At 62.8% G+C, this 54,850-nt stretch carries 57 protein-coding genes, 1 tRNA gene, 1 pseudogene and 1 riboswitch (1 of these 60 cut by a window edge); of the genes and pseudogenes, 27 read left to right on the top strand and 32 right to left on the bottom strand.

Annotated elements, in window-relative coordinates:
* Positions 1-296: transposase (locus ACTJKL_RS14970; RefSeq protein ID WP_440853088.1), on the top strand; the 296-nt coding region annotated here is incomplete at its 5' end.
* A gap of 314 nt (positions 297-610) precedes the next feature.
* Here ACTJKL_RS14970 and ACTJKL_RS14975 read toward each other — a convergent pair.
* Positions 611-817 (bottom strand): DUF1737 domain-containing protein, encoded by a 207-nt coding sequence (locus tag ACTJKL_RS14975; protein WP_003531285.1) that lies wholly within the window; start codon positions 815-817, stop codon positions 611-613.
* A complete protein-coding gene (locus ACTJKL_RS14980) occupies positions 814-1,716 on the bottom strand; it encodes an HpcH/HpaI aldolase/citrate lyase family protein (RefSeq protein ID WP_100672750.1) in 903 nt (300 codons plus the stop codon). Before ACTJKL_RS14980 ends, ACTJKL_RS14975 begins: the two co-directional genes overlap by 4 nt.
* 121 nt (positions 1,717-1,837) lie before the next feature.
* Here ACTJKL_RS14980 and ACTJKL_RS14985 point away from each other — a divergent pair, with 121 nt between their 5' ends.
* The 6 genes from ACTJKL_RS14985 to ACTJKL_RS15010 all read left to right on the top strand — a co-directional run bounded on the left by ACTJKL_RS14985 (position 1,838) and on the right by ACTJKL_RS15010 (position 6,719).
* On the top strand, positions 1,838-2,089 hold the full coding sequence (locus tag ACTJKL_RS14985; protein WP_440853202.1) for a hypothetical protein: 252 nt from the start codon (positions 1,838-1,840) through the stop codon (positions 2,087-2,089).
* A 133-nt stretch (positions 2,090-2,222) separates the two neighbouring features.
* Positions 2,223-2,828 carry a 3-isopropylmalate dehydratase small subunit gene (gene leuD / locus ACTJKL_RS14990; RefSeq protein WP_018097351.1) on the top strand — a complete coding sequence of 202 codons (606 nt, stop codon included), beginning with the start codon at positions 2,223-2,225 and terminating at the stop codon, positions 2,826-2,828.
* Positions 2,829-2,836: 8 nt separating this feature from the next.
* On the top strand, positions 2,837-3,217 hold the full coding sequence (locus ACTJKL_RS14995; RefSeq protein ID WP_003531294.1) for a RidA family protein: 381 nt from the start codon (positions 2,837-2,839) through the stop codon (positions 3,215-3,217).
* A gap of 57 nt (positions 3,218-3,274) precedes the next feature.
* Positions 3,275-3,352: riboswitch (SAM riboswitch) on the top strand.
* A 63-nt stretch (positions 3,353-3,415) separates the two neighbouring features.
* Complete coding sequence (metA, locus tag ACTJKL_RS15000) at positions 3,416-4,342, top strand: homoserine O-acetyltransferase MetA (protein ID WP_026168842.1); 927 nt, start codon at positions 3,416-3,418, stop codon at positions 4,340-4,342.
* A gap of 80 nt (positions 4,343-4,422) precedes the next feature.
* Entirely contained in the window at positions 4,423-5,439 is a 1,017-nt protein-coding gene (locus ACTJKL_RS15005) for an aldose epimerase family protein (RefSeq protein ID WP_440853203.1), read from the top strand.
* Between the two features lie 290 nt (positions 5,440-5,729).
* Positions 5,730-6,719, top strand: a complete 990-nt coding sequence (locus ACTJKL_RS15010; protein ID WP_100672740.1) for a CobW family GTP-binding protein — start codon at positions 5,730-5,732, stop codon at positions 6,717-6,719.
* Between the two features lie 3 nt (positions 6,720-6,722).
* Here ACTJKL_RS15010 and ACTJKL_RS15015 read toward each other — a convergent pair.
* Positions 6,723-6,980 (bottom strand): annotated as a pseudogene (locus tag ACTJKL_RS15015) (SDR family NAD(P)-dependent oxidoreductase); the annotation flags it as partial.
* 94 nt (positions 6,981-7,074) lie between these two features.
* Positions 7,075-7,149 (bottom strand) — tRNA-Gly (locus ACTJKL_RS15020).
* Between the two features lie 256 nt (positions 7,150-7,405).
* Here ACTJKL_RS15020 and ACTJKL_RS15025 point away from each other — a divergent pair.
* The 4 genes from ACTJKL_RS15025 to ACTJKL_RS15040 all read left to right on the top strand — a co-directional run bounded on the left by ACTJKL_RS15025 (position 7,406) and on the right by ACTJKL_RS15040 (position 9,989).
* Entirely contained in the window at positions 7,406-7,915 is a 510-nt protein-coding gene (locus tag ACTJKL_RS15025; RefSeq protein WP_100672738.1) for a prolyl-tRNA synthetase associated domain-containing protein, read from the top strand.
* A 59-nt stretch (positions 7,916-7,974) separates the two neighbouring features.
* Positions 7,975-8,967, top strand: coding sequence for a thioredoxin (trxA, locus tag ACTJKL_RS15030; protein ID WP_018097358.1), 993 nt, complete (start codon positions 7,975-7,977; stop codon positions 8,965-8,967).
* Positions 8,968-9,111: 144 nt separating this feature from the next.
* Positions 9,112-9,792 carry an LON peptidase substrate-binding domain-containing protein gene (locus ACTJKL_RS15035; protein ID WP_018097359.1) on the top strand — a complete coding sequence of 227 codons (681 nt, stop codon included), beginning with the start codon at positions 9,112-9,114 and terminating at the stop codon, positions 9,790-9,792.
* An 8-nt stretch (positions 9,793-9,800) separates the two neighbouring features.
* Positions 9,801-9,989, top strand: coding sequence for a Trm112 family protein (locus ACTJKL_RS15040; RefSeq protein WP_003537577.1), 189 nt, complete (start codon positions 9,801-9,803; stop codon positions 9,987-9,989).
* A 112-nt stretch (positions 9,990-10,101) separates the two neighbouring features.
* Here the strand turns inward: ACTJKL_RS15040 and ACTJKL_RS15045 are convergent, their stop codons facing one another.
* The gene (locus ACTJKL_RS15045; protein WP_018097360.1) at positions 10,102-11,346 is read right to left on the bottom strand and encodes a ubiquinone biosynthesis hydroxylase; all 1,245 of its coding nucleotides are present in this window, start codon (positions 11,344-11,346) and stop codon (positions 10,102-10,104) included.
* An 89-nt stretch (positions 11,347-11,435) separates the two neighbouring features.
* Here ACTJKL_RS15045 and tesB point away from each other — a divergent pair, with 89 nt between their 5' ends.
* The 5 genes from tesB to ACTJKL_RS15070 all read left to right on the top strand — a co-directional run bounded on the left by tesB (position 11,436) and on the right by ACTJKL_RS15070 (position 18,052).
* Positions 11,436-12,320: an acyl-CoA thioesterase II gene (tesB, locus tag ACTJKL_RS15050; protein ID WP_018097361.1), complete on the top strand. Its 885-nt coding sequence runs from the start codon at positions 11,436-11,438 to the stop codon at positions 12,318-12,320.
* Between the two features lie 236 nt (positions 12,321-12,556).
* Positions 12,557-12,895, top strand: coding sequence for a P-II family nitrogen regulator (locus ACTJKL_RS15055; RefSeq protein WP_018097362.1), 339 nt, complete (start codon positions 12,557-12,559; stop codon positions 12,893-12,895).
* Between the two features lie 27 nt (positions 12,896-12,922).
* Positions 12,923-14,278, top strand: a complete 1,356-nt coding sequence (locus tag ACTJKL_RS15060) for an ammonium transporter (protein WP_018097363.1) — start codon at positions 12,923-12,925, stop codon at positions 14,276-14,278.
* 327 nt (positions 14,279-14,605) lie between these two features.
* Positions 14,606-17,254, top strand: a complete 2,649-nt coding sequence (locus ACTJKL_RS15065; protein WP_440853204.1) for an FtsK/SpoIIIE family DNA translocase — start codon at positions 14,606-14,608, stop codon at positions 17,252-17,254.
* A 135-nt stretch (positions 17,255-17,389) separates the two neighbouring features.
* Positions 17,390-18,052 carry an outer membrane lipoprotein carrier protein LolA gene (locus ACTJKL_RS15070; protein ID WP_026168843.1) on the top strand — a complete coding sequence of 221 codons (663 nt, stop codon included), beginning with the start codon at positions 17,390-17,392 and terminating at the stop codon, positions 18,050-18,052.
* A gap of 174 nt (positions 18,053-18,226) precedes the next feature.
* On the opposite strand, the gene ACTJKL_RS15075 is transcribed toward ACTJKL_RS15070, so the two are convergent.
* The 7 genes from ACTJKL_RS15075 to ACTJKL_RS15105 all read right to left on the bottom strand — a co-directional run bounded on the left by ACTJKL_RS15075 (position 18,227) and on the right by ACTJKL_RS15105 (position 25,161).
* Positions 18,227-19,036, bottom strand: a complete 810-nt coding sequence (locus ACTJKL_RS15075) for an alpha/beta fold hydrolase (RefSeq protein WP_440853205.1) — start codon at positions 19,034-19,036, stop codon at positions 18,227-18,229.
* Entirely contained in the window at positions 19,033-19,863 is an 831-nt protein-coding gene (locus ACTJKL_RS15080) for a sugar phosphate isomerase/epimerase family protein (RefSeq protein WP_440853206.1), read from the bottom strand. Before ACTJKL_RS15080 ends, ACTJKL_RS15075 begins: the two co-directional genes overlap by 4 nt.
* Positions 19,863-20,939, bottom strand: a complete 1,077-nt coding sequence (locus ACTJKL_RS15085) for a Gfo/Idh/MocA family protein (protein ID WP_100672732.1) — start codon at positions 20,937-20,939, stop codon at positions 19,863-19,865. The genes ACTJKL_RS15080 and ACTJKL_RS15085 overlap by 1 nt, the downstream gene beginning before the upstream one ends.
* Positions 20,940-21,086: 147 nt before the next feature.
* Entirely contained in the window at positions 21,087-22,220 is a 1,134-nt protein-coding gene (locus ACTJKL_RS15090; RefSeq protein ID WP_324762492.1) for a Gfo/Idh/MocA family protein, read from the bottom strand.
* 121 nt (positions 22,221-22,341) lie between these two features.
* Complete coding sequence (locus ACTJKL_RS15095; RefSeq protein WP_100672731.1) at positions 22,342-23,355, bottom strand: sugar-binding protein; 1,014 nt, start codon at positions 23,353-23,355, stop codon at positions 22,342-22,344.
* Between the two features lie 37 nt (positions 23,356-23,392).
* Positions 23,393-24,373, bottom strand: a complete 981-nt coding sequence (locus tag ACTJKL_RS15100; RefSeq protein ID WP_440853294.1) for an ABC transporter permease — start codon at positions 24,371-24,373, stop codon at positions 23,393-23,395.
* A 44-nt stretch (positions 24,374-24,417) separates the two neighbouring features.
* Positions 24,418-25,161 (bottom strand): ATP-binding cassette domain-containing protein, encoded by a 744-nt coding sequence (locus ACTJKL_RS15105; RefSeq protein ID WP_100672729.1) that lies wholly within the window; start codon positions 25,159-25,161, stop codon positions 24,418-24,420.
* Positions 25,162-25,251: 90 nt separating this feature from the next.
* Here ACTJKL_RS15105 and ACTJKL_RS15110 point away from each other — a divergent pair, with 90 nt between their 5' ends.
* The 3 genes from ACTJKL_RS15110 to ACTJKL_RS15120 all read left to right on the top strand — a co-directional run bounded on the left by ACTJKL_RS15110 (position 25,252) and on the right by ACTJKL_RS15120 (position 28,441).
* The gene (locus ACTJKL_RS15110) at positions 25,252-26,529 is read left to right on the top strand and encodes an ROK family transcriptional regulator (RefSeq protein ID WP_440853207.1); all 1,278 of its coding nucleotides are present in this window, start codon (positions 25,252-25,254) and stop codon (positions 26,527-26,529) included.
* Positions 26,530-26,544: 15 nt separating this feature from the next.
* Positions 26,545-27,447 carry an ROK family protein gene (locus ACTJKL_RS15115; protein WP_440853208.1) on the top strand — a complete coding sequence of 301 codons (903 nt, stop codon included), beginning with the start codon at positions 26,545-26,547 and terminating at the stop codon, positions 27,445-27,447.
* Between the two features lie 187 nt (positions 27,448-27,634).
* Positions 27,635-28,441, top strand: a complete 807-nt coding sequence (locus ACTJKL_RS15120; RefSeq protein WP_440853209.1) for an exodeoxyribonuclease III — start codon at positions 27,635-27,637, stop codon at positions 28,439-28,441.
* A 13-nt stretch (positions 28,442-28,454) separates the two neighbouring features.
* On the opposite strand, the gene ACTJKL_RS15125 is transcribed toward ACTJKL_RS15120, so the two are convergent.
* On the bottom strand, positions 28,455-28,910 hold the full coding sequence (locus ACTJKL_RS15125) for a cyclic nucleotide-binding domain-containing protein (RefSeq protein WP_100672726.1): 456 nt from the start codon (positions 28,908-28,910) through the stop codon (positions 28,455-28,457).
* Positions 28,911-28,942: 32 nt separating this feature from the next.
* Entirely contained in the window at positions 28,943-29,626 is a 684-nt protein-coding gene (locus ACTJKL_RS15130) for a response regulator transcription factor (protein ID WP_100672725.1), read from the bottom strand.
* Positions 29,627-29,871: 245 nt separating this feature from the next.
* On the opposite strand from ACTJKL_RS15130, the gene ACTJKL_RS15135 reads away from it, so the two are divergent.
* Positions 29,872-30,420: a L,D-transpeptidase family protein gene (locus tag ACTJKL_RS15135; RefSeq protein WP_440853210.1), complete on the top strand. Its 549-nt coding sequence runs from the start codon at positions 29,872-29,874 to the stop codon at positions 30,418-30,420.
* A gap of 37 nt (positions 30,421-30,457) precedes the next feature.
* Here the strand turns inward: ACTJKL_RS15135 and ACTJKL_RS15140 are convergent, their stop codons facing one another.
* Positions 30,458-31,009: a SixA phosphatase family protein gene (locus ACTJKL_RS15140; protein ID WP_440853211.1), complete on the bottom strand. Its 552-nt coding sequence runs from the start codon at positions 31,007-31,009 to the stop codon at positions 30,458-30,460.
* 112 nt (positions 31,010-31,121) lie between these two features.
* Positions 31,122-32,531, bottom strand: a complete 1,410-nt coding sequence (gene leuC / locus ACTJKL_RS15145) for a 3-isopropylmalate dehydratase large subunit (RefSeq protein WP_100672722.1) — start codon at positions 32,529-32,531, stop codon at positions 31,122-31,124.
* 331 nt (positions 32,532-32,862) lie between these two features.
* Here leuC and ACTJKL_RS15150 point away from each other — a divergent pair, with 331 nt between their 5' ends.
* A complete protein-coding gene (locus tag ACTJKL_RS15150; protein ID WP_026168844.1) occupies positions 32,863-33,342 on the top strand; it encodes a MarR family winged helix-turn-helix transcriptional regulator in 480 nt (159 codons plus the stop codon).
* Positions 33,339-34,577, top strand: coding sequence for a multidrug effflux MFS transporter (locus tag ACTJKL_RS15155; RefSeq protein WP_379938470.1), 1,239 nt, complete (start codon positions 33,339-33,341; stop codon positions 34,575-34,577). The genes ACTJKL_RS15150 and ACTJKL_RS15155 overlap by 4 nt, the downstream gene beginning before the upstream one ends.
* 63 nt (positions 34,578-34,640) lie before the next feature.
* Here ACTJKL_RS15155 and ACTJKL_RS15160 read toward each other — a convergent pair whose 3' ends face one another.
* A complete protein-coding gene (locus ACTJKL_RS15160; RefSeq protein WP_440853212.1) occupies positions 34,641-35,858 on the bottom strand; it encodes an argininosuccinate synthase in 1,218 nt (405 codons plus the stop codon).
* A gap of 250 nt (positions 35,859-36,108) precedes the next feature.
* On the opposite strand from ACTJKL_RS15160, the gene ACTJKL_RS15165 reads away from it, so the two are divergent.
* Positions 36,109-36,750: a LysE family translocator gene (locus ACTJKL_RS15165; RefSeq protein WP_379938466.1), complete on the top strand. Its 642-nt coding sequence runs from the start codon at positions 36,109-36,111 to the stop codon at positions 36,748-36,750.
* Between the two features lie 226 nt (positions 36,751-36,976).
* Here the strand turns inward: ACTJKL_RS15165 and ACTJKL_RS15170 are convergent, their stop codons facing one another.
* The 9 genes from ACTJKL_RS15170 to ACTJKL_RS15210 all read right to left on the bottom strand — a co-directional run bounded on the left by ACTJKL_RS15170 (position 36,977) and on the right by ACTJKL_RS15210 (position 44,628).
* The gene (locus ACTJKL_RS15170) at positions 36,977-37,771 is read right to left on the bottom strand and encodes an ABC transporter ATP-binding protein (protein ID WP_100672718.1); all 795 of its coding nucleotides are present in this window, start codon (positions 37,769-37,771) and stop codon (positions 36,977-36,979) included.
* Positions 37,768-38,646, bottom strand: coding sequence for an ABC transporter permease (locus ACTJKL_RS15175; RefSeq protein WP_440853213.1), 879 nt, complete (start codon positions 38,644-38,646; stop codon positions 37,768-37,770). The genes ACTJKL_RS15170 and ACTJKL_RS15175 overlap by 4 nt, the downstream gene beginning before the upstream one ends.
* Positions 38,647-38,848: 202 nt before the next feature.
* Positions 38,849-39,802: an ABC transporter substrate-binding protein gene (locus ACTJKL_RS15180; protein WP_018097379.1), complete on the bottom strand. Its 954-nt coding sequence runs from the start codon at positions 39,800-39,802 to the stop codon at positions 38,849-38,851.
* Between the two features lie 204 nt (positions 39,803-40,006).
* Complete coding sequence (rlmN, locus tag ACTJKL_RS15185) at positions 40,007-41,242, bottom strand: dual-specificity RNA methyltransferase RlmN (RefSeq protein ID WP_379938463.1); 1,236 nt, start codon at positions 41,240-41,242, stop codon at positions 40,007-40,009.
* Positions 41,243-41,500: 258 nt separating this feature from the next.
* A complete protein-coding gene (locus ACTJKL_RS15190; RefSeq protein ID WP_100672716.1) occupies positions 41,501-42,004 on the bottom strand; it encodes an invasion associated locus B family protein in 504 nt (167 codons plus the stop codon).
* Between the two features lie 329 nt (positions 42,005-42,333).
* Positions 42,334-42,711 carry a YkvA family protein gene (locus tag ACTJKL_RS15195; protein ID WP_100672715.1) on the bottom strand — a complete coding sequence of 126 codons (378 nt, stop codon included), beginning with the start codon at positions 42,709-42,711 and terminating at the stop codon, positions 42,334-42,336.
* A gap of 128 nt (positions 42,712-42,839) precedes the next feature.
* Positions 42,840-43,157, bottom strand: coding sequence for a 4a-hydroxytetrahydrobiopterin dehydratase (locus tag ACTJKL_RS15200; RefSeq protein ID WP_028010554.1), 318 nt, complete (start codon positions 43,155-43,157; stop codon positions 42,840-42,842).
* A 127-nt stretch (positions 43,158-43,284) separates the two neighbouring features.
* Positions 43,285-43,872 carry an RNA 2',3'-cyclic phosphodiesterase gene (thpR, locus tag ACTJKL_RS15205; protein WP_440853214.1) on the bottom strand — a complete coding sequence of 196 codons (588 nt, stop codon included), beginning with the start codon at positions 43,870-43,872 and terminating at the stop codon, positions 43,285-43,287.
* 114 nt (positions 43,873-43,986) lie between these two features.
* Entirely contained in the window at positions 43,987-44,628 is a 642-nt protein-coding gene (locus ACTJKL_RS15210; protein ID WP_100672713.1) for an arylesterase, read from the bottom strand.
* 70 nt (positions 44,629-44,698) lie between these two features.
* Between ACTJKL_RS15210 and ACTJKL_RS15215 the strand changes: the two genes are divergently transcribed.
* From ACTJKL_RS15215 to ACTJKL_RS15230, 4 genes are all read left to right on the top strand, one after another.
* Positions 44,699-45,418, top strand: a complete 720-nt coding sequence (locus ACTJKL_RS15215) for an ABC transporter ATP-binding protein (protein ID WP_018097386.1) — start codon at positions 44,699-44,701, stop codon at positions 45,416-45,418.
* Positions 45,415-48,006, top strand: coding sequence for an ABC transporter permease (locus tag ACTJKL_RS15220; protein ID WP_440853215.1), 2,592 nt, complete (start codon positions 45,415-45,417; stop codon positions 48,004-48,006). Before ACTJKL_RS15215 ends, ACTJKL_RS15220 begins: the two co-directional genes overlap by 4 nt.
* Before the next feature lie 246 nt (positions 48,007-48,252).
* Entirely contained in the window at positions 48,253-48,990 is a 738-nt protein-coding gene (locus tag ACTJKL_RS15225) for a Bax inhibitor-1/YccA family protein (protein ID WP_100672711.1), read from the top strand.
* Positions 48,991-49,114: 124 nt separating this feature from the next.
* On the top strand, positions 49,115-49,672 hold the full coding sequence (locus ACTJKL_RS15230) for a GNAT family N-acetyltransferase (protein ID WP_338283721.1): 558 nt from the start codon (positions 49,115-49,117) through the stop codon (positions 49,670-49,672).
* Between the two features lie 17 nt (positions 49,673-49,689).
* On the opposite strand, the gene ACTJKL_RS15235 is transcribed toward ACTJKL_RS15230, so the two are convergent.
* From ACTJKL_RS15235 to acnA, 6 genes are all read right to left on the bottom strand, one after another.
* On the bottom strand, positions 49,690-50,307 hold the full coding sequence (locus ACTJKL_RS15235) for an ATP-dependent Clp protease proteolytic subunit (protein WP_440853216.1): 618 nt from the start codon (positions 50,305-50,307) through the stop codon (positions 49,690-49,692).
* 44 nt (positions 50,308-50,351) lie between these two features.
* On the bottom strand, positions 50,352-50,711 hold the full coding sequence (locus ACTJKL_RS15240; protein ID WP_127711471.1) for an SRPBCC family protein: 360 nt from the start codon (positions 50,709-50,711) through the stop codon (positions 50,352-50,354).
* Complete coding sequence (locus tag ACTJKL_RS15245) at positions 50,708-51,022, bottom strand: ArsR/SmtB family transcription factor (RefSeq protein WP_018097392.1); 315 nt, start codon at positions 51,020-51,022, stop codon at positions 50,708-50,710. Before ACTJKL_RS15245 ends, ACTJKL_RS15240 begins: the two co-directional genes overlap by 4 nt.
* Before the next feature lie 207 nt (positions 51,023-51,229).
* Positions 51,230-51,640, bottom strand: coding sequence for a DUF2794 domain-containing protein (locus tag ACTJKL_RS15250; RefSeq protein WP_018097393.1), 411 nt, complete (start codon positions 51,638-51,640; stop codon positions 51,230-51,232).
* Positions 51,641-51,967: 327 nt separating this feature from the next.
* Positions 51,968-52,801 carry a DUF1223 domain-containing protein gene (locus ACTJKL_RS15255; RefSeq protein ID WP_440853217.1) on the bottom strand — a complete coding sequence of 278 codons (834 nt, stop codon included), beginning with the start codon at positions 52,799-52,801 and terminating at the stop codon, positions 51,968-51,970.
* Positions 52,802-53,040: 239 nt separating this feature from the next.
* Positions 53,041-54,850: the 3' portion of an aconitate hydratase AcnA gene (gene acnA / locus ACTJKL_RS15260; protein ID WP_127711467.1), read on the bottom strand. The gene runs 881 nt beyond the window's last position; only the last 1,810 of its 2,691 coding nucleotides appear in the window; its start codon lies off the right edge, out of view — the gene reads right to left on this strand; the stop codon is at positions 53,041-53,043.

Raw genomic sequence — 54,850 nt, forward strand, 5'->3', positions numbered from 1 at the left:
TGGGACTGACGCCCAAGGATCATTCGACCGCTGGCAAGACGAGGCTTGGGGTGATCACCCGTGCCGGCGACGAGATGCTGCGAAGCGTTCTGGTGGTTGGGGCGACCTCTCTTCTTCAACAGGTCAGAGCCGGCCGAAGCCGGCATGCCTCGCAATGGCTCACCGGACTGCTGCAACGCAAAAAGCCTAAGCTTGTTGCCGTGGCGCTCGCCAACAAGATCGCCCGGATCGCCTGGAAGCTGATGGTAAGCGGCCAAACCTATCGGAGGATGGAAGAGCAGCCGCAGGCCGCATAGAGATTGGCCGCCATGGGCGCGCAACACAAAGCCGCCCGTGTCCGGCTGATGCTGTGAACTTGCAAGAGAACAAGCAGATGGTGCGATCAATCGATTCCCAAGACGCTTGACACGCCGCTCATCCCAATGGCCTTCCAAGGCCGTTGCACTGTTTGGCACAGGCGTTGCGGAAACCATCTTGGCCAGTGGCCCTGTGCGGCCACACCGAAAGGCCGAACATATGGAAGCAAGCGATCCGATCAAAAAATCTGCAAAAAACACTTGCAAGGGGGAGCCGTCCACATAAGGGATGAGGCGAGGAGAGATTGCAGTCCCTACTGTTCCGACAGCTTCATGTCGGGATGATAATCCTTCCCCTCCACTTCCTTCACCACCGCCTGTCCGCATTGCATATGCTGGGTGTCGGCATTGAAGGCGTAGGTCGGCGGACCGTGCAGCGTCCATCCCTGGTTCAATGCCGCCGTCACCTTGTGGCAGAAGGAGGCATCGTCGGGGCCGGTGAGAAAGCGATAAAGTTTCAAGAGTTTGCCTTTCGTTTTTCGATGATGTCCGCCTTGGCGGCGATCCTCATCGCCTGTTCAAGATGGAGGCGCTCGACCATCCGCCCATGAAGGTTGATGACGCCCTTTCCGGCATTGTCCGGCAAGGCAAAGGCCTCGATGATCGCGCGCGCCTCCTCGACCGCAGCCTCGTCCAGGCCGAAATGCCGATTGGCCGCATCGATCTGCGCCGGATGGATCAGCATCTTGCCGTCATAACCCATGTCGCGCCCTTGCCGGCACTCCGCCTCGAAGCCTTCCGGATCGCGGAAATCGTTGAAGACCGCGTCGATGACGTCGAGCCCGCTGCCGCGCGCGGCAAGAAGGATCTGCATCAGCCACGGAACGAGATAGGTCCGGCCCGGAAAGGCGGGCACGCCCGTCTCCTTGCGAAGATCGTTCAGCCCGACGACGAAGCAGTCCAGCCGGCCGCCGGAGGTGCGGCCGGTCTCGGCGATCGCCGGCCCGTTCACGACCCCGCGCGGCGTCTCGATCATCGCCCAGAGCCTCAGCTCATCCGGCGCGTCCCTTTCCGCAAGCCAATCGAGCGCGCCCTGAATATCGGCGGGGCTTTCGACCTTGGGCAGGAGGATAGCATCGGGCCGCGCGGCAAGAGCCGCTGCGAGATCGGCCTCGCCGAAGCCGGAGCCCGCCGCATTGACGCGGATGACCGTTTCGCCCTGCGGCCGGTTGCCGGCAAGATGCCGGACGAGCGCATCGCGCGCCGCAGCCTTGCGGTCCGGCAAGACGGAATCCTCGAGGTCGAAGATCACGGCGTCCGCAGCCAATTCACGAGCCTTGGCGAGCGCGCGCTGATTGTCGGCCGGAACCGAAAGCACCGAGCGGCGCAGCCGCACGGGATGGTGGTCGATCGCTCTCATGCCGTTCCCTGTCATGCCGTTCGTTGTGCCTGCCTTTCAACCTTTGCGCAAGACGAGACGGGCGGACCCTCTTGCAAGCGGCGTGGCCAGCACCCACATGCCGAGCAGAAAGGTGACAATCATGCAAAGCATCCGCTCTGTTCTCTTCACGGCCGCCGCCATCACCATCACGCTGGTGGCCTTCGTGTTCACCGCCTCGCTCGCCCTGGCGCCCGCTGGGATCGCTGCCATTATTGCCGTCGGCAGCGCGATCGCCGCCAAGCTCAACGGGCGGCCCGTGCATGCTCGAGCGGGCGCACGCGCCAATCCGGGAAGCACTCAGCGCGAGATGCGGGTGTGGAACGACGGGCGCGGGACGATCATCGATCTTTAGAATCGGATTGCCGGAAGCGGGAGAAGCGGTTTCCGCCCGCATCCCGCTCCATGAAAGCAGATTCTCCTTCATTTCGGCGCAAAACTGATCTAAACGCTTCTCGAACATTTCCGCTGAAATCGAAGGCCAAGTCATGGACAAGTTCGTCAAGCTCACCGGCGTTGCCGCTCCTCTGCCCGTCGTCAACATCGACACGGACATGATCATTCCGAAGGATTACCTGAAGACGATCAAGCGCACCGGTCTCGGCACCGGGCTTTTCGCCGAGGCGCGCTACAACGAGGACGGCACCCCCAACCCGGACTTCGTTCTCAACAAGCCTGCCTATCAGAATGCCAAGATTCTCGTCGCCGGCGACAATTTCGGCTGCGGCTCCTCGCGCGAGCATGCACCTTGGGCGCTCCTCGATTTCGGCATCCGCTGCGTCATCTCGACCTCCTTCGCCGACATCTTCTACAACAACTGTTTCAAGAACGGCATCCTGCCCATCGTCGTCAGCCAGGAAGACCTCGACAAGCTGATGGATGACGCCAGCCGCGGCTCCAATGCCATTCTCACGGTCGATCTCGAAGCGCAGGAGATCACCGGTCCGGACGGCGGCTCGATCAAGTTCGAGGTCGATGCCTTCAAGCGCCACTGCCTGCTGAACGGCCTCGACGATATCGGCCTCACGCTCGAAAAAGGCCGCTCCATCGACAATTACGAGAAGGCGACCGCCGCTTCCCGCCCCTGGGCATGAGCTGTCGGATGACGCGCAAGCTCATCTCGTCCGGTTCGCCCTTCGAAAAGACGGCAGGCTATTCGCGTGCCGTCGCAAAGGGCGACTGGTGCTTCGTCTCCGGCACGACCGGCTACGACTACGCCACCATGACCATGCCGGAAACGGTGGAGGAACAGGCCCGCAACTGCCTGAAGACGATCGAAGGCGCCCTGAAAGAAGCCGGCTTCTCGCTGTCGGACGTCGTTCGCAACCACTACTACGTCACCGATGCCAGCTTTGCCGACCGCGTATTCCCGATCTTCGGCGAGACCTTCGGCGAGATCCGCCCGGCCGCGACGATGATCGTCTGCGACCTCATCCGCCCGGAAATGCTGATCGAGATCGAGGTTACGGCATTTCGGGGATAAGGCCGCCCCGACGCCGGCGAATCCTTTTTCATTGACCGCGCGGCCCTCCTCGCGCTATCTACGATCCGTGGTGATTTGGCCGGCCGGCTTGCAGCCACGTTAAAGAAGTCGCTAAAGGGCCGAGGGAACAATGGATTTCCGAGGACCGGTCGCGATCGTTTCGCCGCCGGTTTTTTTGTATTGATCGAGTGGACGCCCATGCCCATCAAGATACCCGATACGCTGCCCGCCTTCGAAACTCTCGTCCACGAGGGTGTGCGGCTGATGACCGAGACCGAGGCGGTCCGCCAGGACATCCGGCCGCTGCAGATCGGGCTCTTGAACCTGATGCCCAACAAGATCAAGACCGAGATCCAGATGGCGCGGCTGATCGGCGCCACGCCGCTTCAGGTCGAATTGACGCTGGTCCGCGTCAACGGCCACCGGCCGAAGAACACGCCCGAAGAACATCTGCTCGCCTTTTACGAGACCTTCGAGGAAGTGGAGGCCCGTAAGTTCGACGGCTTCATCATCACCGGCGCGCCGATCGAGACGCTCGAATACGAAGAGGTCACCTACTGGAAGGAGCTGCAGCGCATCTTCGATTGGACGACGACCAACGTCCATTCGACGCTGAACGTCTGCTGGGGCGGGATGGCTGCGATCTACCATTTCCACGGTGTTCCGAAATATCCGCTGAAGGAAAAAGCCTTCGGCGTCTACCGCCACCAGAACCTGCAGCCCTCTTCGGTCTATCTGAACGGCTTTTCCGACGATTTCGCCGTGCCCGTTTCGCGCTGGACCGAGGTGCGCCGCGCCGATATCGACCGGGTGCCGGATCTCGAAATCCTGATGGAATCAAAGGAAGTGGGCGTCTGCCTCGTGCACGAGAAGAAAGGCAACCGGCTCTACATGTTCAATCACGTCGAATATGATTCGACGTCCCTGTCGGAGGAATATTTCCGCGACGTCGATGCCGGCGTGCCGATCAAGCTGCCGCACGACTATTTCCCGCACAATGACTCCGCACTTCCGCCGCAGAACCGCTGGCGAAGCCATGCACATCTCTTCTTCGGCAACTGGATCAACGAGATTTACCAGACGACGCCCTACGAGCTGGCGAAGATCGGAACCGAAGCGCGTTGACGTAAAAAGTATGACTTTCCGGTTGCCGCCTCGGCGGAAATGCAGCAGGTTGACTCCGACTCGCGGAAATGGGGAGATGCATGGGAACAGACACGGAAATCTTCGGGCACCTGCCCTCCGGCGAGCCCGTACAGCGCGTGACGCTTCAGGGCGGCGGGCTGACGGCGTCGGTGATCACATGGGGCTCGGTCATCCAGGATCTTCGGCTCGAAGGCCATGCAGCCCCGCTCGTGCTCGGCTTCGAGGATTTCGAAAGCTATCCGGCCCATTCCTCCTATTTCGGCGCGACGCCCGGGCGCAACGCCAACCGCATCGGCGGTGGCCGCTTCGTGCTCGAAGGCAAGGCCTATCAACTCGAGCTCAATGAGAAGGGCGCCACGCATCTCCACGGCGGCAGCGACAATATCGCCAAGCGCAACTGGTCGATCCTCAGGCGGGCCGAAGACAGCGTAACGCTCGAGATCACCGATCCGGACGGCCGCGCCGGCTACCCGGGCAATTGTACGATCACCTGCACCTACACGCTGAAACCGGGCGGCACGCTCAACGTCGTCTACGAAACTGAGACCGACGCACCGACCCTCGCCAATGTCTGTCAGCACAGCTATTTCAACCTCGACGGCGGCTCGGACGCATTCGACCACGACATCATGATTGCGGCAGACCACTACCTGCCCACCGGTGAGCGGCAGATTCCGACGGGCGAGATCCGCCCCGTCGCCGGCACCGCCTTCGATCTTCGCGAAATGACCTCGCTGAGAAGGCAGCTGGACGGCGACGGAATCGCTTACGACCACAACTTCTGCCTCTCGCCGGAACGGATGCAGAAACGCTCCGTGGCGCTGGTACGCAGCATCAATTCCGGTGTGTCGCTGGAAGTGCTGACGACGGAGCCCGGCGTGCAGCTCTATACCGGAGAAAAGCTCGACGTACCGGTTCCCGGCCTCGACGGCCGCCGTTACGGCCCCTTCGCCGGCCTCTGCCTGGAAACGCAGATCTGGCCCGATGCGGTGAACCACGAAGGTTTCCCGAAGGCGGTGCTGAGACCCGGCGAAACGCTCCGGCAGGAAACGGATTACGTTTTTACGAAAAGCTGAAGCAGGGCAGGCCGTTAGAGCACTTTCAGTTTCACCGTTTCATCGAACAGTGAAACGCTTCCTGTCGCTCCCATTCGACGCGATAACCGCCATCCACCGGCAGCGTGAGACCGGTGACGAATTCGGCTGCGGCGAGAAAAGAAGAGAGCCCCAGCGTTTCAGCGTAGAATCGGACTTGACAACTCCCGGCGACGTTACGTTATTACATTCAAGAAAACGAAACGTAATAACGTATCCACGAAGCCGGAGCATTGCCTCCGGCCGTCCATGCGACAGTGAGGTTCTCGTCAATGCCCGATCAGCTTGTCCCCACCCCCGTCACCGTCCTCACCGGCTATCTCGGAGCAGGAAAGACCACGCTTCTCAACCGCATCCTCTCCGAGCCGCATGGCAAGAAGTTCGCGGTCATCGTCAACGAGTTCGGCGAGGTCGGCATCGATAACGATCTCATCGTCGATGCCGACGAGGAGGTGTTCGAAATGAACAATGGCTGCATCTGCTGCACGGTGCGTGGGGACCTGATCCGCATCATCGAGGCGCTGATGCGCAGGCGCGAGCGGTTCGACGGCATTCTGATAGAGACGACGGGCCTCGCCGACCCCGCGCCGGTCGCCCAGACTTTCTTCGTCGACGAGGATGTCCGCTCCAAGACACGGCTCGACTCCATCATCACCGTTGTCGATGCCAGGCACCTTCTCGGCGAGATCGACCGCGCACATGAAGCGCAGGAGCAATTGGCCTTCGCCGACACGATCATCCTCAACAAGACCGATCTCGTATCGCCCCAAGGGCTGCAGGCCGTGGAGGATCGCATCCGCCGCATCAACCCGACGGCCGGCATCCTGAGGACGCAGCGCTGCAATCTCGAGATCGCCAGCCTGCTCGATCGCAATGCCTTCGATCTCGACCGCATTCTCGAGGTCGAGCCCGACTTTCTCGAAGCGGACCACGGTCATGAGCATGACGACCATGTCACGAGTTTCTCTCTGGTCGAACGCCGACCCGTCGACCCGGAAAAATTCTTCCGCTGGCTCCAGACGACCGCCCGGGCCTTCGGCACGGACATGCTGCGGATGAAGGGCATCATCGCCTTTGCCGGCGACACCGACCGCTATGTCGTCCAAGGCGTCCACATGCTGGTGGAAGGCGACCACCAGCGCCCCTGGAAGGAGGGCGAAGAGCGCGTCTCGCGCCTGGTCTTCATCGGCCGCAACCTTCCGAAGGACATCATCGCCGACGGCTTCATGGCATGCTGCGCGAGCTCGGCCGACGTCGGATAGGCGTCAGCTCAGCACGATGCCGCCGTCGACATTCAGCGTCTGGCCGGTCACGAAAGCCGCATCGTCCGAAGCAAAGAAGGCCACCGCACCGACAACATCCTCGGGATCGCCGATGCGACGCATGGCGGTTTTGTCCTGCCACGTCCTCCTGACCGCGGGATCGTCGAGATTGACCCGCCCCATATCGGTGAGGATGATCCCGGGGCACACGCAGTTGGCGGTGATCCCGTCGGCACCCACTTCCTGTGCCAGCACACGCGTCACGGAAAAACGCCGCTTCGCTCCCGCTGTAGCACGGCGGTGCCAACGAAAATGCCCGAAGGGCTCATCAATCTGCTGAATTGTCCGAGGAATTTGGAGCGGGTGAGGCGATTCGAACGCCCGACCCCAACCTTGGCAAGGTTGTGCTCTACCCCTGAGCTACACCCGCTCATAAGACCCGGGCCCGGGGGTAGTCGATGGACCAGGGGTGTCGCCCGTCTTGCGGCGACGGGCGCTATATGGCCCAAGCCCTTTTCAAATGCAACAGGGAAATGACGCGAATGCCAAGAATTTTTTCGCGAGCGCGTTCGAAGACCGGGAACGCCGCGTTTCCGGCCGCGCTGCGCCGCGCATGAGATTGCGGAACCTCTCGCTCCTCTTTAAAGCAGGCCGAGAGAAAATCGCGACGGCAGGAAGGATGGAGCATGAGCAAGGCTGAGCCGAAGACTGCGGAAGACCTCTTCCGCTTTCTCGACGAACTCGGGATCGAACACAGGACGAAGCGGCACGCGCCGGTCTTCACGGTCGCCGAATCGGTGGCGCTGCGCGATGAAATCCCCGGCGGACATACAAAAAACCTGTTCCTGAAGGACAAAAAGGACAATTATTTCCTTCTGACCGTCGAGGAACACGCGACGGTGGACCTGAAGACCGTTCATCAGATCATCGGCGCTGCAAGCAAGGTCTCCTTCGGCAAGCCGGAGAAGCTGATGGAATATCTGGGCGTGATACCGGGCGCCGTCACCGCCTTCGGCGCGATCAACGACACCGAGGGCAAGGTGAAGATCATTCTCGACGAGACTCTGATGGCGTTCGAGACGGTCAACTGCCATCCGCTCTCCAACGACCAGACGACCTCGATCGCGTCGAAGGACATGCTGCGCTTCATGGAGGCAACCGGGCACGAGCCGCTTGTCTTGAAAGTGACGGCCTGACATACGATCTTTGGCGCGAATGCATGAAGCCGGACGCCCAAGTCCGCGAGGAGAGAAGAATGAGCGGTAGCGACAATCCCTATCAAGGTTCCTTCGGCACCCAGATGACGGGCTCGGCGTCTTTCGGCGGACAGCCGGCAAGCACTTCGAGCGCCCCGAACGGCCCGATCCCGGACGACCTGATCAGGGAGACGACAACCGCCGCCTTTACCCGGGATGTGCTCGAGGCATCGCGCCAGCAGCCGGTGCTCGTCGATTTCTGGGCGCCCTGGTGCGGGCCCTGCAAACAACTGACCCCCATCATCGAGAAGGTGGTGAGGGAAGCCGCCGGCCGGGTGAAGCTCGTCAAGATGAACATCGACGACCATCCATCGATCGCCGGCCAGCTCGGCATTCAGTCCATTCCCGCGGTGATCGCCTTCATCGACGGGCGCCCGGTCGATGGTTTCATGGGCGCCGTGCCCGAAAGCCAGATCAAAGAGTTCATCGATCGGATTGCCGGTCCGGCCGCAGACGACGGCAAGGCAGAGATCGAGAGCGTGCTTGCCGATGCCAAGGCGCTGATCGATGCAGGCGACGCGCAGAACGCCGCCGGACTCTATGGTGCCGTTCTCCAGGCCGACCCGGAAAACGCCGCGGCTGTCGCGGGCATGATCGAATGCATGATTGCGCTCGGGCAGGTCGCCGAGGCGCGCCAGGCGCTTTCGGGCCTGCCGGAAGCACTCGCCGCGGAAGCGGCCGTCGCCGCGGTCTCGAAAAAGCTCGACCAGATCGAGGAGGCCCGCAAGCTCGGCGACCCGGCCGCGCTGGAGCGCCAGCTCGCGCTCGATCCGGACGACCACGCGGCACGGCTCAAGCTCGCCAAGCTCCGCAATGTCGAGGGCGACCGCACCGCCGCCGCCGAACATCTCCTCACGATCATGAAGCGCGACCGCAGCTTCGAGGACGACGGCGCCCGGCGCGAACTGCTGTCGTTCTTCGAGGTATGGGGACCGAAGGATCCGGCAACGATCGCCGCGCGGCGCAAGCTGTCGTCGATTCTCTTTTCGTAAGCGGCCTCCGCGTCGAAATTTTCAGCTCCACCCGATCGATTCCGGTCTATTTCTCCCTTGAGATTTCGAAGGGCCGCACCATTTTTTGGTCCTACGGCACCGCGCCTCGATGAGGCGCGGCCGCTATCTGCAGGGTCTGTCGGAATGCATGTCGGAAATGCGCGCTATCTCGGTCCGAAGGACTTACCGGAGATTCTTCCGGTGTTTCCCTTGACGGGCGCGCTGCTGCTTCCCGGCGCACAGCTTCCGCTCAACATCTTCGAGCCGCGCTATCTCGCCATGTTCGACGATGCGCTCGCCGGCAACCGGCTGATCGGCATCGTTCAGCCCTCCTTCGCGGAAGGCCGCAACGAGATCGACGCCTCGTCGGTGCCGGCGCTTTGCCAGGTGGGCTGCATCGGCCGGATCACCTCTTTCGCCGAGACCGGCGACGGCCGCTACATCACCTCTCTCACCGGTGTGTGCCGCTTCCGGCTTTTCGCAGAGGTGGCCGGCTGTCGCGGCTACCGCCGGTTCCGCATCGGCCCCTTCGGGAGCGATCTCGAAAATCCGGACGACGAGAGCCTCGTCGACCGGGAGGCGCTTCTCGCAGCCTTTCGGGCCTATCTCGACGCCAACAAGCTCGAAGCCGACTGGGAAAGCGTGGAACGCGCAAGCAACCGAACCCTCGTCAACTCCATGGCAATGATGTCGCCCTATGGACCGGCGGAAAAACAGGCGTTGCTGGAGGCCCCCGACCTGAAGACGCGGGCCGAAACGCTGATCGCCATCACCGAGATCGTGCTCGCCCGCAACTTCGGCGACCTCGACAATATTCTGCAATGAAACGAGCGATGGACATCAACGCCAGCAAGGTCGATCCGAAACTCCTGGAACTGCTCGTCTGCCCTCTGACCAAGGGCCGCCTCAGCTACGATCCGGAAGCCAACGAACTGGTGTCCGAAAAGGCCCGCCTCGCCTATCCGATCCGCGACGGCGTGCCGATCATGCTGGTTTCCGAGGCGCGCAAGATCGAGGATTGAAGACCGATGTTCGGCGGTCAGCCTGCCTGATCTGCCGTGTGGTCTGCCTCTCTCCTCGGGTTTGACCCGAACTGGCCTTTCCCCGGGCCGACACAGGCGCAAACGGTTGCGTTCAAATCGGCTCGCCGGCGAGCAGCCGCGGATCGGCTCTGCCGGGAGTGCCCGCCGCCTGGCGGATGAAGAACTTCTTGAGCGACGGCAGGCGATCGACGAGGCCGAGGCCGAGATCGCGCACGACCCGCACGGGCATGATGTCGTTGGAGAAGAGCCGGTTGAGGACATCCGTCGTAACGCCCATCCGGAAGGTATCGAAGCGCCGCCACGTCTGGTAGCGCTCCAGAACCGCGAGCGAACCGATATCGAGGCCCAGGCGGTCCGCCTCTACGATCGTTTCGGCGAGGGCCGCGACATCCTTGAAGCCGAGATTGAGCCCCTGGCCGGAAATCGGGTGGATGCCGTGCGCGGCATCCCCGGCGAGCGCGAAACGCGGCGCGACGAAGTCGCGGGCAAGCGTGAGGCCGAGCGGGAAGGCACGCCGGCCGCCGACCACCTTGAGACGGCCGAGCTTATGGCCGAAACGACGCTCCAGTTCCTCCTCGAAGATGAAATCGTCCTCCTTCACCAGACGCTCGGCATCATAGGTGCTCTCGGTCCAGACGAGCGAGGAGCGGTTATTCTTGAGCGGCAGCGTCGCGAAGGGACCGGCAGGCAGGAAATGCTCCTCCGCCGTCCCGCCGTGCGGGCGCTCGTGCTCGACGGTGGTGACGATGCCCGACTGGCCGTAATCGAACTCCACGACCTTGATGCCCGCCGCCTCGCGCAGCCTCGAACGAACGCCGTCGCAGGCGACCAGCAGCCGCGCCTCGATCGTCTCGCCGCCCGCCAGAGTGACGGCGACGGAATGATCTCCGCTCCGGAAACTCTCCACCACGGTCGACTGCCGGATCGGGGCGCCAAGTTCGTCGCAGGCGCGGCGCAGCGCACCGACGAGCGCCGTATTCGGCACCATATGGGCGAAGGGGCGGCCGTCGCCGCCATTGTCCTCGCCCGCGCCCCCGCCCTCGCCTCCGCCCTCGAATGTAAGGAATACCGGTCGGACCGGATCGGCCGTCTTCGAATCGGTGATCACCATCCTGCGGATCGGCTCGGCCTCGGGCGCGATCGCCTGCCAGACGCCCAGGACGTCGAGCATCCGCTCGGCAGCGGCGGCGACGGCCGATGCCCGTTCGTCCTTCTTCCACACGCCTTCCGGCGCGGCATCGACGACCATGACATCGAGATGGGGGGCCGCCTTTTTCAGCGATACGGCAAGCGAGAGGCCGACATAGCCGCCCCCGGCAATCAGAACGTCGATCATCCGTCTCGTCTCCCGTCGCACTTGAAGCATCATCTCGTGCCTATATAGATCAATGCCAACGCCGTTCCTACCATCGGAGACCGCCGAAAATGTCGCGCCCTACCGAGACCGCCACGCCCATGGATGCGCTCCTTGCAATACTCGACCTCGAGAAGCTCGAGGAAAACCTGTTCCGGGGCTTGAGCCCGCAGGTCGGCTGGCAGCGGGTCTTCGGCGGCCAGGTGATCGGCCAGGCGCTGGTCGCCGCCCAGCGCACGGTCGACGGGGGACGCTACGTTCACTCGCTGCACGCCTATTTCATGCGTCCGGGCGACCCTTCCGTTCCGATCATCTACGAGGTCGACCGGATCCGCGACGGCTCGAGCTTCGCGACGCGGCGCGTGGTGGCGATCCAGCACGGCAAGGCCATCTTCGCCATGTCCGCCTCCTTCCAGTACGACGAGGATGGATTCGAGCACCAGTTCGACATGCCGGAGGTGCCGATGCCGGAGACGCTGCCGGGCGAGCAGGAACTCAAGGAGAAGTTTCTCGTCCACGCGCCGGAGGCGATCCGCCGCTATTGGGAGCGGCCGCGGCCGATCGAAATCCGGCCCGTCTCGCTCGAACACTATTTCTCGCGCGCGAAGGCGTCACCGAAGCAGGACGTATGGGTGAAAGCGGTCGGGACGGTGCCTGACGAGCGCCATCTCCAGGCCGCGGTCCTCGCCTATCTTTCCGACATGACGCTCCTCGACACGTCGCTTTACGCACACGGCACATCGGTCTTCGACCGCAGCCTCCAGGTCGCCAGCCTCGACCACGCCATGTGGTTCCACCGGCCCTCGAAAATGGACGATTGGCTGCTCTATACCCAGGACAGCCCCAGCGCGCATGGTGCCCGCGGAATGACCCGCGGCAGTCTTTTCGACCGCTCCGGCGTTCTGATCGCCTCTGTCGCGCAGGAAGGATTGATCCGCAAAAAGGCAATTGCGTAATTTTTTGCCATTTTTCGGATTCTGCTCAGATTTTAATCATTCCGACTGGCCTATTTTCAACGTTCCGCGGCAGCTCCCTCGCCGAACGTGTTTTTTCCATTAGATTTCAGTGGTTTGTTCTGCCTCATCGAATCTGGCACGCCCCTTGAATGTAGCTGTCCGGTTGCCAGCGCGTCAGGCGCTCAAGCAGCAAGGAGAGACGGCCTCCGCTGGAGGCAGACAAGGATGGGAACTCGATGAAAATTGTGATGGCCATTATCAAGCCGTTCAAGCTCGATGAGGTTCGCGAAGCCCTCACTGCCGTTGGCATCCAGGGTTTGACCGTGACCGAAGTGAAGGGCTACGGCCGCCAGAAGGGGCACACCGAGATTTACCGCGGCACCGAATATGCCGTGAGCTTTCTGCCTAAGCTGAAGGTCGAGATCGCGGTCGCGACGGAGATCGTCGACAAGGCCGTCGAAGCCATCGCTTCGGCCGCCAAGACCGGCCAGATCGGCGACGGCAAGATCTTCGTCTACTCGATTGACCATGCCGTGCGCATCCGCACCGGCGAGACCGACTCAGAAGCGTTGTAAACCACGCCGTTCAGGGAGCTATTTTCGATGTCGTCATTCACCCTTTCCACCTCTCTTCGACGCGTGGGAGCGACTGCTGCCGCGATGCTCGCGCCGGTCGTCGCGTTTGCCCAGGAAGCGGCGCCCGCCGCGGCCGCAACGCCGGTGCCGGACAAGGCCGACACCACCTTCATGTTCCTTTCGACGCTTCTCGTCCTGTTCATGCTGATTCCGGGCCTCGCCCTATTCTACGGCGGCCTCGTGCGCGCCAAGAACATGCTGTCGGTGCTGATGCAGTGCACGGTCATCGGCGCCGTCATGATGATCGTCTGGGTCGTCTACGGTTATTCCTTTGCCTTCGGCGGCTCGACGAGCGCCTATTTCGGCGGCTTCGCCAAGCTCTTCCTCGCGGGCGTGACCGTCGACAGCACCGCGGCGACCTTCTCCGACGGCGTCGTCATTCCGGAATATCTTTTCATGCTGTTCCAGATGACCTTCGCCGCGATCACCCCGGCGCTCATCGTCGGCGCCTTTGCCGAGCGCATCAAGTTCTCGGCCGCGATCCTCTTCGCCATCCTTTGGGCGACATTCGTCTATTTCCCGATTGCGCACATGGTCTGGGACGCCAACGGCCTGCTCTTCGGCATGGGCGCGCTCGATTTCGCCGGCGGCACCGTGGTCCACATCAATGCCGGCGTTGCCGGCCTCGTCGGTGCATTCATGGTCGGCAAGCGCACCGGCTACGGCCGGGACATGATGGCCCCGCATTCCATGACCCTGACGCTCGTCGGCGCTGCCATGCTGTGGTTCGGATGGTTCGGCTTCAACGCCGGCTCCAATCTCGAAGCCTCCGGCGGTGCGGTTCTCGCCACCGTCAACACCTTCCTCGCAACGGCTGCCGCAGTCCTTTCGTGGTCACTCGTCGAGACGCTTACGCGCGGCAAGGCTTCGATGCTCGGTGCCGCTTCGGGCATGATCGCCGGGCTCGTCGCCGTCACGCCGGCGGCCGGTATCGCCGGTCCGATGGGCGCGATCATCATGGGCCTGATCGTCTCGCCGCTCTGCTACTTCTTCGTCTCGGTGATCAAGAACAAGTTCCACTATGACGACACGGCAGACGTCTTCGGGGTGCACGGCGTCGGCGGCTTCTTCGGCGCGATCGCGACCGGCGTCTTCGCCTCCTCCTCGCTCGGCGGCATCGGCTATGCCGACGGCGTGACCATGGGAAGCCAGTTGATGACCCAGATCACGGCCGTCGCCATCACGATCGTCTGGTGCGGTATCGTATCCGCCATCCTCTACAAGGTGGTCGATGCGCTTGTCGGCCTTCGCGTATCGATGGAAGCGGAGCGGGAAGGGCTCGACCTCTCCTCGCATGGCGAAGCCGCCTATCACGCGAGCTGAGCAGCGTCGGCAAACGACGCCGCCAAAAGTCCCGTCGCGGTCCGCAGTCTGCGGATCGCCCTTGGCCCGGATCTCGCGATCCGGGCCTTTTTTTTGCTGCATAAGCGTACCAACGGCAATTTTGCCGGCACACGCGCATGGTTAATGTCACATTAACCCTACTTCGCTTAGGTTGATTCCATGGGCACGCAATGTGCCCGGAGCATCCCGCTTTTCGCCCTGATTGAGGGTGAGAAGGCTGCTCCTCACCAAAAGGGCTGGAATATTCATGGGCGGCCTTTTCGCGCGCTCTCGTTCCGGCGGATCGAAACGGGCAAAGCAGGCAACATGAGCAGAAGCAATACCGCAACGCTTGACAGCCGTTCCAACCGGTTCGTGCTGACCCACTTCGTCTGGCGGCAGATCGCCTCGCTGGCGGGGTTCGTTCTCGTCGGTGCGCTGGCGCTCGCCATTGCTGCCCTTTCGACATGGAACGTCGCGGATCCGAGCTTTTCCTATGCAACTTCGAACGAGCCGACCAACCTGCTCGGCTATGGCGGCGCCGTCTTCGCCGACATCTTCATGCAGTTCTTCGGCCTTGCGAGCGTCGTGGCGCTGCTGCCGGCCGTCGCCTGGGCTCTCGTTCTCATCCGCGGCACGCATTTCGACAAGGTGCTCAAGCGGCTCGGCCTGTGGTTCGCCGGTTCGGTGCTGGCGAGCGCGGCCTTGAGCTGCGTTCCGGCGCCGATCACCTGGCCGCTGCCGAACGGCCTCGGAGGCGTGTTCGGCGACATGATCCTTCGTTTTCCCGCGCTCTTCACCGGAACCTTCCCGACGGGCACCTTCGCGACCGTACTCGCCTGCCTCTTCACCGCACCGGCCGCCTGGTGCCTCGTTTACAGCGCCGGCCTCATCGGCGTCAGCGAGGATGAAGAAGCAGAACCGGCACCGGAGCCTGCACCCAGCAAGGCGCGCACCATACGCGACGAACTCGAAGAGGAAGACGAAGAAGGCCCCCTTACGGTGCTGATGGGCTCGCTCGCCCATATGCGCTACACGGCGCAGGCTAGGCTTCGCCGTGCCTTCGGCATGGGAGCAAAGCCGGCGAAGCGGCAGTATGACGAGCCCTACGACTTCAACAACGACGAATTCGGCACATTGAACGAGCCGGTCCGGCCGAAGGCGCAGGCCGGTCGTATAGAGCCCTCGCTCGATCGCACCGAGCGCCGCATCGTCACTCCGCCGCCGATCACGGGCGACGAAGACGACCCGCCCTTCGATATCGACGAGCGACGGCCCGCCGGCATCCTGCCGGACGACGAAGACGACGTGGCCGCAGACTGGGCTCCGCGGCCTGCACCGCCGAAGCCGGCTGTGGCAATGGCGGGTTCGCGCGTCGCCCCGCCGCCGCCGCGGCCGAAAGCCGGGCAGCGCGTCGAGCGCGAGGCGCAGCGCTCGTTCGTCGATGAAGACAGCGATTTCACGCTTCCGCCGATCCATTTCCTCGCCGAGCCGAAGAATGTCGCGCGCGACGCCTCGCTTTCGGCCGATGCGCTCGAGCAGAACGCCCGCATGCTCGAAGGCGTCCTCGAGGATTTCGGCGTCAAGGGCGAGATCATCCATGTCCGCCCCGGCCCCGTCGTCACCCTCTATGAGCTGGAACCCGCGCCCGGGATCAAATCGTCGCGGGTCATCGGTCTCGCCGACGACATCGCCCGTTCCATGAGCGCGATCGCCGCACGCGTCGCCGTCGTACCCGGCCGCAACGCCATCGGCATCGAGCTGCCGAACCAGCGGCGCGAGATGGTCTATCTGCGCGAACTGATCGGCTCCCGCGACTTCGAGACGACCAAGACGAAGCTCGCCATGGCGCTCGGCAAGACGATCGGCGGCGAATCCGTCGTTGCCGATCTCGCCAAGATGCCGCATCTGCTCGTCGCCGGCACCACCGGCTCGGGCAAGTCGGTGGCGATCAACACCATGATCCTGTCGCTGCTCTACCGGCTGAGACCCGATCAGTGCCGCCTCATCATGATCGATCCGAAGATGCTCGAGCTCTCCGTCTATGACGGCATCCCGCACCTTCTCTCGCCGGTCGTGACGGACCCCAAGAAGGCGGTCGTGGCGCTGAAATGGACCGTGCGCGAGATGGAAGAGCGCTACAAGAAGATGTCGAAGATCGGCGTGCGCAACATCGACGGCTTCAACAGCCGCGTCGAGCAGGCACTGGCCAAGGGCGAGGCGATCACGCGCACCGTCCAGACCGGCTTCGACCGACAGACCGGCGAGGCCGTCTACGAGACGGAGGAATTCGATCTTTCGCCGATGCCCTACATCGTCGTCATCATCGACGAGATGGCCGACCTGATGATGGTCGCCGGCAAGGATATCGAAGGCGCCGTTCAGCGGCTTGCGCAGATGGCGCGTGCTGCCGGCATCCACGTCATCATGGCGACACAGCGCCCCTCGGTCGACGTCATCACCGGCACGATCAAGGCGAACTTCCCGACCCGCATCTCCTTCCAGGTGACCTCCAAGATCGACAGCCGCACCATCCTCGGCGAACAGGGAGCCGAACAGCTCCTGGGCATGGGCGACATGCTCTACATGGCCGGCGGCGGCCGTATCCAGCGCGTGCACGGACCCTTCGTCTCGGACACCGAGGTCGAAGAGGTGGTTGCCTATCTGAAGACGCAAGGCGTGCCGCAATATCTCGACGCGATCACCGAGGACGACGAGGACGAGAGTGACGGCGGCGGGCCGGCCGGCACCTCCAACCTCGCCGATTCCGAGGACCCCTACGACCAGGCGGTGGCGATCGTGCTGCGCGACGGCAAGGCTTCGACCTCCTACGTGCAGCGCCGCCTCGGTATCGGCTATAATAGGGCCGCCTCGCTGATCGAGCGGATGGAGCAGGAAGGCATCATCAGCCCCGCAAACCACGCCGGAAAGCGCGAGATACTGGTGCCGACCGAAGCGGAGATCACCGGCCGGTAAGACAGCGCCACAGCGGCGTGATCAGCGCGCGGCGGGCGGTAACGGTCATTTGAAGGCGTCGTGTTTTCGGGATTTTCCAACGCCTTGAAGGCGCCCCACTTGCCCTTCAAATGGTCACGAATGAAGGAGACTGCGATGATGGAGACCAAAACCGACGGCCGCAACGGGGCAATCTCGCGGCGCGTCTTCGTTGGCGGCCTGGCGGCTCTCGCCGGCTTCGGCGCCACGACGTTGGGCGCCGGCGACGCTTCGGCTCAGGCGTCCGCCGTTGCCCAGAGGATCGCGGATCATTTCTCGTCCGTGAAGACCATGGCCGGCGAATTCGTCCAGTTCGGCCCGCGCGGCGAACAGACGGGCGGCAAGTTCTATATCCGCCGGCCGGGTCGCATCCGTTTCAATTACGAAGCACCCTCGCCGATGCGGGTCATCGCCGACGGCAAGTCCGTCGTCATCGGCAATATGAAGCTCAAGACCTGGGATATCTATCCGCTCTCGAAGACCCCGCTCAATCTGCTGCTCAGCGAAAGGATCGACTTGAGCAGCAGGATGGTACGCGACGTGAGGGTGGAAGCGGACCTCATCACCATCGTACTCGGCGACCGCTCGATCTTCGGAGATTCGACCATCACGATGATGTTCGATCCGAAGAGCTACAATCTGCGGCAGTGGACGATCACCGATGCGCAAAAGAAGGACACCTCGGTGATGATCTTCAACGTCCGGACCGGCATCGCGCTCGACGACAAGGTCTTCCGCATCCCCTATGACGAGGTGCGCAACAAGCGCCGCGGCGGCTGATCGCGAAATGCTCCGACTTTGAAACCAGGCACTTCCGAACGGAAGACATTCTTCCTGGAAGTGCTTTAAGCCTGTTTAAGTTCGGGATACCCCGCCGCGGGCTCGCGTCGCAGAGACGACACAAATCCCGCGCCGACCAATGCGCTCGACAAGCTTGCCCGCTTGCGGCGACGGTCATCTCTGAAAATCCTTCAGGAACCTGCGCATGGCGTGGTGGAAATCGGCGACGTATCGCGCCTTGTCTTCCGCCTTGGGGGTGATCTGGACGAAGCGTGCAGCGGGGATTTTCTCCGCCAGCGCACGCGCGTGGGCGATGGGATGAACGAGATCGCGTTCATGGCAGATGACGAGCGTCGGGACGGCGATGCGGGCGAGATCAGCCTCCGTGACTCCCGGGCCGTCGCTGGAAACGGCGGTGAGGAGCGCGGCGGTGACCTCGATGGGTTCCCGCGCAAAAAAGCCGGTGAGCGAGGCCAGATTGTCCGGCGCGGCCGCCGCAAGACGCTGCCCGATGGGACCTTCCAGGAAAGCGGCCTTGGCCGCGGGCGGCGGCAGACGGGTCAAAAGGTGGCCGACTTCGGCATTCGGGATCATATTTTCCGGCGCCGATGCCGTCAGCCAGGCGGGCCGGGCAAGGACAAGGGCGCGGACGAGATCGGGACGCTTTACGGCCAGGCGAAGCGAAATCGCCGCGCCCATGGAAATGCCGCCGATGATGACAGGCACGCCCAGATTGGCCTCCACATAGGCGGCAACGTCATTCGCGAAGGTTTCGATCGAAAGCCTGTCGAGTCCGCCGGACTGCGATCGGCCATGACCGCGAGCCTCGATCGTGACGCGACGGAAGCCGGATTCGCCAGGAAACGCTTCGGAGGCCTGGCCCGCGTCGCCGCAAAGTCCGTGCAGGAAGACAACCGGCGTGCCCTCGCCCGCCGTGTCGACATTCAGCCGCGTGCCGTCGCGTGTCTCGAAGTTTATGCTCATGGCCCCGCCTCGAGCTTTTCGGAGAGGAAGCGGGCAACGTCCTTGGCCTCGCTTGCTGCAAGCCCATGAGCGATCAGGCTGCCGGTAAAGCCGATGGCCTTCAGGCGAGCGAGATAATGTGCGTAGTCGAGCACCCCCTTTCCAGCGGTCGCAAAACTACCGTCCGGATTCCGGTCCTTCGCATGCGCCATGACGATGCGGTCGGCGAGAAGATCGATTGCCGCGGACACGGTCGTCCGCTGCTCGTCAAGCGTTGTCGTTTCAAAGAGATTGGCGGGGTCGAGCACGATTTTGATACGCGGGCTCCGCATCTCGTCGATCAGCCGGCGGGCCTTTTCCGCCGAGTTGACGACATTGGCAAGCTCCGGCTCGATGCCGAGATCGACGTCGCAGCGGTCTGCAATGCCGATCGCCGTCTCCATGGCCCGGAGCATATCGCGCCAGGCTTCCGGCGCGTCGTTTTCGGGGTGCTCCCTCCACTGGTCGAGCGGATCACGCGTGCCGGTGCAGAGCGTGATGAGGCGGGTGGACATCGCGTGGCTGCGTTCCGCCAGAACGGCCAGCCGGCGGTGGCCGGCCTCGCGCATCGCCTGGTCGGGATGGATCATATTGTAGGTGCCGGAGACCGCCGCGATTTCGATACCGGCCTTCTTCGCCGCATCGGCAACGGCGCACGCCTGCCGCTCGTCGATGCCTTCAGGCATGGAGGCGAGGCCCGAGCAGGCCATGTTGTATTGCGCGGCGGCAAACCCGGCAGCCGCGACGGCATCGAGCACCGCACCCGGTTGCGTGCCTTCAAAGGTCTTGGCGAAGATTCCGAGCTTCATCAGACGCCACCCTCGGCATCGGCAAGCGCAACCGCCTTGCCGCTCGCCACCGAGCGGGCGATGGCGACCATGGCGCGCACCGAGGCGAGGCCGTCGTCGATGCCGGCGCCTTCCATCGGCGCACCATCGAGGATGGTGCGTGCAAAGCCTTCGACCTGGCGGCGATAGAAATGACCGTCAGCACCGAGCACCCGATGCGTCGCGCCCTCGGCCTCGCGGAAAATGTCCACCTCGCTCGTCTTGTAGTACCAGGGGTTATAGGTCTTGCCGAGAACGCTGCCCTTCTCGCCGTAAATCTGGAAACCCTCGTGCCAGTCCATGCGGACTTGCACGGTCAGATCGAGGTGGCCGAGCGTGCCGGAAGCGAACTCGGCGTCGACGAACCAGCACCAGATGCCGGCCCGCTCGGAAAGCCGCGCCTGCACCGAGACGATGTCGCCGCCGAAGTAACGCGCCGTGTCGATGAGGTGGCAGCCATGGGCCAGCATATAGTAGCGGCGCAGATCCGCCTTCGGATTGGCCGAAGGCTTTTTCGCATTGGCGCTGGTAACGATCAGCGGCTGGACGGCATCCGTCATCGCATAGCGGTGCGTGCTGTCGCAATACCAAGCCTTGAGGGCGATCATCTCGCCCATCTCGTCGGCAATGAAGGCTTTTGCCGCCTGGAGACCGGCATCAAAGCGCTTCATGTGGCCGACCTGAAATATCTTGCCGGACTTTTCGACGGCCTCTCTGAGATCGAGGCACTCCTCGACCGTCACGCCGACGGGTTTTTCGCAGAGCACATGCTTGCCGGCTTCGAGTGCGCGCAGCGAGGCCGGGACGTGGAAGGCGTCGGCGGTCGCGATGATCACGGCTTCGATATCGGGATCGGCAAGCATCCTGTCGTAGTCGTCGTAGGTCTTCGCTGCACCGTGGGTAATCGCCATCCGTTCGCGCAGGTCATCGGCGACATCGCAGATAGCATGGAGATCGGCATTGACAGCCTTCGTGCAGGCCTCGAAATGAGCGGCCTGGGCGATCTGCCCGGCACCGAGCACACCCACTCGAAGGCGGCGTTCCTGTTTTGCTGGCATTCTAGAGTTCCTTAAGTTTGTTCACAGAGCGGCAGCCCGTCGGGCGTCAAAGTGAGTGGTGTGTACGGTTTTCCGCGCGCGTCCCGCTCTAACTCCCGGAAGCCGATCACAAAGTTTCAGGTCCATCCGGCATGAAAACATCGTGATCTAGAGCGTGATCCATCTTCCTTCGGCGCTGCCTGAGCGCAGCGTCGCGTCGATGAACCTCATTCCTCGCACCCCGGCGTCTATGCCGGGCAAGAGGAGAGATTTCGAGGACGCGGCCACGCCGGTAAGGCGAGCTTCGAGCTGGTCCGCCATGTCGGCGTAAAGTTGCGAAAGCGCCTCGACGAAGCCTTGTGGATGTCCGGGCGGCATGTGTCCTTTGACCACAGTGCCATGTGAAGCGCGATCGATGGTAATCCGCTGCCCGCCCAGCGGGCAGAAGTGCAGAACGTTCGCGTCTGCCACACCCCAGCCGAGCGACGCTTTGTCGCCATAAATCTCTATGCGAAGACCATTGGTCTTCCCTATCGCGACCTGGCTTGCCCATAAGCTGCCCTTGGCGCCATTTTCGAACCGAAGCTGAACGGAAACGTTGTCGTCGACCTGTCGCCCGGGGACAAAGCTGTCGACCTCGGCCGACACCGTGATGCACTGGAGCCCGCTGATAAACTCGGCAAGGTGGAAGGCATGCGTTCCGATATCGCCGAGGCTACCCGCGCCGCTTCGCTTCGGATCGGTGCGCCATTCGGCCTGTTTGTTGCCCTCGGCCTCGGTCGCTGAGGCGAGCCATTCCTGAGGAAACTCAACCCGCACGAGTCGGATTTCGCCGATGGCTCCGCTTTCGACGACAGCGCGTGCTTCCCGAACCATGTCGAAGCCGGCATTCGTGTAGCTGACGCCGAAAAGCGCTGTGCCGGCCTTTGCCGCCTGCTCGACTTCGAGAGCCTCGGGGAGCGTCGCGGTCAGCGGCTTGTCGCACATGACGCTGATGCCCGACGCCAGGAAGGCAAGAGAAGCGGGAGCGTGGATGTGGTTGGGCGTTACGACGGCCACGAGGTCGATGCCGTCGTCGCGTCCGGCCTCGGCGGCCGCCATGGCGGCAAAGTCGGTGTAGCTGCGATCGCGGTCGAGATACAGCGCGTCGGCACTTTCCAGGGCGCGCGTCGGATCACTCGACAGCGCACCGGCGACAAACTCGAAACGATGCGTCATCGCCGCCGCGCGGCGGTGGACTGCACCGAAGAAGGCGCCCTGACCGCCACCCACCATACCCAGTCTGAAACGTCGAGAAGCCATGCAAAAGTCCGTCAGGGCCATCGGCCCTTGAGTGATGGAGAGCCTGCGCCCGGCGGGCGGTTTGCCGAGTACAAGTCCCCATCCCGGCCGAAACAAGGGCGGGATGGGGAATGGAAAAGGACTAGTTCGCAGTCTTGCCGCAGGTCGTCAGCGCGTCCTCCGGGGTGCAAACCTCGGTACCGGTCTTGATGAACGGCTCCACTTTTTCGCCCTTGGTCAGCTTGTCCAGCGCCATGATGGTTTCATAACCCATGTCATAGGGACGCTGGCCGATGTTGTAGTGGCTGAGTCCTTCGGCCAGCAGGGGCAACTGCGGGCCGAAATTGTCGCCGAACACCACAACCAGGTCCTTGCTGTCGAGGCGTGCCTTGAGCGGCTCCATGGCCTGCTTGTAAGCCTGCGGAGCATACTGGGCCCAGCCGCCGACAGCGATGAAAGCGCTAAGCTCGGGGTTGTTCGTCATCACGTCGCGCACCTGCTGGGCGGCAAGCGTGATGTCGTCATTATTATAGACAGGGCAACCTGCCGGCTCGATCCATCCGTTCTGGCCGGTCAGCGTTTCCGCACCCTTGTCCTTCGTGACGCCCGCAAGAGTGTCGCGGATGCCTTGGACGCGGGCTTTCAGGTTCTCGGATGCAGGCGCACCCGACTGGATGCAGACGGTGCCGCCGTCCTTCTTGGTCTCCAGCACCTTCTGCGCCAATGCGATGCCGAATTCATAATTGTCGGTTCCGATGTAGGTCGAGCGCAGGCCTGCATCTTCGGGCAGAACGTCCGTGTCGAAAGTCACGACCGGAATGCCTTTATCCTGGGCCATTTTCATGATGCGAGCCATGGCCTTCGGGTTGCCGGCCGAAACGCCGAGGCCGGCCACTCCGCGGGTGACCATATCCTGGGCAAGTTGGACCTGCTTGGCTTCGTCATACTCGGTCGGGCCGAGATAGGTGCAGGTGACATCGCCCAACTTCTTCGCGGCGGCCTCGCACCCCTGCTGGATCGGCGGGCTGAAGGCGTTGTTGAGCACCTTGAAGACGAGGGCGAATTCGCGATCGGCAGCGTTGGCCTGGGGCACAGTCAAGCCGACGGCCAGGCAGGCCACCGAAAGGGCTGCCGTGAGAGTGTGTACTGGTTGCATTGAAGTTCCTCCCTTTTCCTTGTTGATGCGGACGCGCTCACCGACGCAGCGAGCGGATTCTTTCGAGCAGGACCGCGGCTAGAATGAAACTTCCCACGAACATTCCCTGCCAGAACGGGTTTACCCCTGCGATGAGCAGGGCATTGCGGATAACCTCTACGAGGATCGCGCCGATGGCTGCGCCGAGCGCAGTGCCGAACCCGCCTGCCAGCGACGCTCCGCCGATGACCGTCGACGCGATGACCTGCAACTCGTATCCGGTTCCGATCGCGTTGGTGACGGCGCCAAGCCAGCCGACCAGGAACACGGCCGTTATGGCGACCATCAGTCCGTTGAAGGCGTAGGCCGAGACCTTGATGAGGTCCACAGGGATGCCCGCCACTCGCGCCGCAGCCTCGTTGCCGCCGATCGCGAACAGGTAGCGGCCCCACCGCGTCATGGTCAGCAGGAAATGCAGGATGATCACGCCGGCGACGAGAGCATAGACGACATTGGGCAGTCCGAAACTATAGCCGCCGCCGAGCGCGATGATACCGTTGGTGGCCTGTCCGAATTCGTAGAACACCTCGTTGTTCGTGAGCACCAGCGCGAGGCTGCGTCCGATGGATAGGGTAGCAAGCGTGACGATGAATGGCGGGAGCTTGACGTAGGAGATGATGACTCCGTTGACCATGCCGCAGACGACACCCATGGCGAGTGTCGCGAGGATGCCGACCGCGAGCGGCATGTCCGAATTGAGCACGATGCCGAGCGTCACCCCGCACATGCCGAGGATCGATCCGACGGAGATATCGATACCGCCGCTGATGAGCACCGGCGTCATGCCGAGCGCCATGATCCCGATGAAGCAGGCATTCTGGAAAATGTTGAGGAGGTTTCCGGAAGTCGCGAACTTTGCCGAGATGACCGATACGACCAGGCCTATCACCAGGATAGCCAGTGCTATCCACGTCTCCTGCGCAAGGAATACGCGGCTCCAGAAAGGGCGGTCGGAGCTCTTCAGGAGATCGACATCCATGTGGGGAACTTCCTCGGGAGCACTCATGCGTTGTTTCTCCGGGATCAGGCCGTCTGGATCGCGCCGGTTATCAGGCCGGTCACTTCTTCGGGGCTCGATTGCTCGATCATCTTGTCGGCCACCTTGCGACCCCGACGCAGCACCACGACCCTGTCGCAAACCTCGAAGACATCGGGCATGCGATGGCTGATCAGGATCACGGAAAGGCCTTGTGCCTTCATGCGGCGGATCAGGGCCAGCACCTCGGCAACCTGCCGGACACTGATTGCCGCCGTAGGTTCGTCCATAAGGACGATTTTCGACCTGGCGAGCCGGGTACGAGCAATTGCCACCGCTTGACGCTGGCCGCCGGACATGCGCACCACGAGATCGGCCGGGCGGGTCTCGGATTTGAGTTCCCGGAATATCTCGGCCGAGCGGGCGTTCATGCGCTTGTGATCGAGCACCTTGAACGGCCCGATCTGCCGCATCAATTCGCGGCCGAGGAAGACGTTCGCCGACGCGGTCAGGTTGTCGCAGATCGCCAGATCCTGATAGACGACCTCTATTCCATGGCGACGAGCTTCCGCCGGTCCGGAAAAGACCACGGGCTCACCTTCCAGGGTGTAGGAACCGGAAGACGGCTGGAAGTTTCCGGCGATGGTTTTCACCAACGTCGACTTGCCGGCCCCGTTGTCCCCCATCAGGCCAAGAATCTCGCCCTGGTTGATTTCGAGGGTGACGCCATCGAGTGCGCGGACGGCACCGAAATCCTTCACGATGTTTTCGAGTCGCGCCAAAACCGTCATTGCACCCTACCGGAATTTTTGTAGCGTAACCGAACAAAACACCGTTTCCCTTGACCGTCAATAGCGGCATATCCGCTTTTCTATGCTGCAATGCATCAAGAATCGGCCCAATTGACAGCACTGTCTGAGGTTATTAGTAATTTTATCGAACAAATAGGCTTCAAATTGTCAAACACACTGCTTTTTCGTCCGAACGAAGCGCGCGCGCTTTCGGCACTGTTTCGCACGGGTGGGCTGACTCGCGCATCCTTGGCCCGTGAGCTCGATCTGACCCGCTCGACCACGGGGACTCTGGTGCAAAGCCTTGTCGATGCTGGTTTGGCGCGGGAACGGGAATCGACAACGGGCAACGAAGCAGGGGCCAAGGTCGGTCGCCCCGGGATCGTCGTTGAAATCGCCGGCAGCGGTGTCTTCTTTCTCGGCGCCTATATCGGCGTGAACCGGATCGACGTCATCGCCATCGACCTTTCGGGAAAAGTCCGAGCGAAGGCCACCCGCCCATTCTCAGGTGCGGCAAGCAGGCCCGCTCAAGCGATGAAACTCATCGTAGCACTGGTTGATGAGGTGCGCAGAACGTTGCCTCCCGGCGCACGGCCCCATGGCCTCAACGTAGCGCTGCCGGGCTTCCTGGATGGGGACGGCGAAACCTTTCATGCCGCCATTTTGGGCTGGCATGGGGTCAGCCTCGCGCAACTGATTTCCGAGTCCATCGGCCTTGGTGTCCCGGTGCTCCTCGAAAACGACGCCAATGCGGTGGCCGTGGCTGAGACCTATCGCTCGGCTCCGCCGGATGGCGAGGGCGATGACAGCCTCGTCGTTCTCATAGAGAACGGCGTTGGGGGCGGCATCGTCAGCAATGGCAAGCTGCATCGCGGTCAGTTGGGCGGCGCTGGCGAGATCGGCCATATGCCGATCGGAGAGGCTGGCTTCGTTTATGACGCTGTGCGTCCTGGTCGGTGGGAAACATTTATAGGCAAGGACGCCCTCCTTGCCCGATACGCACATATCAGCGGCGTCATTAGTTCGCTTGACGCGTTTATCGCAGTGCTGTCGTCGGGTGACCCCACCGCGCTTGCCTGCGCCCGCGACTGGGCTCGCTGGCTGGTTCGGGGGCTGGCGACCCTTGCCTGCGTCCTGCAGCCGGGCCGCATCATCCTCGCCGGATCGGTCAGCGCGATCTATCCCTTCGTGGCCGAACAAACGGAGGCTTTGTTGGCCGCGTCTCTCATCGAAGGCTATCCGATGCCCCGCGTCGAAACGTCAAGCACCGGCAATGACGGCCCCGCCCTGGGTGCTGCCTATCTTCTGCATCAGGCAATGCTTGCAGGCAATACGCCCCCGCATACGCGCGATGTCGCAGTTCGTTGACAGACAGGAGTTTTCATGACGCTCAAAGCCGCCTCCGAAACGATCGCCGTTGCCGAAATCGGGGGAACCTCGGTCAAGATCGGTTTTGCGGATCATGGTGTGCCGCTCGAAGTCACGCGCACCTTTTCGACGAGCAATCTTCGCCGAGGCGCTCCTGCGGCCCAACTCGCCCGGCTCCTGCAATGTGCGTCCGTCGATGCCGACCTGACCATCGACCGGGTCGTGGCAACTGTCCCCGGGTTCATCGGACGTGACTGCGATACGATCATCCATGCCGCAAACGTTCCCGAACTAAACGGCGTTCACCTGGCCTCCGAATTGGCTTCCACGCTTTCGGTTCCCGTCCAGTTGGAGCGGGACGTGGTTCTGCAGTTGCTCGGGGAAAGCGCCTGCGGCGCGATTGCCAACGAATGCGAGGTGTTGGCTGTCTACTTCGGCACCGGAATCGGTGCCGCTTACCTTGGCGAAAACGGCATTTTTCGTGGCGGCGGGTGGGCGCTTGAAATCGGCCACATGCCGGTGCTCGAGCCGGGTGACCGTCAGGAATTCCCCAAGCGGATCGAGGCGTACGCCTCTGGTGCAACTCTGGTGGACCTCGCATCTGCACATGGCGTCGCCGTGAAGGACCTCTTCCAGGCTGCTGCGCAGTCGCCGGAATTGTGCGACGCTCTCGACGACATATTGTGGCAGCAGGCGATAACCGTTGCCAGAGCGACGGTGTTGTTTTCGCCACGCATCGTTCTGCTGGGCGGCGGCGTCATCGACATGGACGGCTATCCGCGCAACACGCTCACCCAGCGCATTGTTGGCGCATTGCCGCATTCCGGCTCGATTCACTCCATCGACATACGCTGGGCCACACTGGGCTGGCAGGCAGCCATTTTCGGTGCCGTTCGTCTTGGCGACATGGCGGCTTAATCCGTCGGCAGATCCGCGCGAGAACGCGTCTTGACTGCCGGCTGCGAAAGCGGCGCCGACAGGAAGCCTTGCGCGATCTCCGCACCGGGCGATTTTTTCAAGCTTGTCGATCGGTGGCTAACCTGTTTAAACGCTCCCGTTGCCGGACGCGTGATCCTTTTCCGGCAATTTCCCGGGAGAACGAGGAATGCCTCTTTCCATCGCCACATGGAACATCAACTCCGTTCGCCTGCGCATGCCGCTGGTCGAACATTTCCTCAAGACATGGCAGCCGGACATCCTCTGCCTGCAGGAAATCAAGTGTCGGAACGACCAGTTCCCCTCGGCGCCGCTGAGGAAGCTCGGCTACGAACACATCGAGATGCACGGGCAGAAGGGCTATCACGGCGTCGCCACTATCTCTCGCCTGCCGCTTCATGAACTCTCCGACCGTCGCGACTATTGCGGCGTCGGCGATGCACGCCATCTCTCCGTCGTCTTCGCGGCCGGTGGAAAGACGATCCGCCTCCATAATTTCTATGTACCGGCCGGCGGCGACGAGCCGGACCGCACGGTCAATCCGAAGTTCGGACACAAGCTCGACTTCGTCGACGAGATGAAGCTCCTGCACGCGGAGGCCGAGGCCGGCGTCTCGTCGATCCTCGTCGGCGACCTCAACATCGCGCCGCTCGAGCACGACGTCTGGTCGCACAAGCAGCTTCTCAAGATCGTCAGCCATACGCCGATCGAAACCGAGGGCCTGGTCTCGGTGATGACCGGAGGTGCATGGGTCGACCTGATGCGCCTCCACACGCCGCCGCCGAAAAAACTCTACACCTGGTGGAGCTATCGGGCGAAGGACTGGACCGCCGCCGACCGCGGACGCCGGCTCGACCACATCTGGTCCTCCGCCGATCTCGCGAGCCGGCTCGTGCGCGTCGAGATCCTCAAGGAAGCGCGCGGCTGGGAACGCCCGTCCGACCATGTGCCCGTCATAGCCCATTTCGAGCTTTGACGGCGCCATCCGCTTACGTAAACCGCCCGGCAAGCGCCTCCACGCGGCGGATCATCGCCTGAATGTTTTCCCGGATGCGGGCTTCCACCATGGCGGTCACCTCGGGATATTCCTCCAGCATCCGGCGGAAGAGCGGACGGTTGATCCGGATCACTTCGCTGTCCTCCTGCGCCGTCGCGGTGAACTTGCGCTCGACCATCGAGATGAGCGCGAGCTCGGACAGGAGCGCGCCGCGGCCGACGGTCATCACCTGCTGCTGGCGGCCCTGCGCATTCGCATTCGAAAGCGCGAAGCTGCCGGCCGCCACGGCATAGGCGCAATCGGCCGGCGCGCCTTCCCGGAAGAGTTCGTGCCCCTTGGCCACCCGGCGGCGCTCGGCGCCGAAGGCGATAAGCCTCAGCTTGTCCTCGCCGATGTCGGCGAAGAGCGACACGTTGGACAAGAGTGCGATGTCGTCATTGAGCGCCAAGCGGCAAATCTCCCCCGGTCATGTCGTCCGGCTTAGGGAACGATCTTGTAGCCGCCGTTCTCTGTCACCAATATCTCGGCATTGGAAGGGTCGCGCTCGATTTTCTGGCGCAGCCGGTAGACATGCGTCTCGAGCGTATGGGTCGTGACGCCGGAATTATAGCCCCAGACCTCCTCGAGCAGCACGTCGCGGGTGACCACTTTCTGGTCGGCGCGGTAGAGATATCGGATGATTGCGGCTTCCTTCTCCGTCAGTCGGATCTTCTGGCCGTTCTCCATGGTAAGCAGCTTCTGGCTGGGCTTGAATGTGTAAGGGCCGACATTGAAGGTCGCGTCCTCGCTCTGCTCATGCTGGCGGAGCTGGGCGCGAATGCGGGCAAGCAGCACGGCGAAGCGGAACGGCTTCGTCACATAATCGTTGGCGCCGGCCTCGAGGCCGAGGATCGTGTCGGAATCGGTGTCGTGACCGGTCAGCATGATGATCGGGGCCTTGAAGCCGCCCTTGCGCAAGAGCTTCACCGCCTCGCGCCCGTCCATGTCGGGCAGACCGACATCCATGATCAGGAGGTCGACCTGTCGGCCACGCGCCATCTGAATGCCCTTCCCGGCGGTCGCTTCCTGCAGAAGGTCGAACTCTTCGTAGAGAGAGAGCTGTTCTATCAACGTCTCACGCAGATCATCGTCGTCGTCGACAAGGAGGATGGTGCGAGTCGCCATGGGACAGTTCCTGTTGCTTCCTGGTTCAAAACTAACTCAAATGCCGCTCTTGGCAAGCGCGGCAGTCGCTGCCGCATGTTTCCGTAAATCCTAACCTATTTAGGATAGAAACAGGCCGCAACTGAAAGTGGCCGCAGCGACGTCTGCGCGTCGGATGATACGCACGGCGCCGCAGGCATCGTCATATAGGAAAACCGGCTTAAGGTCGCGGCGCGATCACGGCAAAGCAAGAATTTGTGAGACCGATGCGCAAGAAGGCGTCGACAACAGGATCGAGAAAAGGGACCATCGTCGTCAGAACCGCTCCGCGCGACCGCAAGCGCGCCCTCGTGCTTTTCGACGGACGGGTCGAGCAGGCTGCGATCGGGCGCAGCGGCGTCACTGCCATCAAGCGCGAAGGCGACGGGGCGACGCCCCGCGCGGTCATGCGGCTCATCGGCGGCTATGTCAGGCGCGATCGCGTCCCGTTTCCCTCGACGCGCCTGCCGATGCGGGCCGTCCGGGGCGACATGCTCTGGTGCGATGCCCCGCAACACCCGTGCTACAATCGCCCCGTCAGGGCGCCGTTTCGTGCCGGACATGAACGCATGATGCGCGACGACGGGCTCTACGACATCTGCCTCGTCATGGATTGGAACATTTCCTCCCGAAGGCGCAATGCCGGCTCGGCGATCTTCTTCCACCTCATCCGTCCGGGCTACGAGCCGACCGAGGGCTGCGTGGCCGTCAGCCTTTCGGCCATGCGGCGACTGCTCCGGCAAATGCGCCGCGGGATGATCGTGAAGGTGGTGTAGCTTCGGTCGCGCAGCAAAGCCGAACGGGCAATCCGAATCAGTCCGACCGTTCCTCCTCAAGCATGCGCGGCGTCACGAAGCGAACCAGGCGGCCGGTGCCGGGCGCTATGTCCGACCAGCGCTCGACGTCGAAATCCATGACGGCAAGTCCGGCTGTCGGAAACTTCTCCCTCAGCCGCTCCAGCGCCGCTTCATCGCCGCGCCCGGCAAGCAGAAGCGCAAGATCGGCCATTCCCGGATTGTGGCCGACGAGGAGCAGTTTCTCCACCGTCGGCTCGACCCTGCGGACGGCGTCGAGAATGGCCGATGCGGCGACCTCGTAGATGCCGACCGCATCGCGCTCGGGGATCTTGTGCGGCAACGCCCCGGCGACGAGCTCCCAGGTCTCCTGGGCGCGCCGCGCGGTCGAAACGAGCGCCAGGTCCGGAGCAAGCCCTTGCCGGGCGATGAAGGCGCCGACGACGGGCGCCGCCTTGCGTCCACGCTCCGAAAGCGGCCGGCGATGGTCGGCAACGCCGTCCGGCCAGGCGGACTTCGCATGGCGGAGCAGCATGAGTCGGCGTGTCGAGGGCCGGGCGTCATCGGGCATGAAAGCTCCTCAGGGCAGAAAACCGGGGGCGGCAGCGCATTGTCGCATCATCATGCGCATAAAAAAAGCCGCCCCGAAGGGCGGCTCAAACGCCGGAAAAGCTCAAAACCGGCTATTTCCATTCGCGAATGTCGACAAAATGACCAGCGACCGCCGCCGCGGCTGCCATTGCCGGAGAAAGCAGATGCGTGCGCCCCTTGAAGCCCTGGCGGCCTTCGAAGTTGCGGTTCGATGTGGAGGCACAACGTTCGCCGGGCTTCAGGCGGTCGTCGTTCATCGCCAGGCACATGGAGCAGCCGGGCTCGCGCCAGTCGAAGCCCGCTTCCTTGAAGATCTTGTCCAGGCCTTCCGCTTCCGCCTGTTCCTTGACGAGGCCGGAGCCCGGAACGATCATCGCCGAAACGGTCGGGGCGACCTTGCGGCCTTCGACCACCTGTGCGACGGCGCGCAGGTCCTCGATGCGGCCATTGGTGCAGGAGCCGATGAACACCCGGTCGATGGCGATGTCGGTGATCTTCGTGCCGGGCTTCAGGCCCATATAGTCGAGCGCACGCCACTTGGAGGTCCGCTTCGTCTCGTCCTGGATGTCGTCCGGGTCGGGAACGACGCCCTGGACGGAGACGACGTCTTCCGGCGAGGAGCCCCAGGAAACGATCGGCGGCAGATTGGCGGCATCGAGCACGACGACGCGGTCGTAATGGGCGCCTTCGTCCGTGTGCAGCGTCTTCCAGTATTCGACCGCCCTGTCCCAGGCCTCGCCCTTGGGGGCGCGCGGCTTGTCCTTGATGTACTCGAAGGTGGTTTCGTCCGGTGCGATCAGCCCGGCGCGCGCGCCGCCTTCGATCGTCATGTTGCAGACGGTCATGCGGCCTTCCATCGACAGCGACCGGATCGCCTCACCGGCAAACTCGATGACGTGGCCGGTGCCGCCTGCCGTGCCGATCTCGCCGATGATCGCAAGGATGATGTCCTTTGCGGTGACGCCCGGCGGCAATTGGCCGTCGACGCGCACCAGCATGTTCTTCGCCTTTTTCTGGATCAGCGTCTGCGTCGCCAGGACATGCTCGACCTCGGACGTGCCGATGCCGTGCGCCAGCGCACCGAAGGCGCCGTGCGTCGAAGTGTGGCTGTCGCCGCAGACGATCGTCATGCCAGGCAGCGTGAAGCCCTGCTCCGGACCGACGATGTGAACGATCCCCTGGCGCTTGTCGTTCTCCGAATAATATTCGACGCCGAAATCCGCGGCGTTCCTGGCAAGCGCCTCGACCTGGATGCGGCTTTCCTCGTTCTTGATGCCGAGATGGCGGTCCGGTGAAGTCGGGACGTTATGGTCGACGACGGCGAGCGTCTTTTCCGGGGCGCGAACCTTGCGTCCGGCCATGCGCAGTCCTTCGAAGGCCTGCGGGCTCGTCACCTCGTGAACGAGGTGACGATCGATGTAGAGGAGACAGGTTCCGTCGGCCTGGCTGTCCACCAGGTGATCGTCCCAGATCTTGTCGTAGAGAGTACGCGGTGCGCTCATGGGGTATGTATCCATCGTATTTTCAAGAATGTGGAATGGGGGCCGGCGCCAATGCGGCCGGTAACGCTGATCGTGCGATCAGGATAGGCGGCTGGTGAGCGCCCCTGAAACGCGCGCAAAAAAGCGTGCCGGCAGGCGCTTGTGATCCTGCAGCACGACGATCTTCTGCTCGCGACATCCGAATTTGGATTCCATGACCGTGCTCATATCAATTTTTTGACAGTTCGGCAATCGGCGAGGCGGGGAGTGAAACCCGATGACGAGCGTGCTCGCGTTGAATGGGCGGAACGGATATGATAAGCAAAACTTATTATTCAACGCGATCGATCAAATGCCCAGGAAACTCGAGTCCGATACGATCGGGATGCTCCTCACCGATGTCTCCCGCCTGTTGCGCGGTGCCTTCGATCGCAAGGTCAATGCGATGGACCTCGGGATCACGCCCGGCGAGGCGCGCACATTGGTCCAGGTGGCCGTCACCGAGGGCATCAAGCAGGCGGAGATCGCGACCCGAATGGGGATCGAGCCCATGACCCTCTCCGCCTATCTCGACCGCCTCGAAGCGATGGGCCTCGTCGCGCGCATCCCGGATCCGGCGGACCGGCGCGCCAAGAACGTCGTCGTGACCGACAAGGCCGACCCGCTCATCACCGAGCTGATGTCGGGCCTGCGTGAAATGATGAATGCTTATACCGAGGACCTGGGCGACGACGGACGGGAGGTCCTGCGCGCAAACCTGAGGATCCTGCGGGACAGTCTCCGCCGCCTCGACCCGTGTCTCGCCGGCAAGGAGAAGGGGGCGGCCGAATGACGCTCAGGATGAGCGAGCGGCGCACGAGCATCATCGGCGCCTTCCTAGTGGCGCTCGGCCCCATCTCGATGGCGCTCTACACGCCGGCAATGCCGGAGCTCGTGCGTGCCTTCGCCTCCACCGAAGCGGCGATCAAGATGACGCTGTCTCTCTATTTCGGCGGCTTCGCCCTTGCCCAGCTCGCCTCGGGCACGCTTTCCGACGTCATCGGCCGGCGGCGAACAACGCTGATCTTCATGGCGATCTATCTCGCCGGCAGCCTGATGGCGGCCTTCGCGCCCTCCGTCCCGGTGCTGCTCGCGGGGCGCCTCGTGCAGGGAATCGGCGCCTCCGTCGGAATGACCGTGGCGCGCGCCATCGTTCGCGACCAGTTCACCGGCACAACGGCGGCGCGCATCATGAACATGATCGGCATGATGCTGGCGCTCGGGCCGGCGGTCTCACCGACCCTCGGCGGTATCGCGCTTGGCCTGTTCGGCTGGCAGTCGATCTTCCTGCTGATGGTCGGCTTCGCGCTGATGGCGTGCTTCATCGTTCAGCTCTTCATGGCGGAGACGACGACGCCGGATCGCAACAAGGGGCATTTCCGGCCCATTCTCGCAGCCTATGGCGAGCTTATAAGGGACGCTCGCTTCGTGTCATCGACATTGGTGATCGCCGGCGCGGTCGGCGCGCTCTATGCATGGGCGACCATGCTGCCCTTCGTGCTGATCAGCCAGGTCGGGCTTAGCCCGACCGAGTTCGGCATCGGCATGCTCATGCAATCGGGCCTGTTCTTTTCGGGCACGGTCACGATGCGTCTCATGATGCGTCGCTTCACGCCGCAGGCGCTCGTGCCGGCCGGTCTCTTCTTCATCGGCGCGGCGAGCCTCGCCCTCGCCTTCACCATGCATGCGCTGGAACCGACTTTCCTCTCGGTGATGACGCCGATCGGGATCTATGCCTTCGGCATCGCCTTCGTCATGCCCTATATGATGACCGCGGCGATGGCCCCCTTCCCGCATATCGCCGGCACGGCTTCGGCGATGATGGGCTTCATCCAGATGAGCGCCGGACTCCTCGGCGGCGCGCTTGCAGCTCTCGTCGGGGTGCCGGCCACAGCACTCGGAACGATCATTCCGAGCTTCGGCCTTCTCTCGCTTGCAAGCTATTTCTGGTACCGCAGGTCCGTTCGCCTAAGGCCGCTGGTCGCACCGGCGGCTGCGGAGACGCCGCTGAGCGAAGCGGCGGAGTGAGCAAAGATAAAAAACCGCGGCGGAGCGATCCACCGCGGCTCCCAACCTGCAATCCTTCAGAGCTTAGCGGTTGCGCGCTGCCAGCGTGCGCAGGCGCAGCGCGTTGAGCTTGATGAAGCCGGCGGCATCCTTCTGGTCGTAGGCGCCCTGATCGTCCTCGAAGGTGACGAGCTTGTCGGAATAGAGCGACTTGCCGCTCTCGCGGCCGATGACCATGACATTGCCCTTGTAGAGCTTCAGCGTCACTTCGCCTTCCACATGCTCCTGGCTCTTGTCGATCGCCGCCTGCAGCATGTCGCGCTCCGGAGAGAACCAGAAGCCGTAATAGATGAGCTCGGCATAGCGCGGCATCAGCTCGTCCTTCAGATGCGCCGCGCCGCGGTCGAGCGTGATGCTCTCGATCGCACGATGGGCCGCAAGCAGGATCGTGCCGCCGGGAGTCTCGTAGACGCCGCGCGACTTCATGCCGACGAAACGGTTCTCCACGAGGTCGAGGCGGCCGATGCCGTTGTCGCGGCCGTATTCGTTGAGCTTCGCAAGAAGCGTTGCCGGCGACATGCGCACGCCGTTGATCGACACGGCATCGCCACGTTCGAAGCCGACCTTGATGATGGTCGCCTTGTCGGGTGCCGCTTCCGGCGAAATGGTGCGCATATGCACATATTCGGGAGCTTCCTGGGCCGGGTCCTCCAGCACTTTTCCTTCCGAGGAGGAGTGCAGGAGGTTGGCGTCGACGGAGAAAGGCGCCTCGCCCTTCTTGTCCTTGGCGACCGGGATCTGGTGCTTTTCGGCGAATTCGAGCAGATCGGTGCGGCTCTTGAACGACCAGTCTCGCCAGGGGGCGATGATCTTGATGTCCGGATTGAGCGCGTAAGCAGAAAGCTCGAATCGGACCTGGTCGTTGCCCTTGCCGGTCGCGCCATGGGCGATCGCATCGGCGCCGGTCTTCCTGGCTATATCGATGAGGTGTTTGGAGATCAGCGGACGGGCGATCGAGGTGCCGAGCAGGTAGACGCCTTCATAGACGGCATTGGCGCGGAACATCGGGAACACGAAGTCCCTCACGAATTCCTCGCGGACGTCCTCGATATAGATCTCCTTGATGCCGAGCATCTCGGCCTTCTTGCGAGCCGGCTCCAGTTCTTCGCCCTGGCCGAGGTCGGCGGTGAAGGTCACCACTTCGGCGCCCAGTTCAGTCTGCAGCCATTTGAGGATGATCGAGGTGTCGAGACCGCCGGAATAGGCGAGAACGACCTTCTTGACGTCTTTATGCGATGCCATGGTTTTTGTCCGTCTGCTCGTTTTGTCAGGCTCTCGGGCGCGGCGCTGCCGCATCGAAAATCTGCGGCACTTTAGCCAGAACTTGAGGGGATACAAGCGGAACTACTGCATGTCGCCCAAAACTGTGCCGCGTTTGAGCGCGGAGGACAGGCGGGAAGAAAATGCAAGGCGGTCGCCAGATCGCGTGAATCCACTGGCAAAAGCCTCAGGCCGGAGGTATCAGCAAGGATCGTCGTTCGAGGAATGCGTCATGGATTTCGTTCCCAACCTGCCGACACTCATCGCTTTCGCCGCAGCAAGTCTCCTCCTCGCCGCGACACCGGGTCCGGACATGACGCTTTCGATCAGCCGGGCACTGGCGCAGGGGAAGAAGGCCGCGCTTTTCGTCGTGCTCGGCACCGGACTTGGCATCGTCGTCCATACGCTGCTCGTCGCCTTCGGCATTTCGGCACTGATCACGGCATCTCCGTCCGCCTTCCTGGTTCTGAAGACCGGCGGTGCAGCCTATCTCCTCTGGCTTGCGATCCAGGCGATCCGCTACGGATCCAGCCTGTCGGTGACGAAGGTGACGGAGGCGAAGGGAACTGCGCTTTCGAACGTCGCGACCGGCTTTTCGGTGAACATTCTGAACCCGAAAGTCGTGATATTCTTCATGACCTTCCTGCCGCAGTTCGTCAGCGCCGGAGATCCCGCCGTCACGGGCAAGCTCCTGTTCCTCGGCTTTTTCTTCATCGTCATCGGCATGCCGGTCAATGCGATGGTCGTGCTCGCCGCCGATTGGCTTGCCGCCTGGCTGCAGCGCAACAGGCGCGTCATGCGGGCGATCGACTACAGCTTCGCCGGAGTCTTCTCGATTTTTGCCGTGAAGATTTTCCTGACGCAGGCGCGCTGAGATTATCTCCGGGCGTTTGCGGTTATTTGCCCCTCATCTGCCTGCCGGCATCTTCTCCCCGTCCTGACGGGGAGAAGAGACAAGCGGCAAGATCCGCTACCCAAATTTCGAGTCGATATTCAAGGTTGCGGATCGAGCGCCGAGATCGCGGCGTGCCCTCTTCTCCCCGTCCTGCGGGAAGAAGATGCCGGCAGGCAGATGAGGGGCCACACCCGCCCAAACTTCGTCACCCGATCAGCAGCGCATCGTCGTCCAACGTCTGCCCGCGAATGCGGCGGAACATGGCGATGAGGTCCTCGACCTGAAGCGTCTTGCGGCTGTCGCCCGCAACATCGAGCACGATCTCGCCGCCGTGGAGCATGACGGTGCGGTGGCCGAAATCGAGCGCCTGGCGCATCGAATGCGTGACCATCAGCGTCGTCAGCTTGCGGTCCGAGACGATCTTCTGGGTGAGGTTCATGATGAACTCGGCCATTCCCGGGTCGAGTGCCGCCGTGTGCTCGTCGAGCAGCAGCACCTCGGAGCCCGCAAGCGTCGCCATCACCAGCGACACCGCCTGGCGCTGGCCGCCCGAAAGCAGGTCCATGCGGTCGCGCATGCGGTTTTCGAGACCCAGATTAAGTTCGGCGATACGCTCGCGGAAATGCTCGCGCCGCCGCGAGCCGAGCGCCGGCGTCAGGCCGCGGCTCTCGCCGCGCCTGGCGGCCAGCGCCAGGTTTTCCTCGATCGAGAGAGCGCCGCAACTGCCGGCGAGCGGATCCTGGAAGACACGCGCGACGAGCCCTGCGCGGGCCGCCGTGCCCTTGCGCGTCACGTCGGTCGTACCGATCGTGACGCGGCCGCCGCTCGGCAGCACGTCGCCTGCGAGAACCCCGAGAAGCGTCGACTTGCCGGCACCGTTGGAGCCGATGACCGTGACGAAGGAGCCTTCCTCGATGGTGAGGCTGACGCCGTTCAGCGCCTGCTTCTGGAGCGGCGTGCCCTTGCCGAAGACGACCTGGATGTTTTCGACGTTGATCATGCGGCACCTCCGCGGCGCAGGCGGGGCAGGATGAGCGCTATCGTCACCAGCAGCGCGGTCACGAAATTGAGATCGGAAGCCTGCAGACCGAGCGTATCGGTCGAAAGCGCCACCTGGATGGCGATGCGGTAGAGGATCGACCCGAGCACGCAGCCGATGAGCGCGATCAGAATGCCGCGGGCGCCGAGCAACGTCTCGCCGATGATCACGGCGGCAAGCCCCACGACGATCGTCCCGACACCCGAGGTCACGTCGGCAAAGCCGTTGGTCTGGGCAAACAGTGCACCGCCCAGGGCGACGAGTGCGTTGGAGATCGCCATGCCGAGATAGATCTGCCGGCTGGTGTCGACCCCTTGCGCCCGTGCCATGCGGGAATTGGCGCCGGTCGCCCGCATCCCAAGGCCCGCATCGCTTTCAAGAAAGCGCCAGACGAGAACGACGGCAAGGGCGACGAGAATGCCGACGAAAAGCGGGCGCACATGGAAGTCCCGCAGACCGAGGCCATAGAAGGGCGAAAGCATCGTGTCGGCATTGATCAATGCGACGTTGGGCTTGCCCATGATGCGGAGATTGACCGAGAAGAGCGCAATCATCGTCAGGATCGAGGCGAGCAGGTTCAGAATCTTGAACCGCACGTTCAGGAGCGCCGTTACCATCCCTGCGGCAGCACCGGCGACCATCGCCACCGCTGCGGCAAGCCAAGGATTGACGCCGGCGATGATCAGGACCGCGGTGACTGCGGCGCCAAGCGGAAAGGAGCCGTCAACGGTCAGATCCGGAAAGTCGAGCACCCGGAAGGCGAGAAAGACGCCGACGGCGACGAAGGCATAGACAAGCCCCAGCTCCACGGCTCCCCAGAAAGCGATTTGACTCAACGCCGGTAGTCCTCTTCTCGGATGCTCCGCAGGCGTAGGGCGCTGCGGAGCACGTATTCTGAAGTTGAAGCGGGATGCGCACCATTTCCGTATCCCGCTCGATAAGCGAACCGCCCCCGTATGGAACGGGGGCGGCAAAAAGACAATGATCGCCCGGAAAGGGGATCGCCCGGAGAGCGGGATCGTCCGGAGAGGGGGATCGTTACTCGATCGTCCGGGTCGCCCGCCCGACGACGCTCTCCGGCAGTGTGACGCCCATACGGGTGGCGGCGCCCTTGTTGATCACGAGATCGGTTCCGGCGGCGACCTTGACGGCGATATCGCCGGGGTTTTCGCCCTTGAGGACGCGAACGACTACCTCGCCCGTCTGCTTGCCGACGTCATAGTAATTGAAACCGAGGGCCGCCAGTGCGCCGCGGGAGACGGAATCGGTGTCGGCGGTGAAGAGCGGCAGCTTGCTTTCCTCTGCGACGGCGACGGCACCTTCGAGGGCGGAGATGATGGTGTTGTCCGTCGGGACATAGATCGCGTCGGCGCGGCCGACGAGCGCACGAGCCGCACCCTGGACTTCGGCCGACTTCGTCGCGGCGGATTCGATCACCGTCAGGCCGGCCTTTTCAGCCTCTTCCTTGAGGACCGCCAGCAGCGAGACGGAGTTCGCTTCGCCCGAATTGTAGAGATAGCCGATGGTCTTGACGTTCGGCAGGATCTCCTTGATCAGCGCCACGTGCTCGGCAACCGGGGACAGGTCGGAAAGACCGGTGACGTTGCCGCCGGGCTTCTCCATGTCCTTGACGAGCTGCGCGCCCAGCGGATCGGAAACGGCGGTGAAGACAACGGGAATATCGCGGGTGGAGGAGACCACGGCCTGGGCCGACGGGGTGGAGATCGGCACGATTACGCTCGGGGCCTCGCCCGCGAACTGGCGGGCGATCTGTGCTGCGGTCGCCGGGTTACCCTGCGCCGACTCGTAAATGAACTTGAGGTTCTCGCCTTCCTTGTAGCCGGCGGCGGCCAGCGCATCCTTGACGCCGTCGCGTGCGGCATCGAGCGCGGGATGTTCGACGATTGCCGTGACGGCAACCGTGACTTCGTCGGCGCGTGCCGGTAGAGAAAGCGCGACCGTGGCGGCAAGCGCGATAAGAAGCGAACGCATGGGTGTCCTCCGGTTTTTGGTTGGCGATTTCCGCGAAGGCCGGCTAACGTCCCTCCCGCATCGCTTCAGAATAATTCCGCCGCTTTCTTAGGAAAGCAAGGGCCCGAAATCAATCGGCGTAAACGGCTTCATCCATCAAACTTCTTCATCGATCGCGGTGATCGTGCGGCACGCCCGAAACTGCTGGAAGGACGATGAGCCGCCTCAGTCCTCGCCGTGATTGGCGATCATCATCGCCTCGAAGGCGAGGCGGTCGACCTTGCGCATGCGTTCCGATTCCGACTTGAGCTGTCCGCAGGCGGCAAGAATGTCGCGGCCGCGCGGGGTGCGGATCGGCGAGGCATAGCCGGCCTGGTTGATGAAGTCGGCGAACTTCTCGATCTGCTCCCAGTCCGAGCACTGATAATTGGTGCCCGGCCAGGGATTGAAGGGGATCAGGTTGATCTTGGCCGGAATGCCCTTCAGGAGCTTCACCAGTTCCTTGGCGTCTTCCAGGCTGTCGTTGACGTCCTTCAGCATCACATATTCGAAGGTGATGCGGCGGGCATTCGACAGGCCCGGATAGGCGCGGCAGGCCTCCATCAGCTCCTTCAGCGGATACTTCTTGTTGATCGGCACCAGCATGTCGCGCAGATCGTCGCGCACGGCGTGAAGCGAAATCGCGAGCATCACCCCGATTTCCTCACCGGTGCGGTAGATCTCCGGCACGATGCCGGAGGTCGAAAGGGTGATGCGCCGCTTCGACAGCGACAGCCCGTCGCCGTCGGACGCGATCAGCAGCGCCGTCTTGACGTTTTCGAAATTGTAGAGCGGCTCGCCCATCCCCATCATCACGATATTGGTGATCTTGCGGCCTTCCGCCGGCACGATCGCACCCTGCGGCGTGTCGCGCTCGGGGAAATCGCCGAGCCGGTCGCGGGCGAGCAGAAGCTGCGCAAGGATCTCTTCCGCCGTCAGATTGCGCACCAGCTTCTGCGTGCCGGTGTGGCAGAAGGAACAGGTGAGCGTGCAGCCGACCTGGCTCGAAATGCAAAGCGTGCCGCGGCCCTCCTCGGGAATGTAGACCGTCTCGATCTCTACCGGACGGCCGGCGCCGCGTGCGGGAAAGCGCAGCAGCCACTTGCGCGTTCCGTCGCCCGAAACCTGCTCTTCGACGATCTCCGGCCGTGCGATGGTGAAATGCTCCCTCAGCATCTCGCGCATGTCCTTGGAGACGTTGGACATTTCGTCGAAATCCGAGACGCCGCGAACATAAAGCCAATGCCAGAGCTGGCTGACGCGCATCTTCACCTGCCGCTCCGGCACGCCCTTTTCGACGAGCAGCTTCGCGATGTCTTCGCGCAACAGGCCGATCAGCGACGGCTTTTCCGGCTGTGGCGCAAGCCGCACCTGGGGCGCCTTGACGATGTCCGCCCTGTTTAGAATCTCGGTGACTGCCATGCTCATCTGGTCCTGTCGTAAAGCGACGGCTCGTCCGGAGACGTTTCCGGATCCTGTTCCGATGCTCGAATTGAAATCTGGCGAGCCTCGGCCACGCGCTCGACGGGGGTGCGGGGGCTCAGAATTTGGGGGCGCTTTAGCATTCTTTTGGCGGCGAGTCACCATGGGACGTTAGTCTGCCCCTGATCCGCCTGAACACCCAACGCAAAAAGGCCGGCCTCATGGCCGGCCCTTGCAATCGTCACGCGCGCTTGGCTCTTACTTGCAGGCCTCGATCTGCTTCAGGGCGGCCGAAATGCCGGAGAGCGAATAGGAGTAGGAGGTCTCCGTACCGCGCCGCGATTTCGCGTTGACCGACATGGCCTTGCCCGATTTCATCGCAGCGACCAGTGCCGGTTCCTCGGCGGCGTTTTCCACCCAGGCGGAATTGCCCTTGGTGAACATGACGAAGGTGCGGCCGTCGACCACCACGTTGACCTTGGAATTGTCCTGCAGCGGGTATCCCATCATCGCCTGCGGCTCATAGCTGATGTTCTGTCCCGGACGCTGCGAAACGAGGAAGAAGATATCGCCGTGATCGACACCGGCCGGGGTCTTTTCCTTCGGCACGGACAGCACATAGCAGACCTTGCCGTTGCCGGCCTGGTAGGAATATGCACCCCAGGCGTTGAACTGCTGGATTCGCGTCGGAGATTGAGCGGAAGCCACGCCGGATGCAGCCATTACGAGTGCGAGTGCAGTTGCGATCTTTCTTACAAACATGAGTTCCTGCCGCTTGTCTTGCTTACGGTCGCCCGATACCGCGTGGGATGGGCAACGCATAGTCACGATTTAAGTTTATTTTGACTTAATCCGGGTTACCAAACCGTCAACGACTCGGGAAAACGCCCCTTTTTGCGCCCGAATGCGCCTCGAGGTCCATTCGCACACGGATTGCCGATCCGGTCGACGTCGATACTGGAGAGCCGCCCCTTGCCTCCCTCTATGTCACAAAGAATCGGGCAAGAGTTTGACTTTCCGGGCGGGATTGCGGCAAGGCGCCTCTGGCGCCGGGGGATCGGACGCGCAAACGCCGCAGTAGCGGGAATACCTCACTGCCCGGCGCCGTCTCGCAGCACTTCATCGGCCTTTTGGTAATGCCGTTCCTTGATCTGGCCGCTGATTGCGGCAAAGGCGGCCGTCAATACGGCGATGTCGTCGGAGAAGCCGATCATGGCCAGCATGTCAGGCACGAAATCGAGCGGCAGGACGAAATAGCCGAGCGCCGCGAGCAGAATGCCGCGCGTGCGCGTCGGCGTCGCCGGATCGACTGCGCAATAATAGGCGGCGACGAGGTCGCGGCTGAAGGGAATCTGCCGGGCCGCGCGCCGGAAGGTCGGCCAGAACCGGCGGCGCACCTTGTGTTCCTTGCGCTCCTGCTCGGATTCCTCGCCGGGGAGGAGAATTTCACCGATCTTGATATCGTCCATCGCGTCGATTCCGGTCGTTCAGGGTACTGCGCGGCATTGTAGTGCCGCAGCCTGATATGGGAACGGTGGCCGCTATTTCAAATGGCCGGGCACGCGGCTCCTGTTTGCTATGGTCGGGCATGCGGCCCTTATTTCATGTGGTCGGGCATGCGACCCTCGGCCGCCTGGTCCATCTTTGCCGCCAATTTGAAATCGAGTTCGGTCAGTCCTTCCGCGTCGTGAGTCGACAGCGTCACGTCCACCTTGTTGTAGACGTTGAACCATTCCGGATGATGATTGAGCTTTTCGGCGGCGAAGGCGCATTGCGTCATGAAGGTGAAGGCCTCGGCGAAGGTCTTGAACCGGAAGGTCTTCCATATAGAGCCGCCGTCCTCCGCAAGGACCCAGCCCTCCATCTTGTGCAAATGCTCGGCGATGGCCGCCGCGTCCAATTTTTCCGGCCGCATGCTCTTCCTCCTTGTGCATCCCGTCCTTAACAACGAGCTTGCCCGCGACAATGTTCACGCGCAAGCCCGCCGCTCGACGAGGACGTTCCGGTCCCTATCCGGGAGCCGGCGGAGGCCTTCGGGCGCTTTACCAGACGCTCGAAGCAGGATGCTCCTCATTGCTCGCGAGGTTCGAGCGCTCTTCGTGAAGCGAGAAGACCTCTTCCGTGAGATACGGACCGCCGCCGACCGAATCGCGTGACGACAGGAGCACGAAGCGGGAGACGGTAAAGGGAGCGGTGACGAAATTACCGCGCCCGGAGAGATATTCGACGACATCCTCGACGCGCGAGGAGCGCAGGCGCGCCAGCGTCACATGCGGGGTGAACTTTCGCGGATCCGAGGGAAGCCCTATGCGCTGGCAGATGCGCTCGATCTCAGCCTGAAGGGCGAACATTTCGGAAGCCATGCTGACGCCGGCCCAGACGGAGTGCGGTTTCTTGGAGCCGAAGGCGCCGGTGCCCGACAGCTGCAGCTGAAACTCGGGCCGTTCGATGCGGTCAAGCCTGTCGATGATCTCGTCGGCGGTTCGCCAGTCGACGTCGCCGATGAAGCGGAGCGTGATGTGGTAATTCTCCACATCGATCCAGCGAGCTCCGGGAAGACCTCCGCGCAGCAAGGAAAGACTCATTGCTGCATTGCGCGGAATTTCGAGGGCGGTGAATAGTCTCGGCATGGCGAGCTCCCCGAATCTCTTGCAGATGCTTGAAGCGAATCACGCATCGCATCTGCACGCAACCATTATTTGTCCCGTCGGAACGTTTACTTTCCCTTAACTGTGGATGCGCTGTCATTCTCCTTTCGCAAGTGAGCGGACGAAAAGCTCCGCCGTCGGCAGGAAGCGCTCTACCATGACGCCGACACCCCCGCCGTTCGGATGCATGCCGTCGTCGAGCTTAAGGCCAACCTCGGTCACGACGCCGTCGAGGAAGAAAGGGTAGAAGACGAGATTGTGTTCCTTTGCGAGGTCGGGATAGATCGGATTGAAGCGCGCCGCATAATCCGGCCCCATGTTCGGCGGCGCCATCATTCCTGCGAGCAGGACGGCGATGCCGCGCTCCTTGAGCCGTGTGACCATCGCCTGCAGATTCTTGCGCGTCTCTTCCGGCGGGATGCCGCGCAGCGCGTCGTTGGCGCCGAGCTCCAGGATTACGCCGTCTGTTCCGTCGGGGATCGACCAGTCGATGCGGGCAAGACCGCCGGAGGTGGTGTCGCCGGATACGCCGGCATTGGCGATCGTGACGGCGAGCCCCTTGTCCTTAAGGGCCTTTTCGAGGCGGGCGGGGAAGGCATCTTCCGGGGGAAGTTGGTAGCCGGCCATCAGGCTGTCGCCGAAGCCGACGAGGCTGACGGGCTCGGCGCGAGCCGCCGCCGATAACACGATTGTCATTGTCAGGCCGAATAAAATGGGCAGAAAGTCTTTTAATGCCATAGGCTCGTTCCTAAATCGGCGGACAATTGTTTGATGATCCGTATCAAATTTTCATATAGGGCTCTTTCGCGTGGCAAAAACCATCATCGAGTTGAAAAATGCGGATCTGACGCTGGGCGAAGCTGCGGCGTCCGTGCATGTGCTGAAGGGCGTAAGCCTCGCGATCGATGCCGGCGAATCGGTGGGCATCGTCGGCCCCTCGGGCTCGGGCAAATCGACTCTGCTCATGGTCATGGCTGGGCTGGAGCGGCTCGACGGCGGCGAAATCATCATTGACGGCACGGCGCTCCACCGCCTCGGCGAGGACGCAGTCGCCGATTTCCGCGGCCGCAATGTCGGCATCGTTTTCCAGTCCTTTCATCTCATCCCGAACATGACCGCGCTCGAGAACGTCGCGGTGCCGCTCGAGCTCGCGAATGTCCGCAATGCATTCGACATAGCGCGTAAGGAACTGATCGCCGTGGGGCTCGGCGAACGCCTGACGCACTACCCCGGGCAGCTTTCCGGCGGCGAACAGCAGCGCGTGGCGATCGCCCGGGCGCTCGCGCCCTCTCCGAAGCTGCTGATCGCCGACGAGCCGACGGGCAACCTCGACGCGGAGACCGGCCGACAGATCGCCGACCTCCTCTTTGCCGAACAGCGCGAGCGTGGCATGACGCTCGTTCTCGTCACGCATGATGCGGCGCTCGCCGGACGCTGCGAAAGACAGATACGCGTCCGCTCCGGTGAAATCGTCCCCGACGCTGAACGGCTCTCCGCCTCGGCCCGGCAGGGAGCCGTGTCCGCATGAGCGGGACGGTTGCCGTCCGGCGGCTGCTCCCCACGATTTCCCTGCGCCCTCTGCTCGCGCTGCGCCCGCTGTTCGCGCTTCGTCTGGCACTCCGGGAAATGCGCGGGGGGCTGAGGGGCTTCTATATTTTCCTCGCCTGCATCGCTCTCGGTACGGCCGCGATCGCCGGGGTCAACTCGCTGTCCCAGTCGATCAGCGAAACGATCGCCTCGCAAGGGCAGGAACTGCTCGCCGGCGACATCCGGTTCGAGCTCAACAATCGGGTGGCGACCGCGGACGAGCGTGCCTTCCTCCAGGGTCTCGGCGAGGTTTCGGTATCCGCCGGTCTTCGTTCCATGGCGCGGCTCCCGGACGGCTCCAACCAGGCGCTGGTGGAGCTCAAGGCCGTGGACGGCGCCTACCCGCTTTACGGCAAGCTCGAAAGCGAGCCGGCAAAGCCGCTCCCTGAATTGCTGGCGAAGGACGGCGAGGTGTTCGGCGCAGTCGCCGCACCGCTGCTTCTCGAGCGCCTCGGCATCTCGCCGGGCGCGGAAATTCTCATCGGCAATGCGCGTATTCGGGTCGGCGCGGTACTCGCCAGCGAACCCGACGCTCTTTCCGACGGCTTCGGTTTCGCGCCGCGGCTGATGATTTCCTCCGATGCGCTTGCCGCTTCCGGGCTCGTGCAGACCGGCAGCCTTGTCGAACACACCTACAAGGTCCGCCTGCCGGATCCCGCAGACGTGCCGCTCATTCGCGTGCAGGCCGAGACGCGCTTTCCCTCCGCCGGCTGGTCGATACGGACGAGCGGCAATGCCGCACCCTCCCTCAACGCAAACATCACGCGTTTCTCGCAATTCCTGACGCTCGTCGGGCTCACGGCGCTGATCGTCGGAGGCGTCGGGGTTGCCAACGCCGTGCGCTCCTATCTCGACGGCAAGCGCAGCGTCATCGCGACTTTCAAATGTCTCGGCGCTCCGGCGTCGCTGGTCGCGATGATCTACCTTGCGCAGATCCTGATGATCGCCCTCATCGGCATCGCGATCGGCCTCGTGCTCGGCGCCCTCATCCCCTTCGTGGCAGCGCAGTTCCTTGCCGGCCTGCTGCCCGTATCCACCGCATTCGTGCTCTATCCCTCGGCCCTGGGTCTTGCGGCGCTTTTCGGCCTTCTGACGGCGCTGACCTTCGCCATCCTGCCGCTCGGGCGGGCGCGCCGTGTGCCGGCGACTGCGCTTTTCCGGCAGCAGGGTTTCGAGCCGGCGGGCTTGCCTGCCCTGCCCTATCTCGCCGGCGCCTTCATCTGCCTGGCAGGACTTGCCGGGCTCGCGGTCTGGGCCGCCTATGACCGTTCCATTTCGCTGATCTTTCTTGGCGCGATCGCCTTTGCCTTCATCGTGCTGCGCGGGGTTTCGCTCCTCATATCCTGGCTGGCGCGGCGCAGCCCGCGCGTCAATTCGCCGGCGCTGAGACTGGCCATCGGCAACATTCACCGGCCGGGTGCCTTGACGCCGTCGGTGGTGCTGTCGCTCGGCCTCGGTCTCACTCTTCTGGTGACGCTGGCGCTCATCGACGGCAATCTGCGGCGCGAGCTCACCGGCGACATGGCCGAGCGCGCGCCCAACTTCTTCTTCGTCGACATCCAGGGCAGCGAGATCGAAGGCTTCCGCTCCGTGCTCGCGGGAGCTATGCCGGAGGGCAAGATCATCGAAGTGCCGATGCTGCGCGGGCGCATCGTCGCGCTCAACGGCGAGGATGTGAACAGCCGCAACGTTCCCCCCGGCGGCCAATGGGTGCTGCGCGGAGATCGCGGCATCACCTATGCCAAGAACAGGCCGGAAAATTCCAAACTCACCGAAGGCAGCTGGTGGCCCGAGGACTATAGCGGCGAGCCGCTCGTCTCCTTCTCGGCGGAGGAGGCCCGCGAGCTCGGGCTGAAGCTCGGCGATACGGTGACCGTCAACGTGCTCGGCCGCAACATCACGGCCCGGATCGCCAATTTCCGCGAGGTCGAGTGGGAGTCGCTGTCGATCAATTTCGTCATGGTCTTCTCGCCGAACACCTTCGCCGGCGCCCCGCATGCCTGGCTCGCGACCATCATCGATCCCGACGCCTCGGCCGAGGAGGAGGCGGCGGTGTTGAAGAGGGTGACGAATGCCTACCCGACGATCACCAGCGTGCGCGTGAAGGACGCGCTCGACATCGTCAATACGCTGCTCGGGCAGCTTGCAACTGCGGTGCGCGCGGCCGCGGCGGTCGCGCTTATCGCTTCTATCCTCGTGCTTGCCGGCGCACTCGCCGCCGGCAACCGTGCCCGCATCCACGATGCGGTGGTCCTGAAGACGCTCGGCGCGACGCGGGCGACCCTGATCCGCGCCTTCAGCTACGAATACGTCATTCTCGGCCTGGCGACTGCCGTCTTCGCGCTTTTCGCCGGCAGCGTTTCGGCCTGGTTCGTCGTCAGCCGCATCATGACCCTGCCGTCGAGCTTCCTGCCGGACGTTGCCGTCGGGACCATCGTTCTTGCGCTGGTCGTGACGGTCGGGATCGGCCTCGCCGGAACCTGGCGCGTCCTCGGGCAAAAGGCCGCTCCGGTGCTGCGGGAACTCTGATCCTGCCATGCCTGTCGCGCGATTTCGGCCATGACGGCCGAGTTAACCGTAAATCACTCCAGTTTGATGGTCCGGCGGGCCGACTTTGTTCGATTCCAAGCGCTTCGCCCTTGTGCATGACGGCGTTCACCATCATATTTGTCCACAGGCATGCTGGAGCCCCGCAGCGGCGCCTGGGCGCGCAAAGGAACGACAAGGTTCGCCGCCCGACACCGTAACTTCAACCGGGGCTTAAATGAGGAAACAATGGCTGATCTGAGAAACTACCAAACCCGAATGTCGCCCGCCGGCGCTCAGGCGGGTGCCGTGATCGACGAAGGCCTTCGCGCTTATATGCTGAAGGTCTACAACCTGATGGCCCTCGGCCTGGCGATCACCGGCGTGGCAGCTTACGGAACCTATGCGCTTGCCGCCTCTAATCCGGCATTCGCCCAGCTTATCTACGCTTCCCCCCTGAAGTGGGTCGTGATGTTGGCGCCCCTTGCGCTGGTGTTCTTCCTGAGCTTCCGCATCAATTCCATGAGCGTTTCCGCGGCGCAGACGACCTTCTGGGTCTATGCGGCGCTGATGGGCCTGTCCCTGTCGTCGATCTTCCTGGTCTTCACCGGCCAGAGCATCGTGCAGACGTTCTTCGTGACGGCTGCTTCGTTCGGCGCCCTGTCGCTTTACGGCTATACGACGAAGAAGGACCTTTCGGGCCTCGGATCATTCCTGATCATGGGCCTCTTCGGCGTGATCATCGCATCCGTCGTCAACATCTTCCTTGCCTCTTCGGCACTCGGCTTCGCGATCTCGGTGATCGGCGTGCTCATCTTCGCCGGCCTGACCGCCTACGACACGCAGAAGCTCAAGGAAATGTACTTTGAAGGCGATGACGCCTTGGTCGCCGGCCGCAAGGCCATCATGGGTGCGCTGACGCTCTACCTCGACTTCATCAACCTGTTCATGTTCATGCTGCAGTTCCTTGGCAACAGGAACGAGTAGTAGCGAACCGGTTTGACGGAAAAGGCGGCTTCGGCCGCCTTTTTGTTTGCCGGAGCCGGCCTTGATCGATCCGGCGCATCCATGCGAGACAGTACATCTCCAGCCATAATGCGCGAAGAATTCCATGACCGCCACGCTCCGCGACGCCGTTGCCGCCGACCTCCGCTCGATTACCGAGATCTATCGCGAGTCCGTCTTGAACGGGGTCGCGACCTATGAGGAGACGCCGCCATCCGAAGCCGAGATGGCGCTCCGCTTCTCCACGATCACCGGCAACGGCTACCCCTATGTGGTCGCGCTGGACGAGCGTGGCACGGTTATCGGCTATGCCTATGCCTCCGCCTTCCGCAACCGCACCGCCTATCGGTTCCTGGTGGAGGATTCGATCTATCTTTCGCCGGAAGCACGGGGCAAGGGTATCGGCAAAGCGCTGCTTTCCGAACTGGTCGGGCGCTGTACGGCTCTCGGCTTCCGCCAGATGATAGCGGTAATCGGCGGGGCGCACCCCTCATCGATCGCCCTGCACCGGGCGCTCGGCTTCGAACTGCAGGGGCTGATGAAGGCAACCGGCTTCAAGCATGGCCGGTGGCTGGATACGGCCTTGATGCAGCGGCCGCTCGGAGAAGGAACCGCAACGAAGCCCGCCGAGGGCGTCTATCCGGATACGCTTTATAGGAGCTGAGCCTGCGCAGGTGAGCTTCAAGCGTCAAATTCAGCGCCCAACTCCCGTTCGGTGAGGATGCGGTCGATCAGACCCCACTCCAGAGCTTCTTCCGCCGTCATGAAACGGTCGCGATCCATCGCGCGCTCGAATTCTTCATATGTTCGCCCGCAATGCTCGGCATAAAGCCGCGTCATGCGGTGTTTGGTTCGCCTGATTTCCTCGGCATGGATGAGCATATCGGAGGCCTGTCCCTGAAAGCCGCCCGAAGGTTGATGGACGAGAATGTTTGCATTGGGCAGGGAGGTGCGCTCGCCCGCTTGGCCTGCCATCAGCAGGAACGAACCCATCGAACGGGCCGTCCCCATGCAAAGCGTATGCACGGGCGCCCGGATGTAACGCATCGTGTCGTACATCGCGAAGCCGCTGGTAACGACACCGCCGGGCGAGTTTATATAGAGTTGGATCGGTTTTCTGGGGCTTTCGGCTTCCAGGAACAACAACTGTGCGCAAACGAGAGCAGACACTGCATCGTTCACCTCGCCGTTCAGAAAGATTACTCGCTCACGCAGCAGGCGGGAATAGATGTCGAATGAGCGCTCGCCACGGCTGGATTGCTCGACGACCATAGGGACGAGTTGCATCGCTTCGCGCATAGGCGAACTCCTGTCTGATTAACTTGTTTTGGTAGAATGAGGCGTCAGGCGGCGCGCATCAGCCAAAGCCGGTTGCTGTTCGCCGCCGGCGGAGTTCGCGGAGCCAGCCGCTCATCCTCCAGCCCATGGATAATTCTCAGAATCGTGCCGCCGTCATTGCTGGGCCTGACCTGGAACGCCACGAGGCTTTCGAGAAAGGGAGGTTCGTCGTCGCGCATTCTGTAGCGAATTTCCTTGCCCGGTGCGGTGGAGACAGGCTCGGCCCCAGCCAGTTCCCGCCTGGGCAGCCATCGCTCACGGAACTCAGGCATGCTGATTGCCCGCCACACCTTTTCGGGCGATTCATCGAGTTCGTATTCGAGCACCAGATTCCTTGCCGGCTCGTTCAGTTCCACATCGTTCATTGATCCATATCCCTCAGCAAGACCTTCAACGCATCGATCCGCGCCGGCCAGTAGGCGCGATATTTCGCCAGCCATCCGGCAACGAGCGCCAGCCCCTCCGGGTCGACCTCGTAGTTCACGAAGCGCCCCTGCCGTTCCTCCCGCACCAGCTTTGCATTACGCAACACGTGGAGATGTTGGGACATGGCCGGCTGGCTGATGTCCATTCCGTTGCGCAAGGCACTGGCGTTCATGCTTCCGCTCGCCAGCTTCTCGAAGATTGCACGGCGTGTCGGGTCAGCGAGCGCTTTGAATATGTCGTTCTCAGTCATGACGTCAGATAAGCATACACTTATCTGATTCGCAACACGGATGGCACGCTTCGATGCAAGCGGTTTGGCGCCGCCAACCGATTCAGGGATAAATCCGCACGCGGGGAGAGGGGGACCGAGGCGAAGCGCTGCCGCTTGTCCCTTCGCCCCGCCTGCGGGGAGAAGGTGCCGGCAGGCGGATGAGGGGCAGCTCCGAGTGATATGTCGTCAGGTTTTGACGAGCTTCAGCACCTTGTCGAAGGCCTTGAGCACCTGGGCGAGCTCGTGGCCCCGCTTCAATATCGTCCCGTGAGCGTTGAGCACGCTGAAGGCGCCCTGTTTCGCGGCGAGCTTCGGGTTTTTCTCGATGCGGTAGAGAGGCACTTCTCCGGCGCGCTTGAACACTGAAAAAACGGCCCGGTCCCTCAGGTGGTCGATCGCATAGTCGCGCCACTCCCCTTCGCCCACCATACGGCCGTAGACCTTGAGGATCAGGTCGAGTTCGCGGCGATGGAAGGTGACGGGCGGGGGGTTCTTGGCTTGCTTGTATTCGTGAAGATCGACGACCACGTCGGAGGTGGTCTGGCCGTAGTGACGTGCTTCGCCTCGCGGCAAATCCGTTTCATCAGTCATCGGCATTTCCGGCCTTCTAATGTGACAGGACCACGACAGTGTGCCTCACACGATCGGAAAAGCAAGCCGGAAGCTGTTGATCAATGTCAGCAATTCTTGGGGCTGCCGCAATTCAGTCAAAACGCCGCCCCAATTCGCCGCAACACTCCGACCGCTGCCGGACAGAGTCGTTGCCACCGTATGTCCGGCCAGCCGTCATGCTGCGGGAGGTTCTCGAACGCAGACATGGCTGGTTCGGTCCGGTAACTTCGAACCCTCAGCCCCAGCCCCTCGATGCTGCCGGGCCGAACCATCCCCTGTTCCGCCGCAAGCGATGCGGAACATTTCCTGTCATCAGAGCTTTCCCTGCGGCCCCGCGAGAACCGTTGCGGCGCCGATGATGGCTCCCGGCGTTTCCTTGTCCTTCATCGATTGCAGCAGCACCGCGCAACCGCTATTGCCCTGGCCTTCGATCAGGACCGAGGCGGGCAGCGTGAATTCCGCTGGCTTGCCCTCCCACATGCCGATGGTCTGGATGTCGCGCACCGCATGCCAATACGCGATCTCCTTGCCGCTGTTCTCGCCCTTCTCGACCTTGACCACCCTTGCCCGGTCGAAATAGACGACGACGACGTTCGCCCTGCCTTTGCCGGCACCGACCTTGATCGAGATTTCATCGCCGCCGATCGAGGCGGCGATCGGCACCGACAGACCCTTGCCCTTCTCGTCCATCAAGGCAAGCCGGTTCCTGATGGCCGGCAGGTCCGCGCCGTTGGCATGGTCGCGCCCGTTCAGGATCGCCTGCGGCGTATAGACGCCGTAGCGGCCGAGCATCCGCGCATAGGCATATTGCCGCTCGGTATTTTCCTTGGAAGCGAGCGTGTCCGCCCATCCGAGATAGTTCCAATAGTCGACATGATAGGCGAGCGCGACGACCTCGCCTTCATCGACGAGCTTCTTGAGCGCCGCGTCCGCCGGGGGACAAGAGGAGCAGCCCTGGCTGGTGAAGAGTTCGACGACGCCCTTGAGCGCCCCGTCCTTGACCGCTCCGTCCTTGACCGCTCCATCCTTGACCGGGCCGCTCTCGGCCGCCCTGCCGTCATCCGCTGCGGAAGCTCCGCAGAACGCACCAAACAGCCCGATCGCCAGGGCGAGACGTCGGATTGTTGGTGTGCAGGCGGATATCATGGCGTCTTTGTTCGTGCTCGTTAGAGCACTTCCGGGAAAATGTGGAACGTTTCCATCCGGAAGTGCGTCGCTTCAACGCGTTTGCCGCGCGGGGAGACCCCTACATACGACGGGTATTCTTCAACGAAAAGTCACGTTGGAGTGACTGCCGCAAAGCCGGCCAAAACCCTGTGGACCGGACAATAAAAAGCCGGGGCGTCGATGTGGACGCCCCGGCTTTTCTGTTCATACGTCGCCGATCAGGCGGCGAGATCGCGCAGAACCGTCTGCAGGATGCCGCCATTGTTGACGTAGGTGACCTCGTCGAGCGTATCGATGCGGCAAATGAGCGGGACCTCCTTCACCGAGCCGTCGCCATAGGTGATCTTCGCCACGCGCTTCTCGCGCGGCTGGACGTTGGCGAGATTCTCGATCGTCACGACTTCGTCGCCCTTGAGAGCCAGCGATTCCCAGGTCGTGCCTTCCTCGAAGACGAAGGGTACGACGCCCATGCCGACCAGGTTCGAACGATGGATGCGTTCGAAGGACTGGGCAATCACGGCCTTGACGCCGAGGAGGTTGGTGCCCTTGGCCGCCCAGTCACGCGAAGAGCCGTTGCCGTATTCGACGCCGGCGAAGATGACGAGCGGAACGCCCTCCTCCTTGTACTGCATGGCCGCGTCATAGATCGACATCTCCTCCTTTGAGGGATAGTGGATCGTATAACCGCCTTCCTTGCCGTTCGGGCCCAGCATGTGGTTGCGGATGCGGATATTGGCGAAGGTGCCGCGCATCATCACCTCATGATTGCCGCGGCGCGTGCCGTACTGGTTGAAGTCGGCAATCCCGACGCCGTGCTCGAGCAGATAGGCGCCGGCAGGCGAGGCCGCCTTGATCGAACCGGCCGGGGAAATGTGGTCGGTGGTGATCTTGTCGCCGAAGAGACCGAGGACACGGGCGTTCTTGATGTCGGAAATGCCGGCGCCCTTCTTGCCCATGCCGACGAAGTAGGGCGGGTTCTGGACGTAGGTGGACCCCTCGTCCCAGGCATAGGTCTGGCCGGCCGGAACCTGGACAGCCTGCCAGTTGGCGTCGCCCTTGAACACGTCCGCATATTTGGTCGCGTAGAGCTCGCGGGTGACGTATTTGAAGATGAACTCCTGGATCTCCTGCGAAGTCGGCCAGATGTCCCTGAGGTAGATGGGCTGCCCGTTCTGATCTTCGCCGATCGGCTCCTTCGTCAGGTCCTTCTGGACTGAACCCGCCAGCGCGTAGGCGACGACGAGCGGCGGCGAGGCGAGATAGTTCGCCTGTACGTCCGGCGAGATGCGGCCTTCGAAGTTGCGGTTGCCGGAAAGCACGCCGGCGGCGATCAGACCCTTGTCGTTGATCGTCTTGGAGATCTCCGTCGGCAGCGGGCCGGAATTGCCGATGCAGGTTGTGCAGCCGAAGCCAACCAGGTTGAAGCCGAGCTTGTCGAGATCTGTCTGGAGGCCGGATTTCGACAGGTACTCGGCGACGACCTGCGATCCGGGCGCCAGCGACGTCTTGACCCAGGGCTTCGTCTTCAGGCCCTTGGCGACCGCCTTGCGGGCAAGCAGGCCGGCGGCGATCAGCACCGAGGGGTTCGAGGTGTTGGTGCAGGAGGTTATCGCGGCGATCGCGACGTCGCCATGACCAAGATCGTAGTCGGTGCCCTCGACCGCGTAGCGGTTGGCGAGCTGGCCGGGCTTCTTGTAGTCGTTGTCGAGCGCCGCCGCGAAGCCGGAGGCGATGTTCTCGAGCGCGATGCGGCCCTCGGGGCGCTTGGGACCGGCCATCGACGGCACGACGTCGCCGAGGTCGAGTTCCAGCGTATCGGTGAAGACGAGCTCGGAACCATCCCCTTCCCGCCACATGCCTTGGGCCTTGGAATAGGCTTCGACCAGCGCGATGCGGCTCTCTTCACGACCCGAGATGGTGAGATAGTTGATCGTTTCGGCATCGACCGGGAAGAAGCCGCAGGTGGCGCCGTATTCCGGGCCCATATTGCCGATCGTCGCGCGATCCGCGAGCGTCATGTTGTCGAGG

The organism is Sinorhizobium sp. 22678, from assembly GCF_052044265.1.
In the GTDB taxonomy this organism is placed as follows: Bacteria; Pseudomonadota; Alphaproteobacteria; order Rhizobiales; family Rhizobiaceae; genus Sinorhizobium; species Sinorhizobium meliloti_A.

What these genes read in the sequence shown, in the direction of transcription:
- ACTJKL_RS15135 (WP_440853210.1), top strand. Translation starts at nt 29,872, where the DNA reads ATGCGCAAGAAGGCGTCGACAACAGGATCGAGAAAAGGGACCATCGTC.
- ACTJKL_RS14985 (WP_440853202.1), top strand. Translation starts at nt 1,838, where the DNA reads ATGCAAAGCATCCGCTCTGTTCTCTTCACGGCCGCCGCCATCACCATC.
- ACTJKL_RS15035 (WP_018097359.1), top strand. Translation starts at nt 9,112, where the DNA reads ATGCATGTCGGAAATGCGCGCTATCTCGGTCCGAAGGACTTACCGGAG.
- ACTJKL_RS15090 (WP_324762492.1), bottom strand. Translation starts at nt 22,220, where the DNA reads ATGGCTTCTCGACGTTTCAGACTGGGTATGGTGGGTGGCGGTCAGGGC.
- ACTJKL_RS15075 (WP_440853205.1), bottom strand. Translation starts at nt 19,036, where the DNA reads ATGAGCATAAACTTCGAGACACGCGACGGCACGCGGCTGAATGTCGAC.
- ACTJKL_RS15250 (WP_018097393.1), bottom strand. Translation starts at nt 51,640, where the DNA reads ATGCCGATGACTGATGAAACGGATTTGCCGCGAGGCGAAGCACGTCAC.
- leuC (WP_100672722.1), bottom strand. Translation starts at nt 32,531, where the DNA reads ATGAGCGCACCGCGTACTCTCTACGACAAGATCTGGGACGATCACCTG.
- ACTJKL_RS15010 (WP_100672740.1), top strand. Translation starts at nt 5,730, where the DNA reads ATGCCCGATCAGCTTGTCCCCACCCCCGTCACCGTCCTCACCGGCTAT.
- ACTJKL_RS15150 (WP_026168844.1), top strand. Translation starts at nt 32,863, where the DNA reads ATGCCCAGGAAACTCGAGTCCGATACGATCGGGATGCTCCTCACCGAT.
- rlmN (WP_379938463.1), bottom strand. Translation starts at nt 41,242, where the DNA reads ATGGCAGTCACCGAGATTCTAAACAGGGCGGACATCGTCAAGGCGCCC.
- ACTJKL_RS15130 (WP_100672725.1), bottom strand. Translation starts at nt 29,626, where the DNA reads ATGGCGACTCGCACCATCCTCCTTGTCGACGACGACGATGATCTGCGT.
- ACTJKL_RS15080 (WP_440853206.1), bottom strand. Translation starts at nt 19,863, where the DNA reads ATGAAGCTCGGAATCTTCGCCAAGACCTTTGAAGGCACGCAACCGGGT.
- trxA (WP_018097358.1), top strand. Translation starts at nt 7,975, where the DNA reads ATGAGCGGTAGCGACAATCCCTATCAAGGTTCCTTCGGCACCCAGATG.
- ACTJKL_RS15040 (WP_003537577.1), top strand. Translation starts at nt 9,801, where the DNA reads ATGGACATCAACGCCAGCAAGGTCGATCCGAAACTCCTGGAACTGCTC.
- ACTJKL_RS15045 (WP_018097360.1), bottom strand. Translation starts at nt 11,346, where the DNA reads ATGATCGACGTTCTGATTGCCGGGGGCGGCTATGTCGGCCTCTCGCTT.
- ACTJKL_RS15115 (WP_440853208.1), top strand. Translation starts at nt 26,545, where the DNA reads ATGACGCTCAAAGCCGCCTCCGAAACGATCGCCGTTGCCGAAATCGGG.
- ACTJKL_RS15225 (WP_100672711.1), top strand. Translation starts at nt 48,253, where the DNA reads ATGGCTGATCTGAGAAACTACCAAACCCGAATGTCGCCCGCCGGCGCT.
- ACTJKL_RS14995 (WP_003531294.1), top strand. Translation starts at nt 2,837, where the DNA reads ATGACGCGCAAGCTCATCTCGTCCGGTTCGCCCTTCGAAAAGACGGCA.
- tesB (WP_018097361.1), top strand. Translation starts at nt 11,436, where the DNA reads ATGTCGCGCCCTACCGAGACCGCCACGCCCATGGATGCGCTCCTTGCA.
- ACTJKL_RS15100 (WP_440853294.1), bottom strand. Translation starts at nt 24,373, where the DNA reads ATGGATGTCGATCTCCTGAAGAGCTCCGACCGCCCTTTCTGGAGCCGC.
- ACTJKL_RS15170 (WP_100672718.1), bottom strand. Translation starts at nt 37,771, where the DNA reads ATGATCAACGTCGAAAACATCCAGGTCGTCTTCGGCAAGGGCACGCCG.
- ACTJKL_RS15095 (WP_100672731.1), bottom strand. Translation starts at nt 23,355, where the DNA reads ATGCAACCAGTACACACTCTCACGGCAGCCCTTTCGGTGGCCTGCCTG.
- ACTJKL_RS15140 (WP_440853211.1), bottom strand. Translation starts at nt 31,009, where the DNA reads ATGCCCGATGACGCCCGGCCCTCGACACGCCGACTCATGCTGCTCCGC.
- thpR (WP_440853214.1), bottom strand. Translation starts at nt 43,872, where the DNA reads ATGCCGAGACTATTCACCGCCCTCGAAATTCCGCGCAATGCAGCAATG.
- ACTJKL_RS15235 (WP_440853216.1), bottom strand. Translation starts at nt 50,307, where the DNA reads ATGCGCGAAGCGATGCAACTCGTCCCTATGGTCGTCGAGCAATCCAGC.
- ACTJKL_RS15240 (WP_127711471.1), bottom strand. Translation starts at nt 50,711, where the DNA reads ATGAACGATGTGGAACTGAACGAGCCGGCAAGGAATCTGGTGCTCGAA.
- ACTJKL_RS15210 (WP_100672713.1), bottom strand. Translation starts at nt 44,628, where the DNA reads ATGGCATTAAAAGACTTTCTGCCCATTTTATTCGGCCTGACAATGACA.
- ACTJKL_RS15245 (WP_018097392.1), bottom strand. Translation starts at nt 51,022, where the DNA reads ATGACTGAGAACGACATATTCAAAGCGCTCGCTGACCCGACACGCCGT.
- ACTJKL_RS15060 (WP_018097363.1), top strand. Translation starts at nt 12,923, where the DNA reads ATGTCGTCATTCACCCTTTCCACCTCTCTTCGACGCGTGGGAGCGACT.
- ACTJKL_RS15165 (WP_379938466.1), top strand. Translation starts at nt 36,109, where the DNA reads ATGGATTTCGTTCCCAACCTGCCGACACTCATCGCTTTCGCCGCAGCA.
- ACTJKL_RS15160 (WP_440853212.1), bottom strand. Translation starts at nt 35,858, where the DNA reads ATGGCATCGCATAAAGACGTCAAGAAGGTCGTTCTCGCCTATTCCGGC.
- ACTJKL_RS15055 (WP_018097362.1), top strand. Translation starts at nt 12,557, where the DNA reads ATGAAAATTGTGATGGCCATTATCAAGCCGTTCAAGCTCGATGAGGTT.
- ACTJKL_RS15255 (WP_440853217.1), bottom strand. Translation starts at nt 52,801, where the DNA reads ATGATATCCGCCTGCACACCAACAATCCGACGTCTCGCCCTGGCGATC.
- ACTJKL_RS15065 (WP_440853204.1), top strand. Translation starts at nt 14,606, where the DNA reads ATGAGCAGAAGCAATACCGCAACGCTTGACAGCCGTTCCAACCGGTTC.
- ACTJKL_RS15105 (WP_100672729.1), bottom strand. Translation starts at nt 25,161, where the DNA reads ATGACGGTTTTGGCGCGACTCGAAAACATCGTGAAGGATTTCGGTGCC.
- ACTJKL_RS14980 (WP_100672750.1), bottom strand. Translation starts at nt 1,716, where the DNA reads ATGAGAGCGATCGACCACCATCCCGTGCGGCTGCGCCGCTCGGTGCTT.
- leuD (WP_018097351.1), top strand. Translation starts at nt 2,223, where the DNA reads ATGGACAAGTTCGTCAAGCTCACCGGCGTTGCCGCTCCTCTGCCCGTC.
- ACTJKL_RS15070 (WP_026168843.1), top strand. Translation starts at nt 17,390, where the DNA reads ATGATGGAGACCAAAACCGACGGCCGCAACGGGGCAATCTCGCGGCGC.
- ACTJKL_RS15085 (WP_100672732.1), bottom strand. Translation starts at nt 20,939, where the DNA reads ATGCCAGCAAAACAGGAACGCCGCCTTCGAGTGGGTGTGCTCGGTGCC.
- ACTJKL_RS15200 (WP_028010554.1), bottom strand. Translation starts at nt 43,157, where the DNA reads ATGCGGCCGGAAAAATTGGACGCGGCGGCCATCGCCGAGCATTTGCAC.
- ACTJKL_RS15110 (WP_440853207.1), top strand. Translation starts at nt 25,252, where the DNA reads ATGCATCAAGAATCGGCCCAATTGACAGCACTGTCTGAGGTTATTAGT.
- metA (WP_026168842.1), top strand. Translation starts at nt 3,416, where the DNA reads ATGCCCATCAAGATACCCGATACGCTGCCCGCCTTCGAAACTCTCGTC.
- ACTJKL_RS15005 (WP_440853203.1), top strand. Translation starts at nt 4,423, where the DNA reads ATGGGAACAGACACGGAAATCTTCGGGCACCTGCCCTCCGGCGAGCCC.
- ACTJKL_RS15180 (WP_018097379.1), bottom strand. Translation starts at nt 39,802, where the DNA reads ATGCGTTCGCTTCTTATCGCGCTTGCCGCCACGGTCGCGCTTTCTCTA.
- ACTJKL_RS15155 (WP_379938470.1), top strand. Translation starts at nt 33,339, where the DNA reads ATGACGCTCAGGATGAGCGAGCGGCGCACGAGCATCATCGGCGCCTTC.
- ACTJKL_RS15120 (WP_440853209.1), top strand. Translation starts at nt 27,635, where the DNA reads ATGCCTCTTTCCATCGCCACATGGAACATCAACTCCGTTCGCCTGCGC.
- ACTJKL_RS15220 (WP_440853215.1), top strand. Translation starts at nt 45,415, where the DNA reads ATGAGCGGGACGGTTGCCGTCCGGCGGCTGCTCCCCACGATTTCCCTG.
- ACTJKL_RS15025 (WP_100672738.1), top strand. Translation starts at nt 7,406, where the DNA reads ATGAGCAAGGCTGAGCCGAAGACTGCGGAAGACCTCTTCCGCTTTCTC.
- ACTJKL_RS15190 (WP_100672716.1), bottom strand. Translation starts at nt 42,004, where the DNA reads ATGTTTGTAAGAAAGATCGCAACTGCACTCGCACTCGTAATGGCTGCA.
- ACTJKL_RS15195 (WP_100672715.1), bottom strand. Translation starts at nt 42,711, where the DNA reads ATGGACGATATCAAGATCGGTGAAATTCTCCTCCCCGGCGAGGAATCC.
- ACTJKL_RS15230 (WP_338283721.1), top strand. Translation starts at nt 49,115, where the DNA reads ATGACCGCCACGCTCCGCGACGCCGTTGCCGCCGACCTCCGCTCGATT.